Source organism: Paenarthrobacter sp. NPDC090517, from assembly GCF_044769165.1.
Lineage (GTDB): Bacteria > Actinomycetota > Actinomycetes > Actinomycetales > Micrococcaceae > Arthrobacter.
In genome coordinates this window covers 975,458-1,033,128 of sequence record NZ_JBIVXN010000001.1, presented here as the reverse complement: position 1 = coordinate 1,033,128, position 57,671 = coordinate 975,458, and the positions used below count along the sequence as shown (strand labels likewise).

Below are 57,671 nucleotides of genomic sequence, written 5' to 3'. Positions count from 1 at the left end.
GTTCTCGTTTGCTCGTGGAAGCGACGACGTTATTGTTGCCACCGTTCAGGCCGATGCGTTCTGCCACAACATGGTGCGGTCCTTGGTAGGTTCTGCCTTGCGCGTGGGGGAGGGCCTGGAAACTCCGGCCTGGCTGTACTCGCGGCTCCTGGAACGAAGGCGCGATGCCAAGTCTGTGCTCGCGGCGCCACATCCGTTGGTGCTCGAAGAAGTTGCCTACCCGTCCAACAGCGAGTTGCTGGCTCGTGCCGAGCTGACTCGGGCGCGGCGCGAGTAGCCAGCTCAGGTTCTGATGATGGACCTTGGCCGGACGTGGGAGGACCCCCCGACGTGGGAGGACCCCCTCCCGGTTCTGGGTACCGGAAGAGGGCCGCTGTGGCCGTCCGTGGTCTGGGATCCGCGAACGGCCGGTCTATTTCCCGAGGGCCAAGATCAGCCGAAGGCCTGCATGATCTTGATGACCGCCGGACCCAGAAGGACTATGAACAGCACCGGGAAGATGCAGAACAAGAGGGGAAAGAGTACTTTAACCGGCAACTTCATCGCCCGCTCTTCCGCGCTTTGCTTGCGCTTGACACGGGCTTGCTTGGCTTGGGCACGGAGCACATTGGCTATACCGATGCCGTATTTATCCGCTTGGATGACCGCAAGGACAAAGCTACGAATGTCAGGGACGGCGCACCGTTCAGCCAAGGCCTCATAGGACTCCTGTCTTGGACGTCCCACTTGGATGTCCTGCAGTGTCCGCATCAGTTCCTGGGGAAGCGGGCCTGACCCTTGCAACGCCGCCCGTTCCATGGCCGACTCGAAACCAAGGCCCGCCTCGACCGAAATCAGCATTTGATCAAGAGTGTTCGGAAATTCGAGCTTGATAGCTTCTTGCCGCTTGATCCCCGTGTTGTAGATCAGGAGGTCGGGGATGAAATACAGAAACACTGTCAGGAAAAGGCCCAGTCCTACCATTCCCGGTCCGGGCCTGAGAAGAAACAAGAACACTCCACCCAGCGCTCCTGCCAGCGCCAGGGCCGGCTTTAGGGCGACAAGCTTAGTCAACGGCATCGAGATAGGGCGCCCGGCCAGGGCGAGCCAATGATCCAATTTGGCTTCATAGCTACCTGGCGTCAGCTTCCGGGCAACGCCCAGTAGGAGCGGTGGGCGTTGTACGTTCACGCCGGTGCCTTGGGCAAAGCCTGAACCGAGGTTGCTTTGGATGGCAACGATGCCTTTTCGGTCGATGCTGATTAAGGACCAAGCGAAGTACGCGAGGGGCAGCACGATGAGGGCGATGATGAGCCACACCATGGGAGTCATTTCGGTCCTCCTAGAACTTGATCTTTACTGTGCGGCTCATCCAGAAGCCGCCGACGACGAACAGGAGCGCACTGATCACTACCAAGGCAATGCCTACTGGGTGTTCAGCAAAGAGTCTCATGTAGCCGGGGTTCAGCGCTGACATGAAGACCCCTACCGCAACGGGAAGAATCATCAGGACCACCGCTGACATCTTGCCTTCAGCGCTAAGGGCACGAACATGCCCTTTGATTTCGCTGCGCTCCCGGATAGTCCCGGCAACCTGCTCCAAGACCTCGGCCAGGTCGCCGCCCACCTCGCGGTTGATCTGGATGGCCTGCCCAATCCAACTGAAGTCTTCGCTATCCATGCGTGTTGCGCAGTCTTCGATGGCTTGCCGTGCGTCTTTGCCGATCCTTACCTCGTTGACGATGCGGCTCAGCTCTTCCGATGTCGGCGCCTGTGCCTCCTTGGCTGCCGCTTCCAAGGACCTCATGATGCTGTGTCCGACACGTAACCCGCCAATCAACATCTGGATGGTGTCCGTGAGCTGCAGCTCGAATTTGGCGCGTCGTTTCTGAGTCCTCATCACCAACACCACTTTCGCTATGAAAGGTGCCGCGACTGCCAAAAGTATCCCCATGAAGAGGCTGATGAGGAGCGTTCCGAGGACCGCCGCGACTACGGCGCTGGCGATGACCAGGACTGTGAAGTCTGCGGGGGCCTGTTTCATCCCGGCCAGGTAGAGGACCTCCCTGTTGAAGGGACCTCCCGAGCGACCGAGCGCAGTATCCATGAACTGCACGGCTGTTCCGGAGACCCGACCCACAGCTGAATTGTCGTGCGGCGTTTCCAGCCGGCGGCGCTCGATGGGGATGTTGCCGTTTCGTGGTTTCAGGACAAAGACAAACATTATGATGATGGCCGCCATGCAGAATCCGATGGCAATGACGAAGGGGGCTGGAGAGTCCATAGCTACCGCCTACCGATCGTTTGCGGAACCGCCCCAAAGGTCGCCGGCGATACCTGGATGCCAAGCTCTGCAAACCGGTCGAGGAAACGAGGCCGGATCCCGGTTGGTACTGCCTTGCCCATGAACCGGCCTTGAGCGTCCAAGCCCGCGGAGTAATCGAACAGGAAGGAATCCTGCAATGTCACGACATCGCCCTCCATGCCCTGCACTTCCGTCACATGCGTGACACGCCGGCTACCATCGCGCAAGCGGGTTACTTGGACAATGAGATCAACAGCTGAAGAAACCTGTTCCCGGATGGCGCGAAGCGGGAGATCCATTCCGGCCATCAATACCAAGGTTTCCAATCTGGCAATCGCGTCCCTGGGAGAGTTGGCGTGAACCGTAGACAGAGAGCCATCGTGGCCGGTATTCATGGCCTGGAGCATGTCCAAAGATTCACCACCGCGGACCTCGCCTACGATGATCCGATCAGGCCGCATGCGGAGCGAGTTTCGCACCAGGTCGCGGATAGAGATCGCACCCCTTCCCTCAATATTTGGAGGACGGCTTTCCAACCTAACGACGTGGCGCTGTTGGAGTTGCAACTCCACAGCGTCTTCAATCGTGATGATTCGGTCAGACTCCGGGATGAAGGAAGATAAGACGTTGAGCAGTGTCGTCTTTCCAGTGCCCGTACCGCCTGAGATGATCACATTCAGCCGGGCCCGGACGCACGCGCTCAACAATTCAGCCATCTCTTGGCTCATGGAGCCCCACTCAATGAGGTTCTTGACCGTCAGGGGAACGTGGCTGAATTTCCTGATGGTGAGTGATGGGCCGTTGACCGCCAGTGGAGGGATGATCGCGTTGACGCGGGATCCGTCTTCCAGACGGGCATCAACAAGTGGCGAAGACTCGTCAATGCGGCGTCCGACCTTGGAAACGATCCGTTCGATGACCTTTCTCAAATGGTCGTCAGAGCTGAACGTCAGCTCAGTCAAAGTCAAGTGTCCATGACGCTCCACGTAGATCTGGTCGTACCGGTTGACCATAACCTCGGTGATTGACGGGTCTTCCAACAAACGCTGCAGCGGTCCGAAGCCCATGACTTCATCCGCGATCTCCCGGATGAGCCGTCGGCGTTCCTCTGGGGTCAGCGGTACCTGCTCATCGTCAATAACGGCCGATAGTTCATCGACGGCAAAAGACCGCAGGTCCTCTTCAGATGACGACGGGTCGCCAATGCGGTTTCCGATGCGCTCAAACAGGGCTGAAGCAGCACGTTGTTTTAGGCCGGCCAGTGCGTCCACAGCGGGAGTGACGGGCACTCCGCCAAAAAGCGGAGTTGCACTTGAAGGTGCGTTATTCCAGTCGCCGTTAGTTGCCGTATTCTCAGAATGTGAATCCGCTGAACCAGCAACAGCCAGCGGGTTGTTCTTTGAGAGCCTCTCTGACAGCTTCATGACACCACCACCCTCCGGTGCAGCTTGTTCTGCGGGGTCGATTCCAACCGCGGATCGAAACGCTGAACAAGCTTTCGAAGGCCCTTAATGGCGGAATCCCGGGCGGTACCTTGCAAGACAGGAATCCCCCGATTCGTAGAGTAGGGGAGCGTCCGTGAACGGGGAATTACCGTGTCTATGGGTACCCCGATGGTGGCCTCCACGTCCTGGACGGAAAGTCCGCTCTTCCTGTCCGCAAAGTTCAAGACGGTATGCCGGCCTTGTGGCAAAAGCTGGAGTTCCTTCAGCACGCTGAAGCACTTCCGGAGTCCCCTGATGCTGGGCACATCCATACCGCAGACCCAGACGCCGTCTGTGGCCAGCTCCAAAGTCGCCAGGCAGTGTTCGCCAAGACCCGGTGCAGTGTCCACTACTACGTACTTGAATTCCGTCGCCAGCTGGTTAAGGAGCCGAGTTACGTGATCGGCAGTGATGTAGTCCGAATCGGAGGGCTTTTGTGGGGCGCAGAGGGCATAGATGCCAGCCGGGTGGACCGTCAGGAATGCCTTAAGAACCATTGAGTCCTGGGCCGCTGATCCGTGGACCGCCTCCGTGATGGAGTGTTCCGGCTCAAGCATCAGACCCGAAGCGACATCCCCGAACTGCAGATCGAGGTCGACAATGACCACACTCATGGGTGCAAGCGTCGCCAGGCCGATAGCAAGGTTGGTAGCTACGGTTGTCTTACCGACACCCCCTTTCGGAGACATGACGGCAATGACCCGCCCACGCTCTTGGCCGGACTCAGTGGCCTGCATTCCGCGCCGCCTGCTGGCGGAAGCCAAGCATGCACGCTCGAGCAGTACGCGGAGTTCGTTGATATCGGCTTCGGGAGCAACCACGTCCCTGATTCCTGCGTGCATGGCCTTCAAGACGATGTCCGTGCTGGGCTCCGCCACCATCAGCAGGCTTATTTCCGGGTACTGAAGATCAATGACCGTGGCCAACTTGAAGGCATCGTCAGGATGAACCCCCGGGCCGAGGATTATGACCTCGGGCGGAGCTCCGGTCAGCTGCTTGAAAATATCATCTGTGCCAGCTTGCAGCACAGCCGGTGGCAGTGTTTGAAGATCCCCATGCAGGGCCCCGGTGATGGCCTGGCGTATGCGCCCTTCAAAATCACGAACTGCGGTGATGGCTATGAAGCGACTCATTGGACCAGCCCTCCGAAAGTAGTTGTTGGAGGATCGGACTTGACGGTCTTATCGGTCTGCTTTGACAGCCACAGTGTGCCGAACTCAGCGCCGAAGACCATCTCGGTGGCGTTCGCGTCGCTCAGGGCTACCGTGACGTAGGCTGACCCGTTGGGGAGAGCGACGCCCTTTTCAGCTCCGGCCGACTTTTCTGCGTCAGGGGCGGCTTGCTGGACGGCGGTAACCAGGACGTCGTGATACAAGAGTTCCGTGAAGTCTTTCCAGCCGGTCAAAGTCGCTGGCAGATTGGCTCCTGCTGGGACAGCTTCGTCCAGCTTGAAGGAGGCAAAGACCGTTACGGTGTCTCCAGCCTCGATCCGGCCACCCAGCATGCGCTCAGGGGTAAGAACAAACGTCGCTTCTTGCAGGCCGTCCGGCACAGGAACAGTGCCCGGGGCCAGCTCTTTGGGGCTGACCAACTTAACTCCCAGCAACTGTTCGCCCGGCTGGAGGTCCGCAGAGGTGACTTTGCCCTTTTGGTCATTCAACGCGTTGATGGTGCCTGGCGCGACTGCCGACTGCGGCAGGGTTTCGACGCTGAGCTTCGATTGAATTTCTTCAGCCTTGGAGCCGGCGGGAATACGTTCCTTGACCACAAGGACATTTACGGGATCAAGCCCTTGCTGCGCCCGCTTGTCGGCTCCCTGTACATAGGTAACCAACAAAACGGTGCCGATGACTGCTAAAAGCAGTGCTGCAATGCCTCCCAGTAGGCGTGTTTTCACTTTCTACTCCTTTGAGTTTCGTGAGTTCGTGAGCAGACACTCTTTGAGTGACTACTCGGTGAGCAGGACCACCGAAGCCCCATAATTGGGAATACCTCCGGTAACTTGCATGCCCTCTTCGAGGGACACAAAGCGTGAGAAAAATCCTTGGATTCCACGGCAATTTCCCGTGCAGCCAGGAGCCAGAGGATCGAGCACGGCCCCAGAGCCGCTGAACTTGTATCCGGTGACCTGGAATGCTGCGAAACCGACAAGTGTGTACTCCGCATTGGAACCGTTGCCTGTCGCGGCGCTGAATAGCGGGATGAGCGCAGGTTCGTCCATGATTGTGGCCAATGCGGCATTGCATGCAGCCGCGTTCGGGAAGTGATTACCGGTTTGTCCATCGACAGTCGCGTCCAGATCGATGTTGGTGGAGCAACCGGAATTGGTGACGAGCCAACCAAAGCCGCCGGGTTGGTAGCCGTTCTGTGCGGCACACCCAGGGACTGTGGGCGCGTTCTCGTCGTAGCGCAGGAGGAGATGAGTCGGAATAGGGTCGCCAGTGAAGTTCCCTGTTGAATTCAGGGAGGCGAGTTGGGCGGGGGAGAGGGACTTCTTGAAAACGCACTCGCTCACGGTCCAAGGCAGAGTAGTGGCCGAGGAAGGAGCTCCCCAGGAAGCTTCAGCTGTGGCAGCAACACTCGCGGTGTCGAAGCCTATGGACTGTGCGAAGAAGAGTGAAAGGCTGTTTTGCCCCGAAGTGTCCCTGGCATTGGTTACCACCCGCACTGTGGTGGCGGCAGGAAATGTAACGACAGCGCCGCTGGTGTTGTCGTTGGCGTTGTCATTGGCGAATTGGTTTCCCGTAGAGGTGCTGCTTCCACAGCTGCCGCCGGCACAGTCGGTTGCGATTGCCAGGGCTGCTGCATCTGCGCCGTTCTGCAGTTGAGCCTTCTCTGCGTAGATAGCTCCCACATCCACCGCCAAAGCGGCAAATCCGAGGAGGACCACCATGAGACCTGCAACGATGACTGTCGATGCGCCGCGTTCGTGGTCTGATCTGGCGTCACCCTTGGCCCGGACAGAATGCCAGACGTTCATTAGCCGCCGCATCTCATCACCCCGACTCCTGTCAGGTTAAGGGGGAAGATGCCGGATCCGCCGAAGAAACCGGCATCCAGAAATCCAGTCATTGACGGCAAGGAAACACTGGTAGTCACTTCGACATTGGATCCGGGTGCACAGCTGGAAGCATTGTCTGCGACGGTGACGCCCAGGCCGTCCAGTGCCGGCGCGCCAGCCAAGGCTGCGCTTGAGACGTCGAGGCTTCCATCCTGGTAATGCACTGCTGCGTGGCGTGCTCCTTCGCGGGCAGCCTGGGTGAGGGAAACCTGGACATTGTAGGCACGCCCAAACTCCATAATTCCAAACAGGATTAGCAGCAAGAGCGGCAATATTATGGCCAACTCAACGGCTGCGGCTCCACGCTCATTCGTTTTGGATTTCACTTCCGTCTCCCGGTCCCAGATTCAAAAGAGTGTGATCTTAACGAGACGGGTTGGTCGTGGTTGCCGGACGACAACCGCGACCAACCGCATCAGAGGGCCAGCGCTAGGGGATGATGGTGCCGAAGAGTGCCGACACCCGCCCGCCGAGTGCGAGGGCTGCAGCGCCTACGATGAGTGCGATGGAGGCGACCATGATGCCGTATTCAACCATCGTGGCGCCCTTCTCCTCCTTGGTGAAGCGGTCCTTGACGCCGGCGATGTACGAAGTGATGGTGAACATAAAAGCAGACATTGGAAAATCCTTCCCAGAAAAATATTTGCGAATTGGGTTATAGGTCCAGCAAATTATCGGAATTTGCATTTGTACGTTTCCCGAACTACCCCCATGTTTCCTTTAGCGGCTCGGAATTCGATGAGATAAGAATTCACCCTGGGCGGTCAGATGAACAATGCGTAGTTGTACTCGAATTCCTGATGGGCAAGATCGCGGACACCCGAGCGGGGCGAGGGGAGTACTTGATTTTGGGCGCTCGGAAGGAAGGACGCTACTTGGTTTTGACAGCAGCCTTAGGAAAACCGCGTCAAACGGCGGTCTTGGAAGAGCCGAATGAAGAGGGCTACTGGAGTACCAGAATGACGCCCAGGGCGGCGGTGAACATTGCTGGGCCGTGTGCCGTTTCTCGTAGTTTTCCTGCGCGTCGCAAGCGCAACATCAGCACCGTGAGCACCCCGCCCACCACAAAGCCCAGTAGTCCCCCGAAGAGTACTTGCTCCCAACCCAAGTACCCCAAGTACAGTCCGAGGGGTGCGGCGAGCTTCACGTCACCCATTCCGAGGCTTCCCGGCGAAATAAGTCCCAGAATTAAGTAGCCTGCGAAGAGGGTTGCGCCTCCCGAGAGGGCTCGAAGCAGCTCAGGCCAGCCCGGCGTGAGGGCCGCGGAGCCCAGGAGAAGCACCAATCCGCCCCCGAGTAAAAGCAAAATCAGGGCGTTGGGCAGTAGGTGGAGGGTGAAATCAATCCTTGAAAGCTGAACACCAAGCAATGCCAATAAAAGAAATGCCGGCAACTCCGGAGAGAACCCAAAACGCCACGTTAGTACGCCAAACAGCAGCGCGGTGAGCGCCGCCGTCGTGATCCTGACCTTAGTGGCAGGGATGCCGCCGAGCCGCGGCAGCGTACGTGCGATCACGAGCTCAGTAGCCGGGCTGAGCAATAAGCCTAAGAGCGCAGCAAGGAGCGGGATGACGAGGCCATCGGTCATGTACTGCCCTCTCTGAAGTGCGCTACCCCTGGGGGTGGTTACCCCATTTTGACCCGGACGCCCTCAAGACGGTATTGTTTAGAGTCGTTGTGCGTGTCCTATCTCGATGACACATGCCTTCCGGGGGATCCAGTTGCAGGATCGCTAACTCCTGAGGCATTTCGAGATCCTGGGATAACTGGTACATAGAGCCCTCACCTCTGCTCCGGTAGCGCATACATAGTAGGTGCACGCCTTATTGCGTGCCGCCTAAAACATGAACGCCAGAACAAGAACGAGGCAAAACCGTGCGTACGTACACCCCGAAGCCCGGCGATATCAACCGCCAGTGGCACGTCATTGACGCCACCGACGTTGTCCTTGGTCGTCTTGCCAGCCAGACCGCAACACTGCTGCGCGGAAAGCACAAGCCGACCTTTGCGTCCCACATGGACATGGGCGACTTCGTCATCATCATCAACGCTGAAAAGGTTGCCCTCACCGGCGCCAAGCTGGAGCAGAAGCGCGCATACCGCCACTCCGGTTACCCGGGCGGCCTGACCTCCGTCAACTACGCCGAGCTGTTGGAATCCAACCCGGTTCGCGCTGTTGAGAAGGCCATCAAGGGCATGCTCCCCAAGAACTCCCTCGCCGCTCAGCAGCTGGGCAAGCTCAAGGTCTACGCAGGCCCCGAGCACCCCCACGCTGCCCAGCAGCCGAAGACTTTCGAAATCACCCAGGTCGCCCAGTAGTCCTGGCCACCAACCAACTTTTCATTACAAGGAGAACCGTGGCTCAGAACGAAGAACTGACCGCCGAAGCCGTCGAGGCTGAGGAAACCCTCACCAGCTACACCTCTGAAAGCACATCTGGTGAAGATGCGCCCAAGAAGGAGCGCCCGGCACTGACCGTTGCCGGTGCAGCTGTTGGCCGCCGCAAGGAAGCCGTTGCACGCGTTCGCGTTGTTCCGGGTTCCGGCAAGTGGACCATCAACGGCCGCACGCTGGACAACTACTTCCCGAACAAGCTGCACCAGCAGGATGTCAACGAGCCCTTCAAGATCCTCGATCTCGAAGGCGCCTACGACGTCATCGCCCGTATCCACGGCGGTGGCATCTCCGGCCAGGCCGGCGCGCTGCGCCTCGGTGTTGCTCGCTCGCTGAACGAGATCGACGTCGACAACAACCGCGCCACCCTGAAGAAGGCCGGTTACTTGAGCCGTGACGCCCGCGTCATCGAGCGCAAGAAGGCTGGTCTCAAGAAGGCACGTAAGGCTCAGCAGTACTCCAAGCGTTAATCCGCTTCCCCCGTCAGGGGGTCCGAAAGCCCGTTCCGCCGATTCGGCGGGGCGGGCTTTCGTAGTCTCAAGGCTCTCGTCGCTTCAGAACCCTGACCGCGGAGTCAAAAAAGACACCGTATATGACCCTCCGGCGGTCTCTTGAACCAGGGCTGTCCTGTCGTCGTCTAAACTTGACCCGATGTCTAGATTATTTGGAACAGATGGCGTGCGCGGTCTCGCGAACGGATTGCTCACAGCCGAGCTGGCTATGCAGCTCGCCCAGGCCGCCGCCGTCGTACTCGGCCATGACCGTACAACCAACGGCAAACGGCCACGAGCCGTCGTCGCCAGGGACCCCAGAGCGAGTGGCGAGTTCCTCGCCGCCGCCGTGGAAGCAGGGCTATCCAGCTCGGGTATCGACGTCTATGACGCCGGTGTTCTTCCCACCCCCGCGGCCGCCTACCTGGTGGCAGACCTCGACGCCGATTTCGGCGTCATGTTGTCGGCCTCGCACAACCCCGCGCCGGACAACGGCATCAAGTTCTTTGCTCGCGGCGGCCAGAAGCTCCCCGACCACGTCGAAGACGCCATAGAGGCGCAGCTCGGCAAGGAGCCGCAGCGCCCGATTGGAGCCGATGTCGGACGCATCCAGCGGTTCTCGGATGCTGAGGACAGGTACATCGTGCACCTGCTGGGCACACTCCCCAAGCGTTTGGAGGGCCTGAAGGTGGTCCTGGACTGCGCCCACGGCGCAGCGAGCGGCTGTTCACCCCAGGTATTCAAGGATGCCGGGGCTGAGGTCGTGGTGATCGGAGCAGAGCCTGACGGGCTGAACATCAACGACGGCGTGGGTTCCACGCACCTGGGCCCGCTGAAGGAAGCGGTGCTCAAGCATGGCGCTGACCTTGGCGTGGCGCACGACGGCGACGCCGACCGGTGCCTGGCCGTTGACCACGAAGGCAATGAAGTGGACGGCGATCAGATCATGGCGATCCTGGCGCTGGCGCTCAAGGAAGCCGGAAAGCTCAAGGACAACATCCTCGTGGCAACGGTCATGAGCAACCTCGGCCTAAAGATCGCCCTTCGCGATGCCGGTATCACCATCCGGGAGACCGGTGTTGGTGACCGTTATGTCCTGGAAGAAATGCGCGATGGCGGGTACAACCTCGGTGGCGAACAATCCGGCCATGTCATCTTTTCGGACTTCGCGACCACGGGTGATGGCGTTCTGACGGGTCTTCAGCTTGCCGCGCAGGTTGCCCTGACAGGCCGCACCCTCAAGGACCTATCCGGAGCCATGACCAAGCTTCCGCAGCTCATGATCAACGTCAAAGACGTTGACAAGGCCCGCGCCGCCACGGACGAGGGCGTGGCCGAAGCCGTTGCAGCAGCAGAGCTTGAACTGGGCGAAACCGGACGGGTGCTGCTACGCCCCTCAGGCACCGAGGCATTGGTTCGCGTCATGGTGGAAGCAGCGGACATGGAAACGGCCGAGCGTATCTGCAAGAATCTTGCTGCCGTGGTCAAGGACCGTTTGGGCGCTCCCAGCGAAATGGCAGTCTAGGAAAATTCACTCTTGGCCCGCACTCCTGCTTGAAGCAGGAGTGCGGGCCTTCGTGTTTAAGGAACTAGAGGTAGTCCGGCGCTGCTTCGAGCCCGAAATACTCTTCCAAGGTGGCAATGCCGCGCGTGGCCATATCCGTGGCTGCCTCTATGCCGATGTACCGCAGGTGCCAGGACTCGTAGAAGTAACCGGTGGTGTCGTGGAACATCCACGGATAGCGGACAACAAAGCCGAACTTGTGGGCATTGGCTTTTGCCCACACAGCGGCGGGTTGTTCGGCGAAGCATGGTTGAAAGCTGCAGGCTCCCGCACCGTCGCCAATGTCGAAGGACCAGCCGGTCTGATGCTCGGAGTGTCCTGGGCGGGCGGAGGCGCGGTCCGCTGCAACCTGACCGGTACTGGCTACGTACCCGTTGTAGGTAGTCACCTGAGTGGAATATGAACGGTAACCGGAGGCCAATGTCATGATCACACCCTCCGCAGCTGCGGCACCGAACATCTTCTCCGCGGCGGCCGCCGTCGTTCTGTTGACTAAAGCGGCTTCACCGCTGACTGCGAGCCGTACGCCCGGCTGAACCAAATCTGCGGGGACGTAGTCCTGAGGAGCCAAGGCGAGGTGCTTGTTGACCACAACCCAGGGGCTCGCCGGATCCGTCAGCGAATGCTGCGGGGCTACGGAATGCGAAGGAGCGGTGCTGGCAGGTGTATCGCTGGAGGGGGCGGGCTCAACGGGCGCCGCAACGGGCACGGGCTCGGTAGGCTCGACGCTGGGCGTAGCCACGGAGGGCGTCCCGGAGGCCGGAGGGACCTCGCTGGTAGCGTTCGCGCCCACAGGGGAGGGAACGGTGCCGTTCGGCGTGCAGGCGGCGAGGGCGGCCATTCCTGCGCCAGCGGTTAGCAGGCTCGCGAAAACCCGCCGGCTTGGCAGCTGAGCATCGTTCTGCAAGCTAAACCTTCCTCAGCAGCATGCGGCGGATGGAGTGGTCTGCGTCCTTGGTAAGGACCAATTGTGCGCGTCCGCGGGTCGGCAGGACGTTCTCTTCAAGGTTTGGCTCGTTGATGCGCTTCCAAATGCCGCGTGCTGTGGATTCGGCGTCGTCGTCAGACAACGTTGCGTAGCGGTGGAAATAGGATTCGGGTTGAGCGAAGGCCGTCGTCCGCAATTTCCGGAAACGGTCTACGTACCACTCCTCGATGTAGGAAGTTTTGGCATCCACGTAGATGGAGAAATCGAAGAAGTCGCTGACGGCCAGTCCTTGTTTTCCGTCCATGCGCGGGCGGGCGGGTGCCAGGACGTTGAGTCCTTCAACGATCAGGACATCCGGACGCCGCACCACCACTTCCTTGCCCGGCACGATGTCGTACGTGACGTGGGAGTACCACGGTGCCCGTACTTCTTCGGCGCCGCCTTTGACTTCTGACACAAAACGCAACAGCGCACGGCGATCGTAGGACTCCGGAAACCCCTTCCGTTCGAGCAAGTGCCGGCGCTTCAATTCGGCCAGTGGGTACAGAAACCCGTCCGTGGTGATGAGCTCAACGTTGGGAGTCCCTGGCCAGCGCCGAAGCATTTCCCGGAGGACACGGGCGATGGTGGACTTACCAACAGCTACTGAACCGGCCACGCCGATGACAAACGGGGTCCGTTGGGTCTGCTCGCCCAGGAAGGTAGTCGTGGCTGCGTGGAGTTGGTGGGATGCCTCGACATACAGGTGCAGGAGGCGGGAAAGAGGCAGATAAACCTCCCTCACTTCCTTCATGTCGAGGGGGTCGCCGAGGCCGCGGAGGCGGAAGATGTCCTCTTCGTTGAGGGGCTGCTCCATCTGCGCTGCAAGTCTGGACCACGTTTGACGGTCCAGCTCTACGAACGGGGAAGCGCCGTCGCCATTAGCTTCGGTGCGTTGCAAAGTCACGCTCATGATTCTGCCCTCCGCACGGCGGAACAGGAAATGCAGGACGACCGGGAGGTGAATTGGGAGTGAGGAGAATCTCAACAACTGGAGCAGGAGCTGGGATGTCCCACATCAGTTGTTTGCGCTAGCCGTTAGGCTTGTACCCATGTGTGGAATCGTAGGCTATGTTGGCAATTCGTCTCGCAAGGCAGCTGGTCACAGCGCCCTTGACGTCGTCGTGGAAGGGCTGCGTCGTCTTGAGTACCGCGGCTATGACTCCGCAGGCGTCGCAGTGGTGGCTGACGGGACAATCTCGTCCCGTAAAAAGTCCGGCAAACTGAGCAACCTGATCGGTGAACTGGAAGCAAACCCAGTACCTGAATCCCTGACCGGTATCGGCCATACCCGTTGGGCTACGCACGGCGGCCCCACGGACCGCAACGCGCACCCCCACCTTTCCGATGGCGGACGCCTGGCACTCATTCACAACGGCATCATCGAGAACTTCGCGGAACTCAAGCAGGAACTGCTGGCCAAGGGTGTCACCTTCGAGTCGGAGACCGACACCGAAGTTGCCGCGGCACTGGTTGGGGACATCTTCCGTACCGGGCTCAATGGCGACGGCGGTAACCTCACCGAGGCGATGCGCCTGGCATGCCAGCGACTCGAAGGTGCTTTCACGCTCCTCGCAGTGCACGCCGACCAGCCGGACGTCGTAGTGGCAGCCCGCCGCAACTCGCCGCTGGTTGTAGGTCTGGGCGAGGGTGAGAACTTCCTTGGCTCCGACGTTTCCGGCTTCATCGACTACACACGCCGTGCTGTTGAACTGGGCCAGGACCAGATCGTCACCATCACCGCCGACTCCGTGGAGATCACCGACTTCTTCGGCGCTCCCGCCGAAGGCAAGGAATACCACGTTGACTGGGACCCGGCCTCCGCTGAAAAGGGTGGGTTCAACTCCTTCATGGAGAAAGAAATCCATGACCAGCCGGACGCCGTGGCACAGACCCTCCTGGGCCGCTCGGACCTCGACGGAAAGCTCACGCTTGACGAAGTCCGCATCGATCCGGAGCTCCTCAAGCAGGTGGACAAGATCATCGTGCTGGCTTGCGGTACCGCAGCCTACGCCGGTCTCGTAGCCAAGTACGCAATCGAAAACTGGTGCCGGATTCCCACCGAGGTGGAGCTCGCACACGAGTTCCGATACCGCGACCCCATCGTTGACTCCAACACGCTGGTGGTCTCCATCAGCCAGTCGGGCGAGACCATGGACACGCTGATGGCCGTCCGCTACGCCCGCGAGCAGGGCGCCAAGACAATCTCCATCTGCAACACCAACGGTTCAACCATCCCGCGTGAATCCGACGCCGTGCTCTACACGCACGCAGGTCCGGAAATTGCCGTTGCATCCACCAAGGCATTCCTGGCGCAGATCACAGCGGCGTACTTGCTCGGTCTCTACTTGGCCCAGCTCCGGGGCAACATCTTCTCCGGCCAGATCAAGGATGTCCTCGCGGACCTCAACAAGATCCCGGCCAAGATCCAGAAAATCCTGGACAACGCAGGGCCCCTGCGCGAGCTCGCCCGCAGCATGAAGGACGAGAAGTCAGTCCTGTTCCTGGGCCGCCACGTTGGTTACCCGGTTGCCTTGGAAGGTGCCTTGAAGCTCAAGGAAATCGCCTACATCCATGCTGAAGGCTTCGCCGCCGGCGAGCTCAAGCACGGCCCGATCGCCCTGATCGACGACGGCCAGCCGGTCTTCGTTGTGGTCCCGTCCCCGCGTGGCCGCGACTCCCTGCACTCCAAGGTAGTCAGCAACATCCAGGAAGTCCGTGCACGTGGTGCCCGTACCCTGGTGATCGCTGAAGAGGGCGACGAATCGGTCAAGGACTACGCTGAGCACGTCTTCTACGTACCGGAGACTCCCACCCTGCTGATGCCGCTACTCACCACCGTTCCGCTGCAGATCTTTGCTGCTGAGCTCGCTGGTGCCAAGGGTTACGACGTCGATCAGCCGCGTAACCTGGCCAAGAGCGTGACCGTAGAATAACGCCATGATTGTTGGCATTGGCGTTGACGTCGTAGACATCGAGCGGTTCGGTCGGCAGTTGGAACGGACACCGGGACTCCGGGACCGCCTGTTCGTTCCTGCCGAGCGGGAACTCAACACCCGGTCGCTGGCCGCACGTTTTGCTGCCAAGGAAGCCGTGGCCAAAGTGCTGGGCGCTCCAGCGGGCATGAACTGGCAGGACTGCTGGATTGGCCTCGACGAGAACGGACCCACCGTTCAAGTCAAGGGGACAGTCCTTGCCGTGGCTGAGGCCAAGGGCGTCAAGCGCTGGCATTTGTCCATGAGCCACGACGGCGGCATCGCCACGGCGACTGTCCTCGCCGAGGGCTAAGCGAACTTCATAAAAGCAATGATCAGCGCCTTCACCGGACTACAGATCAGGGATGCGGAACAGCCGCTCCTTGATTCCGGTGAGGGCGCTGTTCTGATGCAACGGGCAGCTTATGGGTTGGCCCAGGCCGTGGCTCGCGAGGTCAAAAGCAGGCGAATGCTTGCAGGCGCTAGTGTCACAGTGCTGGCCGGTAAAGGCAACAATGGCGGTGACGGCCTTTTCGCTGCGGCTTTGCTGGCGCGTCGCGGCATGCGCACGACGGCGGTACTCGCCGCATCTGAAGTGCACCAGGAAGCCTTGGCTGCTTTCGTCGCAGCAGGCGGGCGTGTTGTCCGGCTGGAGGCCGCGAACGCGGAAGAGGTTGCAGTCCTGTGCGCGGGCGATGATGTGATCATCGACGCGCTGCTCGGGACCGGGGCCCGCGGGGGTTTGAGGGAAGCCGCGGCCGAATTGGTGGCGTCCCTCCAGGAGCTTCGGCCCCGTTTGGTGGTGGCATGCGACCTCCCCAGCGGACTGGACGCCAACAGCGGGGAAGTCCATTGGCCTGTCCTGGACGCGGATATCACCGTGACATTTGGCGGCATCAAAGCCGGGCTTATGGCGGATCCGGGTGAGGGCTGTGCCGGCCGCATAGAGCTGGTGCCGATCGGGATTGAGAAATCCTTGGAGCACGCCAACCCTGAGCTCCGCCGTCTCACCGACTTGGATCTTGGCGCTCTGCTGCCCAAGCCCGGCCGACGTGCGCACAAATACTCGCGGGGCGTCCTGGGAGCAGTGGCAGGTTCGGCGAGTTTCCCGGGAGCTGCTGCCCTGAGCGTTCACGCCGCGGCTCTCGCTGGAGTGGGCATGGTGCGTTACCTCGGGCCTCAATCTGCGGCCCAATTGGTGCTCGCCCGAACGCCGGAAGCCTTGTGGGAGACGGATCATCCCGGCCGTGTCCAAGCGTGGTTGCTGGGGTCCGGAGTTGATGGCGAGGAACAATTGCAGCGGGCGAAGGAAGCCGGCGCGTTGGCCCTCGCTGACGATTTGCCGGTGGTCGTCGACGCCGGTGCCTTGAGTCTTCTGCCGGAACGCTGCCCCGCACACTGGGTGCTGACACCCCATGCCGGTGAGCTGGCTACCTTGCTGAACTCGCTTCCTTCCACAGGGGAAATGAAGGTGACCCGCGACGACGTCGAATCCCGGCCCCTCCACTTTGTGCGGCAGGCCGCCGGGCAAACCGGTGCAACCGTGCTTCTGAAGGGTGCCACCACACTGGTGTCGTCGCCGTCGGGCGTTGTGTTCAGCCAATCCGAAGGCACCGCCTGGATGGCCACCGCAGGCAGCGGCGATGTTCTGGCCGGCGTTCTGGGCGCCCTGCTGGCGCAGGCTGCGGAGTCCATCCGGCACGACGCCGGCGCATATGCCGCCTTGGGTCTGGATTCTGCCGACCGCTGGGCCGCGCTGGCCGCAGTTGCTGCGAGCGTTCACGGCCGGGCCGGTGCTCTGGCATCGGCGGATTTCGACGGAGGACCCCTTACAGCCTCGGCGATCGCGGCGGCTGTACCGCGCGTTATTGGTTCGCTCAGCGCGGAATACGACCCAACAAGACCGTAAGGTTGCTGTCGGTGTCTGGGGGCTTGAGTAGGCTTGCAACAGTTGTTCGCATCATCAAGAGGAGAACGCATGGAAGTCTGGCCTGGATCGGCTTATCCGCTGGGTGCCACCTTTGACGGCACCGGCACCAACTTCGCGCTGTTTAGCGAGAAGGCCGAAAAAGTGGAATTGTGTCTCTTCGACGACGACGGCGGAGAAGTCCGCGTAGACGTTACCGAAGTGGATGGTTACGTATGGCACTGTTATCTGCCGCAGGTTCAACCCGGACAGAAGTACGGCTACAGGGTGCATGGCCCTTACGACCCCGACGCCGGCCAACGTTTCAACCCCAACAAACTGCTGCTGGATCCTTACGCCAAGGCCATCCACCGGCAGATCGACTGGGACCCGTCCCTGTTCTCGTACAACATGGGGGACCCTGATTCCCGTAACGACGAGGACTCCGCGCCGCACATGATGCTGGGCGTGGTGATCAACCCGTTCTTCGACTGGGACGGCGATAAGCTCCTGCGGATTCCGTACCACAAGTCCGTAATTTACGAGGCTCATGTCAAGGGCCTTACCCAGATGCATCCGGAGGTGCCCGAGGAGCAGCGCGGCACATATGCCGGCGTCGCCCACCCGGCGGTTATCTCCCACCTGCAGAAGCTGGGGATCACGGCGATCGAACTCATGCCGGTGCACCAGTTCGTCAATGACGGCATCCTGCAGGACAAGGGCCTGAACAACTACTGGGGCTACAACACCATTGGTTTTTTTGCGCCCCACAACAGCTACAGCTCCAAGGGTGATACCGGACAGCAGGTCCAGGACTTCAAGGCCATGGTACGGGCGCTGCACACAGCCGGTATCGAAGTCATCCTCGACGTCGTATACAACCACACAGCCGAGGGAAACCACCTTGGGCCCACACTGTCCTTCAAGGGCATTGATAATTCCGCGTACTACCGCCTGGTGGAAGATGACCAGAAGTACTACATGGACTACACCGGCACAGGCAACTCGCTCAATGTCCGCAGCCCGCACTCCCTCCAGCTGCTCATGGACTCCCTGCGCTACTGGGTGACCGAGATGCACGTTGACGGATTCCGCTTTGACCTCGCCTCCACGCTGGCCCGTGAGTTCTATGATGTGGACAAGCTGTCCACCTTCTTCGAACTCATCCAACAAGACCCGGTGGTCTCCCAGGTGAAGCTCATTGCCGAGCCTTGGGACGTTGGGCCCGGTGGGTACCAAGTGGGAAACTTCCCTCCCCAGTGGACAGAGTGGAACGGCCAATACCGCGACACGGTCCGCGACTTCTGGCGCGGCGAACCTTCCACCTTGGGCGAGTTCGCGTCCCGGTTGACAGGCTCGGCGGACCTCTATGAGCATTCCGGGCGTCGCCCCGTGGCGTCGATCAACTTCGTCACCGCCCACGATGGCTTCACGCTGGCTGACCTCGTGTCCTACAACGAGAAACACAACGAGGCCAACGGTGAGGGCAACAACGACGGCGAATCCCACAACCGTTCCTGGAATTGTGGTGCGGAAGGGCCTACTGATGATCCCACCGTCCTAGGCCTGAGGGCCCGCCAGCAGCGCAACTTCATTGCCTCGCTGTTCCTGTCCCAGGGTGTTCCCATGCTCCTACACGGCGACGAACTCGGCAGGACGCAGAACGGCAACAACAACGGCTACTGCCAGGATTCCGAGCTCACCTGGATCAACTGGGACAACGTGGACCAGCCCCTGATCGAGTTCACGGCGGCGGTCAGCGCACTCCGGGCCAAGCACCCCAGCCTGCGTCGAAGCCGCTTCTTCGATGGTCGTCCGGTGTTGCGTGGTGAAGGCGAGCGTCTCCCGGACATCGTATGGCTGGACGCTGACGCGAGTACCATGACGCCGTCCGACTGGGACGAACACCTGGGACGCTCAGTAGGAGTGTTCCTCAATGGCGACGGTATCCACGGCCGGGATACACAGGGTCGGCGCATCACTGACGTCAACTTCCTGCTGTACTTCAACGCCGACCAGGACGAAGTAGGCTTCCGGATCCCTTCCGACGAGTATGCGCCCGCTTGGGACGTCATGATCGATACCGCCGGGGAAGGCGCTGAAGCGGGTGTCATCAAGCCCGACCAGATCCTGATGGTCGGCGGTAAGTCTTTGGTGGTACTCCGCGCCCACAGCACCCCGGAAATTGAACCGGATCACTCTGTTGCAGCTTCCCTTGCCGCGCTGACCCATACGAGCACTCCGGAAACGGCATCCATCACTGCCCCGGCCGTGACGTCGTTGCCGTTCGATTACAAGGGCGCTGCGCCCGAAGGTGCCAACGATGAAGGTGAAACGAAGGAGTCGAACGCATGAGGACCCCTGTCTCCACATATCGGCTACAGATTCGCCCGAGCTTCACCCTGCAGGATGCGGCTGAGCTGACCGGATACTTGCGTTCCCTGGGAATCGATTGGGTCTACGTGTCACCGATCCTCACTGCAGAGAAGGGCTCCGATCACGGCTACGACGTAACCGATCCCTCCACCGTGGATCCCTCCAGGGGAGGTCCCGAAGGGCTCTCCGCATTGTCCGAGGCGGCGAAGGAAAAGGGCCTCGGGGTCTTGGCTGACATCGTGCCCAACCACATGGGCGTTGCCTCGCCAAAGCAGAACGCATGGTGGTGGCAGCTGCTGAAGGAAGGCCGTGGTTCAAAGTATGCCGAGGCTTTCGACGTCGACTGGGACTTTGGCGGGGGGAAGATCCGCATCCCTGTCCTGGGAAGTGACGACGACCTTGACGAGCTGAAGGTCGTGGACGACGAACTCCGCTACTACGATCACAGTTTCCCGTTGGCCGAGGGGACCTACACGTCCAGTGACAACCCACGCGAGGTCCATGCACGGCAGCACTACGAGTTGGTTGGCTGGCGCCGGGCCGACGCCGACCTGAACTACCGGCGGTTCTTCGCAGTGAATACCCTTGCCGGCGTACGCGTTGAGATTCCGTGGGTCTTTGACGAGTCCCATGAAGAGATCGTTCGCTGGTTCCGTGAAGGACTGGTGGACGGCCTCAGGATCGACCACCCCGACGGGCTCGCCGACCCTGAGGGTTACCTCGCGAGGCTGCGCGAGGCGACGGGGGGCGCTTACCTGTTGGTGGAGAAGATCCTGGAACCGGGGGAGCGGCTGCCCGAGACCTTCGACTGCGAGGGGACTACGGGATACGACGCCTTGGCTGATGTTGACCGCCTTTTTGTGGACCCGACAGCGGAGGAGTACCTGAATTCCCTCGATGCCCGTCTGCGGAATGCGGATGCGCCGGCGGATTACCACGCCATGATCCATGCGACCAAGCGCCGCATCGCTGATGGCATCCTGCGCTCGGAAATCCTGCGGCTTGCCCGCCTGGTGCCTGAATCCTTGGAGCTGCCGTTCGCCAAGGTGGCCGACGCACTGGCTGAAGTAATTTGCTGTTTCCCCATCTATAGGACATATCTGCCCTATGGCGGGAAGACGCTCGTAGAGTCAGTGGAAAACGCTGCCAAGGAGCGCCCTGACCTGGCAACCGTCCTCAGCCAGCTTCAGCCGCTATTGCTGGATGAGACCAGCTTGCTGGCCCGACGTTTCCAGCAGACGTCCGGCATGGTGATGGCCAAGGGCGTGGAGGACACAGCGTTCTTCCGCTATACCCGGCTTGGATCACTGACGGAAGTGGGAGCGGATCCCACGGAATTCTCGATCCCCGGTGGAGTCTTCCATGAGCGCATGGCCCGCAGGCAACAGCTTCTGCCTCTCTCCATGACAACGCTGAGCACCCACGACACCAAGCGGAGCGAGGACGCAAGGGCCAGGATCTCGGTCATTTCCGAAGCAGTGCCTGAATGGGAGCTTTTCCTCGGCACCGTTCAGGAACTCGCCCCCATCCCCGATGGACCCCTCTCCGCACTGGTCTGGCAATCGATCGTCGGCGCATGGCCAGCAGATCGCCAACGGCTGCAGTCCTATGCCTTGAAAGCCGCCCGGGAAGCCGGGAATTCCACCAACTGGACCGACCCCAACCAGGAGTTCGAGCGCAAGTTGGCAGCCACCGTCGACGCCGTATTCGACGTCCCGGAGGTAACCGCCGCCCTGACGAACTTCGTGGACGAACTCGAACCTTATGGAACGTCCAACTCGCTGTCCGCCAAACTGATCCAGCTGACCATGCCCGGCGTGCCGGACGTCTACCAAGGGACCGAATTCAGGGACGGCTCGCTGACGGACCCCGACAACCGGCGGCCAGTGGACTTCCAAGCCCGTATCGCTGCCTTGGAGGAGCTGGATGATGGCGCCAAGCCCGCGTACACGGAGGAAGCTGCCAAACTTCTGGTGGTCTCCCGTGCACTAAGGTTGCGCCGTGACAGGCCCGGGTTGTTCGCGGGCTACCTCCCGGTCGCGGCCCAAGGCGCTGCCGCCGCACATGTGGTGGCTTTTGATCGTGGTGCTGACCGTCGGGGAGCTCTCACCGTTGCCACGCGTTTGCCCAAGCGTCTGGCCAGGGAAGGCGGATGGCGGGACACATCCATTGAACTGACAGTGGACTGCCGGGATGAACTCACTGGCGCCACGTACGGGGCCGGTGCTGTGCCTGTGGCCACTTTGCTGGAGCAATACCCGGTGGCCCTACTGGTACCCACGGACTGATTGTTGGACGGCTCTGATGAGCTGACCGTCAACATCGTCACTGCAAGCACGCTTAATCACGTACAGGGGAACTTGATGCTGGAAAACGCTGCTGGAAAAAACCGTTACGACGTCTGGGCGCCGAACGCCGATTCTGTTCGACTGCTGGTCGGAGACCGGGAATACGGCATGGAACACCACCACGACGGCGGTGCCCGCGGGTGGTGGCGCGCGCCGGCTGATGTGGCAGCGCAGGAAGCCGACGGGGTGCGGTATGGCTACATCGTTGACGGGGAAGGACCGTTTCCCGATCCCCGCTCGCGGAGGCAGCCGGACGGCGTCCACGGATTGTCTGCGACCTTCGACCCCTCCAATTATGAGTGGAAGGACGGCGGATGGAAGGGGCGGAACCTCAAAGGATCCGTGATCTACGAGATGCATTTGGGTACCTTCACCCCCGAAGGAACGTTGGATGCCGCCGCCGGGAAGCTGGACTACCTGGTGGAGCTTGGTGTCGACTTCATCGAGCTGCTGCCGGTCAACGGCTTCAACGGTGTCCACAACTGGGGCTACGACGGTGTCCTTTGGTATGCCGTTCACGAACCGTATGGCGGACCTGAGGCTTACCAACGTTTTGTGGATGCTGCGCATGCTGCCGGCTTGGGTGTCATCCAGGACGTTGTCTATAACCACCTCGGGCCGAGCGGTAACTATCTGCCTAAGTACGGTCCCTACCTCAAATCCGGAGAGGGCAACACCTGGGGTGATTCGGTCAACCTGGACGGACCCGGCTCGGACGATGTCCGCCGTTACATCCTGGAAAATGCGGCGATGTGGCTCCGGGACTACCATGTGGACGGACTTCGTCTCGATGCCGTGCATGCCCTGCGTGACGAGCGCGCCGTGCACATCCTTGAGGAGTTCGGGTCGTTGGGAGATGAGATTGAGGCGGAGACGGGAATTCCCCGGACCATGATCGCTGAATCTGATCTGAACAACCCGCGGCTGATCTATCCGCGCAAGGACAACGGCTACGGGTTGGAAGGCCAGTGGAGCGACGACTTCCACCACGCAGTGCACGTCAACCTCAGCGGGGAGACTACCGGCTACTACGCGGACTTTGACTCCCTGGCAGTTTTGGCGAAAGTCTTGCAACATGGCTTCCTGCACGACGGCAGCTACTCCAGCTTCCGGGAACGGCATCACGGCCGGCCCATCAGGCACGATTTGGCGCATCCCTCTGCGCTGGTGGTCTGCTTGCAGAACCACGACCAAATCGGTAACCGGGCAATTGGCGACCGGCTCACAGCGTCGTTGTCGTACGGAAAGCTGGCCATAGGCGCTGTGCTGACCATGACTTCCCCGTTCACACCCATGTTGTTCATGGGCGAGGAATTTGGGGCCTCTACGCCGTGGCAGTTCTTCACCTCGCACCCGGAACCTGAGCTTGGGAAAGCTACAGCGGAAGGGCGGATCAAGGAGTTCGAACGCATGGGTTGGGATCCCGCCGTTGTCCCTGATCCGCAGGACCCGGAAACGTTCCAGCGTTCCAAGCTCAAGTGGGACGAAGCAGGAGAAGGCGACCACGCACGCTTGCTGCAGCTGTACAAGGATTTGGCACAGTTGCGCCGGAACACTCCGGAGCTGGCGGACGGTGGATACGGTGAGACCTCTGTTGAGTTCGACGACGACGAACGCTGGCTGCAGTTCTCACGCGGCTCAGTCCGGGTGGTTTGCAACTTCGGCGACGAAGCACTCGGGACGCCACTGACCGGCTCCGTGTTGCTGACCACCGACAGCGAAGCAGCCCTGGAAGACGGGACACTGACGCTTCCCGGCGGTAGCGCCGCCGTCGTGCGCGTCCAGTAAGCCCCGCGGACCGAGGGTGACGGCGCCCACATTGCGGACAGCGCCGTCACCCCGGTTTGTGCAGTGGCAGGATAGTACGTATGACTTATTCGGCTGCGGAAAACCGCTACGAAACCATGCCCTACCGCCGCGTCGGACGCAGTGGACTCAAGCTCCCCGCCATCTCGCTGGGCCTCTGGCACAACTTCGGCGACGACAAACGCTTCGACGAACAGCGCGCCATCCTGCGCCGTGCATTCGACCTCGGCGTAAACCATTTTGACCTCGCCAACAACTACGGACCGCCGGACGGATCCGCCGAGACCAACTTCGGGCGTCACTTGAAGGACGACTTCAAGCCGTACCGCGACGAACTGGTCATCTCCACCAAGGCCGGTTACTACATGTGGCCCGGCCCGTACGGGGAATGGGGATCCCGTAAATACCTGATCTCCAGCCTCGACCAGTCGCTGGAGCGCATGGGCTTGGACTATGTGGACATCTTCTATAGCCACCGTCCGGACCCCGAAACGCCGCTGGAAGAGACCATGGGCGCGCTGGACTACGCGGTCAGGTCGGGCAAGGCACTCTACGCGGGCATCTCCTCTTATACGCCGGAGCAGACCCTCGAGGCTGCCCGGATCCTGAAGGATCTCGGAACGCCGCTGCTCATCCACCAGCCCAGCTACTCCATGCTGAACAGGTGGACGGAAAACGGATCTCCCAACCTGTATGAAGCGCTGGACCAGGTGGGCGCCGGTTCAATCGCCTTCTCACCGCTCGCCCAGGGCATGCTCACCAACCGTTACCTCAACGGCGTGCCGGCCGACTCCCGGGCAGCCAAGGAACGTTTCCTGTCCGAGTCCGCGCTGACCGAAGACAAGCTGGACCGCGTGCGAGGCCTGAACGCCATTGCGGAAGGGCGAGGGCAGACCCTCGCGCAGATGGCCATTGCGTGGATCCTTCGCGATCAGCCCAAGGGGTCGCCGGTGACCTCTGCACTTATTGGTGCTTCCAGCGTGGCCCAGCTTGAGGACACTCTCAGCGCAATCAACAACCTGAAGTTCACTACAGACGAGCTGACTGCGATTGACGAATTCGCCGTCGAGTCGGATATCAATCTGTGGGCGCAGAAGTAGCCTTCAAGAACTGACATAAACAGCGGAAGCCGGTAGGGAACAAAACCGGCTTCCGCTGTGTTGGTTACAATGCAAGTGTGCGCCGAATGGCGCCGTGCCAATCAGCCGTGCCCTGGACTCAGTCAGGGATGCGCCTGGCACCTGAGGTTATTTCTCAAAAGGAGTTCCGTGTCTTCACATCCGATTCGTGTTGCCATTGTCGGCGTAGGTAACTGCGCCGCATCGCTGGTCCAAGGTGTTCAGTACTACCGCGACGCTGACCCCAAGGCCACGATCCCGGGTCTGATGCACGTCGAGTTCGGCCAGTACCACGTCAACGACGTCCAGTTCGTTGCTGCTTTCGACGTTGACAGCAAAAAAGTTGGACTGGACCTCGCAGACGCCATCGGTGCCAGTGAAAACAACACCATCAAGATCGCCGACGTTCCCGCCACCGGTGTGACCGTGCAGCGCGGCCACACCCTGGACGGCCTGGGCAAGTACTACCGCGAGACCATCGTCGAGGCTTCGGAAGAAGCCGTTGACATTGTTGCCGCGCTCCGTGAGGCCAAGACCGACGTCATGGTCTGCTACTTGCCCGTCGGTTCGGACCAGGCCGCTAAGTTCTATGCCCAGTGCGCCATCGACGCCGGCGTTGCTTTCGTCAACGCCCTGCCCGTCTTCATCGCAGGCACCAAGGAGTGGGCTGACAAGTTCACTGAAGCTGGTGTCCCGATCGTTGGCGACGACATCAAGAGCCAGATCGGTGCCACTATCACGCACCGCGTCATGGCCAAGCTGTTCGAGGACCGCGGTGTCACTTTGGACCGGACGTATCAGCTGAACGTCGGCGGCAACATGGACTTTAAGAACATGCTTGAACGCGACCGCCTCGAGTCCAAGAAGATCTCCAAGACCCAGGCCGTTACCTCCAACGTTGAGGCTGAGCTGCACGCCGACGATGTTCACATCGGACCGTCCGACTACGTTGCATGGCTCGACGACCGCAAGTGGGCCTTCGTCCGCCTTGAGGGCCGCAACTTCGGTGACGCTCCCGTTTCCCTCGAATACAAGCTCGAAGTGTGGGACTCACCGAACTCTGCCGGCGTGATCATCGACGCCATCCGCGCTGCGAAGATCGGCCTGGATCGCGGCATCGGCGGCCCGCTGCTTTCCGCTTCCAGCTACTTCATGAAGTCGCCTCCGGAGCAGTTCAACGACGACCTCGCCCGCGACAAGGTGGAAGCCTTCATCCGCGGCGACATCGAACGCTAAACACCCCCGTTACACCAAACGCCCCCGTATTCCGATACGGGGGCGTTTGTCGTTTCCGGACGCTCTATCCGATCCCTCAGGTTTGGGCTGGACGCTCTATCACTTTCCTCGGGTTTGGGCCGGATGCTCTATCACTTCCCTCGGGTTTGGATTCGACGCTCTATCCGATCCCTCAAAAGAATGCGAGATGGTCGGGTTGAAGAGGGTGGGATGTGAGAGAGCGCTAGAAAAGGCCAGTGGGGTTGCCGTCGGCGTCCACGTCCATGCGCATCGCAGCGGGTTCCTTGGGGAGGCCAGGCATGGTCATCACCGCGCCGGTCAACGCAACAATGAACCCCGCACCCGTCTTGGGAATCAACTCGCGGACGTGCACCCGGAATCCCTTGGGCGCACCAAGCCTGGAGGCATCATCAGTGAAGGAATACTGGGTCTTGGCCATGCACACAGGGAGCCCTGACCAGCCATTCTTCTCTATCTCGGCGAGGCGCTTGAGTGCCGGAACTGAGAACTCCACGCCATCGGCCCCATAGATTTCCTGCACAATCGTTTGGATCTTGTCCTCAACGCTGAGCTCCAGTGGGTACAGGTGACGGAAGTCTGAGGGCGCATCAAGGGCCGCCGCAACTTTGGCAGCGAGTTCGTCACCGCCGTCGCCTCCGCCCCCGCGGCCCCAAACATCAGCGACGGCGGCTTCCACGCCTTCTGCTGCACACCAGGCGAGGAGCCACTCAAGTTCCTCAGGAGTGTCGGTTCCAAACTTGTTGATGGACACAACGGGCGAAATGCCGAACTTCGCAACGTTGCCCACGTGCCTTTTCAAGTTCTCCACACCGGCTGCCATGGCCTCGATGTTTGGCTCGCTGAGTTTCTCCTTGGGAACCCCGCCCTGCATCTTGAGGGCGCGGATTGTTGCAACCACCACGACGGCGGTCGGCGCCACTTCGGCAATGCGCGCCTTGATGTCCATGTACTTCTCAGCGCCGAGGTCGGCGCCGAAGCCCGCTTCAGTGACCACGATGTCCGCAAGCTGCATGGCGGTGCAGGTAGCGATCAGGGAGTTGCAGCCGTGGGCAATATTCGCGAAGGGTCCGCCATGAACCAAGGCCGGGGTGCCCGCGATGGTTTGGACCAGGTTCGGCTTGATGGCGTCTTTCAGGAGCATTGTTAGTGCCCCCTCCACGCCGAGGTCTGACACGGTGACCGGGGTGCGATCGTAGGTGTACCCGAACGTGATGCGTCCCAGCCGTGCCCGAAGGTCGTCGAGGTCTGTGGCGAGACAGAAGACCGCCATAATCTCCGATGCGACCGTTATGTCGAAGCCGTCCTGTCGGGGCACTCCCTGTATTGGGCCGCCGAGTCCGATGACAACTTCCCGTAGGGAGCGATCGTTCATGTCCAGGACGCGTTTGAACGTCATGCGCCGGGGATCGATTCCGAGTTGGTTTCCTTGAAAAATGTGGTTGTCCACTAGGGCCATGAGGGCGTTGTTCGCAGAGGTGATGGCGTGGAAGTCGCCGGTGAAGTGCAGGTTGATGTCATCCATTGGCAGAACTTGTGAGTACCCGCCACCGGTTGCCCCTCCCTTCATGCCCAGGATGGGGCCCAGGGAGGGTTCACGCAGGGCGATCATCACTTTGTGCCCGGCGCGGGCCAGGGAGTCAGCGAGTCCCACGGTGGTAGTGGACTTCCCTTCGCCTGCCGGGGTGGGAGACATGGCAGAGACCAGCACCACCTTGCCGGGCGTCTTTCCTTGGGGGAGTACCAGCTTGGCCCGGTTGATCTTGGCCTTGTAGGGCCCGTACAGCTCGAGGGCGTCAACATTGATGCCCGCGCGTTCGGCGATCTCTTCAATGGGAAGCATGGTGGCGTGGTGGGCAATTTCAAGATCACTCAGGACCTTGTTTTCAGACATCGTTGTCCTTCGGCTCTGCCCGCAGCGGGGATGATGCTGCTGGGGTTCCTACACTGCAGTTCTTTCGCTGTGCGCGACAATCTATCAGCCCGGGAGCGCATACGAGCGGTGACTCATCGCCGCGGAACCAGTAAGCCGCCAACGGCTTCCCGGTAGCTTTCCAAGGTAATGGCTGCAGTGCGCTGCCATCCAAAGGACTCGGCGTGGGTGGCAGCGAGCCGGCCCATGTCCTCCCGGGTTTGGACGTCGTCGTAAAGATCCTCAAGGGCGTCGGCCCAGTCTGAGGGGTCGTGCCCGTCCACCAGCAGGCCTGTTCGTCCGTCCGATATGGCCCGGGAGAGGCCGCCAACGTTGGTGGCGACCACTGGTGTACCGCACGCCTGTGCTTCCAACGCCACCAAACCGAAGGACTCGCTGAAGGACGGCATCACCACCACGTCAGCGGACCGGAACCAACTGGCCAACTCCGGTGCCACTACAGGCGGCCGGTGAGTGACGACGTCGGCCAGTCCGGCGTCTTCGATGAAGTGCTGGAGGTTGAAGTCCTTGGCGCCGCTAAGGGAACCCAGAATAGTCATTTCCAGGTCGATGTCAGGCCTGCGCTGGCGGAGGATCCCGGCCGCCTTGACGAAAACCTGTGGGCCTTTGAGTCGCTGGATCCTGCCGGCGAAGAGGATATGGAAGCTGTCGGACCTGACTCCCCGCAAGGAACGTGACTTCCGGCGAAAGGACGGCGTGAACACTTTGAGGTCCACTCCGGGCGGCGCGACGTCGATGCGGTCAAGGTCTGCCCCGTAATGGGAAACCAATTCCTCCGCCTCGGCAGGAGTATTGGCAACCAGTCGGGAGGCGCCGTCAACAATCCGTTGTTCGCCTTCTTCGCGGCGTCGTGGCTCAGGCCGCTCACCGGACTCCAGGACGAGGTTTTTGACCTTTGCCATGGTGTGCATGGTGTGGACCAGAGGGACACCCCAAAGTTCTGACAACTCAAGCCCTGCCACCCCGGAAACCCAGTAGTGGGAATGGATCGCGTCGTAACGCCCATGGAGCTGTTGGTGGCGGATCTTGTCGATTTCTTCCACCATGTGGTGCAAGAGCGCCGGTAGTTCTTCCTTGGGCAATTTGCGTCGCGGACCTGCCATGACGTTATGGACGCAGACCCCCGGCCCGGGATGCTCGACGGCAGGTTGACCGGATTTGGTGGAACGGGTGAAGATTTCCACCTCCACACCGGACTCGGCAAGTGCCATGGCCAGTGCGCGGACGTACACGTTCATTCCGCCGGCATCTCCCGCGCCGGGTTGCTCCATGGGGGAGGTATGCAACGACAGGAACGCCACACGACGGATCAACGGCACCCAGTCCTCCTCACGATCACGGCAATAATCAGCTTTGCCCTGCAGAAAACACTACTCCTGCGCTCGAGTCCCATGCCGGGCAAACTCCGCTATGTGGACAAGGCTGCTACCGTGGCCGCTGTGAGCCAAGAACAAAACTTTCACATCCGCGAAGCAACGCCTGAAGACTGGCCCGGCATGTGGTCCATCCTGGAACCCGTGATCCGCGACGGCGAGACCTTCACCTGGGACCGTGACACCTCAGAGGACGCAGCCCGGTCCAAGTGGATCAAGGAAGCTCCCGGACAAACTTTCGTGGCGGTGCGCCAGGACACTGGCGAGATACTGGGAACGGGTGAGTTCCACGCCAACCAAGCAGGCGGCGGCAGCCATGTGGCCAATGCCGGGTACATGGTGGGGGCCAACAACTCGGGCCAAGGGATCGCCCGGGCGCTCTGTGCCTACTCGCTGAGCGAAGCCAAGGCAGCCGGGTTCCTGTCCATGCAGTACAACGCCGTGGTTGAGAGCAACGTCAGGGCTGTGTGGTTGTGGCAATCCATGGGGTTCAAGATTCTGGCCACAGTTCCGGAGGCCTTCAACCACCCGGAGATCGGGTACGTAGGCCTCCACGTCATGTACAGAAAGCTCTAGGCCCACAACTGGCTTAGCCCGGGAAAAGCTGCCTCATACCCTTCCAGTAGTTTCCGGCCCAAAGGGGCCGAACCTACCAATGGGTGGGCGGCAAATGCTTGGACAGCGGCCTCGCGCTCGCCGGCGACAACGGCCCTGATGGTCAGTCGTTCAACCTCCTTCACATGCTGCATCAGGGTGAGGAACTGCCCGACCGGCCGGTCCTGCGGAAGTGGCAACGCGCCGTCGGGCGTTACCTCGCAAGGAACCTCGACGACGGCGTCTGCCGGTAACCCGGGAACGGCCACCTCTGCGGTAGATGCGGCAGGGAACACGGGCGAGTTGGGTACGTTGAGGATCAGCTGGGCGGTCCCGCCCCCGGACAGCGCACGCATAACGGACAGGGCAACCCGTTCGTAGCCGCCCCCTGCGAGGTCAGACTCGTCGCGCTGCTCCCCATGCGTCCGTGCTTCGGCCAGATAGCCTTCCTCGCGGGAGCGCCGGGCAGCGTTCCAGAGCTTATAGGGATGTGATGCCTGCAGAAGCGACGGGTAGAGCGACTGTTGCTGGTCATGGATTGACGCTCCACGCGTTTCGCGTTGCTGTCCAATGGCTTCAGTGGCCTGCGACGTTTGGTAGTAGTAGTACAGATATTCGTTGGGCAGGCAGCCAAGTTGCAGCAGGGTATGCTGCCCGAACAACCGCCCCTCCTCCATGGTTTCGAGGGCAGCGTGATCGGACAGCAGGGCAGGTAGCAGATCCGTTCCACGAGGAGCCAGCCGGTAAAGCCAGCCGAGGTGGTTCAGCCCGTAGTAGCCCACGCCGTCGAGCGTTCCTTCTTTGAGGGGCGCCCCGGCAGCCCGGGCGGCACGCTGGACCAAACCACCGGCGGAGTCGCAGATGCCGATCACCTTGCGTCCCAGGACGGGAACCAGCGCTTCAGTGACCATGCCTGCAGGGTTCGTGAAATTGATCAGCCACGAGTCGGGGCAATGGAGCCGCATGGCTTCGGCGAGTTCCAGCATGTGGGGGATGGAACGGAGCGCATATGAGATGCCTCCGGCGCCAGTAGTTTCCTGGCCCAGCAACCCCAGGCTCAAGGGAACCTGTTCATCCGCAATCCTTCCTGCGGTGCCGCCTGGGCGGATGGCCGCAAAAACCATGTCCGTCCCCCTGAGAGCCTGCCCCAGGTCTGTGGAGACCAAGACGTCGGGCGCGGAACCTTGGTCCGCGGGCATGTCGCGGAGTACCGCCTCAATGGCGGCGAGACGTGAACCGTCCACGTCAAAAAGAACGAGTTCATCCACCAGTCCGGCGAAGGGACCCGCACACAAGGCCCGGTAGACAAGGGGAACCCGGAATCCGCCGCCACCGGCGATCATGAGCCGCATGGTCCGAGTCTATGCAGGCCCGCAAGTCTATGCAGTCCAGAACGTGCAGCGTAGTCTGCCGTGCATGGACGCTATACCCCAGCGACGATTCGACCCCCTGGCTGCGCTGCGGTCGGATGGGGACCATCAGTGCGACCTCCTCCTCACTGGAACGGTTTTCCAGGACATCATCTTCACCGGGCTCCCGCACGCGCCCGAGCCCGGCACAGAGGTTTGGAGCGAGGGCATGGGCAGTTGCCCCGGTGGTGTCGCCAACCAGGCCATTGCCGCCGCGCGACTCGGCTTGCGGACCAACCTCGCGGCAACCTTCGGGGACGACGGCTACGGGGACTACAACTGGCAGATCCTGGAAAGCCAGGAACACGTTGACCTCTCGCTCTCGCAGAGGGTTCCGGGGTGGCACTCACCGGTCACGGTATCCATGTGCGTGAACCAGGACCGGTCCATGGTGACTCACGGCCACCCCGCCCCGATCAGTTCCTCCGAACTGATCGGGAAGCCACCCAAGGCGCTCGCCGCCGTCGCTGACCTGGGCGAAGAACTGGAACCGTGGATGCTTGCAGCGAAGGAGGCAGGCACCAAGCTGTTCGGAGTGGTGGGCTGGGACCCGACAGGTGAGTGGTCAGAGCGACGGCTGGACCAGCTGGGAAACTTCCATGCTTTCCTGCCCAATGCCCCTGAAGCGATGGCCTTTACCGGCAAAGCCGACCCTTGGGCGGCACTGTATTCCTTGGCTGACCGGGTTCCCGTGGCAGTGGTAACCCTGGGCCCCCAGGGCGCGGTGGCAGTAGATTCGGAAACGGGGGAAGAGGAGTGGGTTCCGTCCCTGCCCGTATCAGCCTCCGATCCCACGGGCGCCGGGGACTGTTTCGGTGCCGCCTTCATTGTGGGATGCCTGGCAGGGTGGAGGCTGGGGGACAGGCTCCGGTTCGCAAACCTTTGCGCCTCCTTGGCGGTACAGGAAGTGGGCGGTTCACTGGCGGCACCGGGTTGGGGCGACATCGCCGACTGGTGGCAACGGGCGAACGCGAGGAAGGAGCGTCAGTCAAGTCAGTGGTTGAGGCGCTTCGCCTTCCTGGAACCGATCGTCAAGGACATCCCGGCGGAAGCTCAGCGGCGGGCCCGGGCGACCATCGCGCATTTGTCGGACGCGCAGTAGCTGTGAGAGCCCCACAGCTAACCGCGCAGTTAACCCGAGTTCACTGACAGCACTAGAATCTCTAGGGTGACTTACGAAGCAGCTGCAGATATCGGTATCGGGTCGAAGGCCTCCATAGCAAAGTCAGCGGTGCTGGAACGCTCCGCCGTGATTGACCTCGACGCCGTGCGGCACAACGTTCGTCAGTTCGTCGGCATCGCCTCCCCGGCAGCTGTTATGGCCGTGGTGAAGGCGGACGCTTACGGCCATGGTGCCGTTCAGGTTGCCAGGGCAGCCCTCGACGCCGGGGCGGCCTGGCTGGGTGTCGCCCACATTTCCGAGGCGCTCGCCCTGCGTGCCGCCGGAGTCGATGCCCCGCTACTCGCCTGGCTGCACACCCGCGAAAGCAACTTCCAAGCAGCAGTGGCCGCTGGCATCGACGTCGGAATTTCCGGTTGGGAACTTGAAGCCGTGGTAGCTGCGGCCCGGGAGCAGGAGCGACCGGCGCGTGTGCACCTCAAAGTGGACACGGGACTGGGCCGGAACGGCTGCACAATCGCAGACTGGGACCAGTTGTTGGGGCAGGCCATGGATTACCAGGACCAAGGCCTCTTGCGGGTTGTGGGCATCTTCTCCCATCTCGCAGTTGCTGACGAACCCCAGCGCCCCGAAACCGATGATCAGCTGGCTGTGTTCCGCGAAGCCATCGCCATGGCCGAAGACGCCGGCGTGGACACGGAGGTCCGCCATATTGCCAACACACCGGCAGCGTTGTCCCGCCCGGACTCACACTTCGACCTCGTCCGCGTGGGCCTGGGCATCTACGGATTGTCGCCCTTCGAAGGGGCCACGTCCGCGGAACTTGGCCTGCATCCCGCAATGACGGTCCGGACTCTTCTGTCCAACTGCAAGAAGGTGCCCGAAGGCCAGGGCGTTTCCTATGGACTCCATTACCGGACCAGCCAGGAAAGCACGCTGGGCTTGGTGCCGCTGGGTTATGCAGACGGTGTGCCCCGAATCGCCACGGGAGGTCCTGTGCGGGTGAACGGCGTCAACTACCCGGTGGTTGGCAGGATTGCCATGGACCAAATGGTCATTGATCTGGGGCCGTTATCTCCTGAAGCGGCGGCAGATCTCAAGGGCGCCGAGGCTGTCATGTTCGGCAACGGTGCCCACGGCGGGCCCACCGCTGATGATTGGGCGGCGGCTGCGGGAACCAACAACTATGAAATCGTGACGCGCATCAGCCCCCGGGTTCCACGCAGTTATGTCAATGAAATGCCTGCCCGGGCCGAAGCCAACAACGCAGCAGATACGGCCGCGCTGTGAGCGAGGCCCAGTGGGAGCGCACGCTCACGGTTTCGACGGCGGAGCAGACCCATGCGCTGGCAGCAGCTTTGGGTGGGGTCCTTGAGGTCGGGGATCTCTTGGTCCTGACCGGCGAACTGGGTGCGGGCAAGACGACGTTCACCCAAGGACTTGGCGAAGGGCTTGGAGTCCGTGCCGGCATCATTTCGCCGACGTTTGTCTTGGTACGGATCCACCCCAATCTCGCCGATGGACCCAGGCCCGGGGGCCCGGACCTGGTCCATGTTGACGCTTACCGGCTGGACTCGGCAGCGGAGATTGACGACATCGATCTCGAGAACACCATGGATACAGCCGTCACCGTGGTGGAATGGGGCCGCGACCGGGTGGAGCATCTTTCGGACAGCCGCCTGGAGGTTGACCTTCTCAGGTCTGTTGGCGGGGATAACACGGAAGCCACAACGGATGGCGATGTCATGGACTTCGATACCGATGACGACGACGAACCCCGCACCATCGTTTTCCGTGGGTTTGGTCCCCGCTGGGCCGAGGCACCGAAGCTCTTGGAGACCAGCGAAAACGGAGGCAACTGATGCTGATACTGGCCATTGATACCTCAGCGGTTGCCAGTGCGGCCCTGATCTCGGATGATGCCATGGAAAGTGTGGTGGACTCTTTCGCTACGGAGGACACCCGAAGTCACGCGGAAGTGCTGGCTCCCGGGATTGAAAAGCTCCTGGCTGGTGCCGGGGTCACCGGCGCGGACATCGATGCGATTGTCACCGGTGTGGGACCCGGCCCGTTCACCGGGCTCCGCTCCGGTATCGCCACCGCCCGCACTCTCGCCTTCGTGTGGGACAAGCCGCTGTATGGGCTCATGAGCCTGGATGCCATCGCCTTGGAAGTGGCGGAGTCCACCGCAGCGACCCCCGAGTTCCTGGTAGCTACGGATGCCCGACGCAAGGAGGTCTACTGGGCCCGATACAGCCTGGCCGACGGCCAGCTTCCGGAACTCGTGGACGGCCCCCACGTTGGTTTCGCCTCGGATCTTCCGGACCTGCCGGTGTTCGGCGCGGGCGCAGGCCTATACGCCGATGTCCTCAAGGCGGATGAAGATTTCGCCACCACCCAGCCGGATGCGGCTTCGTTGGGCCAATTCGCCTTGGCAAAGCTCACTGCCGGGCAGGCCTTGCTTGACTCAACACCTTTGTATTTGCGGGAATCGGACGCCCAGGTGCCAGGGCCCAGGAAGCGTGCACTGTGATGGGAGGAACTCTATGAAACTGTCACCCAAGTTGGAACTCGAAGGAGTTTCCCTGCGCGACATGACTGAGGCCGATGTGCCGGCCGTGGAGGTCCTGGAGCGCCGGTTGTTCCCCGTGGACGCGTGGCCCCTGCAGATGTTCTTCGACGAGCTGGCCCAGCCGGAGACACGGCGTTACGTGGTGGCAGAGGTTGCAGGGGAGATCGTGGCTTACGCCGGTTTGATGTGCGTCGAGCCGATTGCGGACGTCCAGACGATCGCCGTCGTGCCTGAATTCGAGGGTAAGGGCATTGGCTCTGCTGTCCTGACAGAACTGATTGACGAGGCGCGGCGCCGCCGTGCGGAGGACGTCCTGCTGGAAGTCCGGGCGGACAACCCACGCGCCCAGCAACTGTACTTGCGGTTCGGCTTCGAGCAGATCCACGTTAGGCCCCGCTATTACAGGGACGGCACGGACGCCCTGATTATGCGTCTTGAACTGAACAGACCCCAAGAAGGAGCAACAGCGTGAGCGGGCCGTATCCGGAACAGCCAAAGCAGCCGCTGGTGCTTGGCATTGAGTCATCCTGCGACGAGACCGGTGTGGGCATCGTGCGGGGGACCACCCTGCTGACCAACACGGTGTCATCGTCAATGGATGAACATGTTCGCTTTGGCGGCGTTATCCCGGAGATCGCGTCACGCGCACACTTGGACGCCTTCGTGCCCACCTTGCAGGAGTCGCTCCACGAGGCCGGCGTAACTTTGGATGACATCGATGCTATTGCCGTCACATCCGGTCCGGGCCTTGCAGGGGCGCTGATGGTGGGTGTTTGCGCTGCCAAAGCCCTTGCCGTTGCTACCGGCAAGCCGCTCTACGCCATCAATCACCTGGTGGCACATGTCGGCGTTGGGCTGCTGGATGGTAGGGCAGCTTCGGGTGGAGCGCCCGACGCCGTTGCTGCCGCCGGCTTGGGTGCCGGGAAGCTGCCGGAGAACCTCGGAGCACTGCTGGTATCGGGTGGGCACACGGAAATCCTGCGCATCCGAAGCATCACGGACGACGTCCAGCTGCTGGGTTCAACCATCGACGACGCCGCCGGGGAAGCCTATGACAAAGTGGCCCGCATTCTTGGTCTCGGCTACCCGGGTGGGCCTGCCATCGACAAACTGGCACGCCAGGGCAACCCTAAGTCCATCCGATTCCCGCGCGGGCTCACCCAGCCCAAGTACATGGGCACCGCGGAGGAGAAAGGCCCGCACCGCTACGACTGGTCCTTTAGCGGCCTGAAAACGGCGGTGGCCCGGTGCGTTGAGCAGTTCGAAGCCCGCGGCGAGGAGGTTCCTGTGGCAGACATCGCCGCAGCATTCCAGGAGGCCGTTGTGGACGTCATCAGTTCCAAGGCTGTCCTGGCCTGCAAAGAGCATGGCATTACTGACGTCCTGCTGGGTGGGGGCGTTGCAGCGAACTCGAGGCTGCGGGAACTGACCGGGCAGCGCTGTACCTCCGCGGGAATCAAGCTGCATGTTCCGCCGCTGGACCTGTGCACGGATAACGGAGCCATGGTTGCCGCGCTCGGAGCGCAGCTGATCATGGCAGGCATTGCTCCCAGCGGAGTTTCCTTCGCGCCGGATTCCTCCATGCCGGTAACCACGGTGTCAGTGGCTGCCTGAGCTTTACCAGTTACGCGTCAGGTCCTTTGCGCATCTGTTTCACGAGGTCCATGACCACTGCCTGCAGGTCGCCGTTGTGTTCTGCGGCCACTCGGCGCTGCCGCTGGTAGCTTGCTCCGCGCTCGATGATCTTCAAGACGTCTGCCAGTTCTTCTGAGCAACCCAGCTTGGCTGCCACAGGTTCCAGCCGGGCGACGGTTTCAGCGAGGTGCTCCGTGACCAGCTGCTCGTTGCCTTGGGCGTCGAGGATGATGATGGCCTCCATGCCGTAGCGTGCGGCACGCCATTTGTTCTCCTGCACGTGCCACGGCGGCATGGTGGGGATGCTGCCACCGGCATCAAGGATGGCGGAGAACTCGTCCACCAGGCATTGGGTCAGCGCAGCAATGGCGCCTACTTCTTCAAGTGTGGCCAAGCCGTCGCAGATGCGCATCTCGATGGTGCCCAGGTTCGACACGGGGCGGATGTCCCAGCGGATTTCGGAGGTCGCGTCAATGACACCTGTGGTGAACATGTCCTGGACGTAGGACTCGTAGGCCTCCCATGTTTCGAACTGGAAGGGCAGCCCGGCGGTGGGAAGCTGCTGGAACATGAGCGCACGTTGGGAAGCGTAGCCGGTTTCTTCGCCAGCCCAGTACGGGCTGGAGGCGGACAACGCCTGGAAGTGCGGGAAGTAGTTGACCAGACCGTCCAGAATGGGGAGGACCTTGTCCCGGCGGTCGATGCCCACATGGACGTGAACGCCGTAGATCACCATTTGGCGTCCCCACCATTGGGTCCGTTCGATCAGCTTGGCGTAGCGCTCTTTATCCGTGACGGGCTGGAGCAGGGGAGGGCTGAACGGGTGGCTGCCTGCGCAGAACACTTCCACGCCCATGGGATCGGTGACTTCGCGGACGGCGGCGAGGGAACGGCTGAGGTCTTCTTTGGCGTCCTTGACCGTCTCGCAGATACCTGTGACAAGTTCAACAGTGTTGAGGAGCAGTTCGCGCTTGATATGGGGGTGTTCGTCGTCCTCGTTGAGGTCGGGGTGGTTCGCGGCGACGCCCTTCAGGACGTCGTTGGCCACTGATACCAATTCCCCGGTGCGTGCATTGACGAGCGCCAACTCCCATTCCACACCCAGTGTCGATTGCCTGGATGGCGCAAAATCAATCTGCACGTAGTCCCCTCGTAGTCTGTCTCAGCCGGACACGGTTCCCCGCTGTGGGGCCGCCAGCGGTCGGATCAAGTCTAATGCAGCCGGAACACAGGTGACTGCTGGGCGCTAACTAACGACGAGGACCGTCATTTGCTAATGAGAATGCTTCGCAATAGAATCAACGCATGCATCTCACAGTCCTCAGTTCCCTGGACAGCCAATGCCGGGAGTCAGCCGCAGCCAGGCTCGGCCACACCCACGCCGATTCCGTGGTGGTCCTCCACGATCTTCTGGATGGTTCGCTGGTCCTGCGGCGCGTCTATCGGAACGGCCAGCTGTTCGAACGCGAAACAACGGTATTGGAGCATGGTTGCCTTAGCTGCACCGTCAGGTTGGACGTAGTCCCGACGGCGGAACGCCTCGCCTCGTGCGGCTTCGACCATGTTGTCCTTGGCCTCCCGCCCGGCGTTGCAGCAGAGATGGCCGTCACCGAGCTTCGGCGTGGATTGAGCCGCCCGGCGGTGATCGACAATGCCGTGCTGGCCTTGGACCCCGTAGACCTGGACGACCATATCTGGGACCGGCATACCCTGTTCGAATCAGGATTCACGTCCATGCCCACTGATGAGCGCACCAGCGGGGAATTTCTGATTGGCGAGTTCGGGCAAGTGGACACCGTCATGGTGCACCCCGGACTGGGCGCCGTGCTGACCGGAGACCCGCGGGAAGGTTCCGCACGGTGGCTGCTGGGCGTCGAATTGCTTGGCCAGTTGGCGCCCCATGCCAGCGTTGTTGGCGGGGCTGACGACTACCGGCCAGGATGCTTCGACGACGCCGAAGCAGCGGCCCGTAACCGGCCCGGCGTCGTGCATGTGCCCGTCAGTGCAGCGGAAGGTTCCTTCCGGACGGTGCTCCACAAAGCGGGTCGCCCCCTGCATCCTGGACGTTTCCGTGATGCCCTTCCACAGTTGGCGGCCGGCACGCACTGGCTGCGCGGCCGCCTCTGGATTGCTTCAGCCCCTAAAACGCGGATCGCAGTCCAAGGAATCGGGCCACGTGTGTGGTTGGAAAGCACCGGAAAGTGGCTGGCCGACTCCGCTGCATCGGCGCCAGGCCTGATGCGCCCGGGAAAGGCGGGAGCCGACGTCGACTCTCTCCTTAACTGGCATCCCAGCCATGGCGACCGCGGAACTGTACTGGCCATCACTGGAAGGTCGGAGGACATTGATCCGCAGGAAATCAGCCGGCTTTTGGACGGTTGCCAATTGACGGAGTCGGAGTTGGAACAGGATTTCGGCGTCTGGGATGACCCCCTTGAACTCAGCGACGCCCTCTAGGCCAAAACACCCAACACCAACACCAAGGAGAAACACCATGAAGGTCAGGAATTCGCTGCGTGCCCTCAAAAAGATCCCCGGTGCCCAGATCGTGCGCAGGCGGGGGCGCACCTTCGTCATCAACAAGAACAACCCGCGGATGAAGGCGCGGCAGGGCTAACAGCGCGGCGTTGTTTAATGGGGGAATGCCAATCCTGAACAAAGACATGTCCCTGTGCATTTCGCTTGCGGCCCGGCCCAGCAACATCGGGACCAGGTTCCACAACTATCTGTACGATCTGCTCGGCCTGAACTTTGTGTACAAGGCATTCGCCCCCGCGGACATCACCCTCGCGGTGGCGGGCATCCGCGGCCTCCCGATTCGGGGCGCCGCGGTGTCCATGCCCTACAAGGAAGCCGTCATTCCGCTGGTTGACGTCATGGACCCATCGGCCAAAGCCATTGATTCGGTGAATACCATCGTCAATAACCACGGTGTCCTCACTGCCTACAACACGGACTACATCGCGATCGCCCGGCTCCTGAAGGACCACCAGGTTCCCAGCAGCCACACGGTGCTGCTCCGCGGTGCCGGCGGCATGGCCAAGGCCGTAGCCGCAGCCCTTCGGGACGCCGGGTTCACCGCTGTAACCATCGTGGCACGCAATGAGGGCACCGGCCGTGCGCTCGCAGACCTCTACGGCTTCGGATGGCAGGACGACGTCAACGGCTCAACCGCGGACCTCATCATCAACGTCACCCCGCTGGGAATGGCAGGGGCGGATGAAACGGCGCAGTCTTTCGACGACAACACTATTTCCGCTGCCCAGGTGGTGTTCGACGTCGTGGCATTGCCGTCGGAGACGCCGCTCATCACCGCTGCCCGGAGAGCGGACAAGAAGGTGATCACGGGTGCCGAAGTTATCGCCATCCAGGCAGAGGAACAGTTCGTGCTGTACACGGGCGTGCGTCCGAGCGCCGAGCAGGTGCGTGAAGCCTCGGAGTTCTCCCGCCGCTAGCCCTCGTGACGCATCAGGCCGTCACTGGCTCCACGACAACAGCCACTCTTTCCTCGCCGATCCTGGTGAGGACCAAGGTGGCTGTTTTCGCATCCTTGCCTTTAACGGGTTTGGCGGGAAGCAGTTGCTTCCGCAGTTCCTCCGGGGTCACTGCCGTGCCGCGCTTCTTGATATCCAGCACCGTGACGCCGTTGTTCTTCACCCATGCCTTGAGCGCCTTGACGTTGTAGGGCATCACCTCAAGCACTTTGTACGCGCGGGCGAACGGGGTGTCGTGCAGCTCGGGGGCGCAGATGTAGGCGATGTGCTCGTCCACCAGATGCCCACCCAGCCGTTCGGCGACGTCGGCCACCAGTCCTGCTCGAATCACGGCACCATCGGGTTCGTAGAGGAAGCCCTCAACAGGCCCGACGGCGGCTACCGGGCCGCCGTCGAAATCCGCGCCGCTGGTAATTTCAGCGGCCCCTTGGCTGCCGATAACAAGCGCGGCGCGACGCACGCCGGGACGGGCCACTGCGTTGAACCACAAGGTCACTTCGGTAACATCGCCGCCCACGGAGACCCACTGGGCTTCGCAGCCTGAGGGCACGGAATCGTGGGGTATGCCGGGTCCCATCTTGACGCCGATAGCGCGCCCCGTGGCTGCCAGGCGCTCCACGAACGACAGTGGGGGAGAGAAAGCTTCAGGGTCCCAGATCCGCTTGGTGCCGGAGGTGGACGTTGTTCGACGTGCAGGATCCAGCCACACGCCGTCCATACCGTCCAGCTCCACGGAGGTTGCATCCGCGTGAACAACGGTGGCATGGGGGAAGGGCATGAGATTGATGGTGGCGCAGGCGGCAGTGGTTTCATCCATCTCAACGGCTGTGACCGAAATGTCCATGGAAGCCATTGCCATGGAATCGGCGCCGAGGCCGCAGCCGAGGTCTGCAATGTGCGAGATGCCGGCCTTCGCGAAACGCTCGGCGTGCCGTGCAGCGACGTTCAAGCGCGTGGCCTGTTCCAAGCCGGCCTGGGTGAAGAGCATCTGCCTGGCGAACTCACCGAACTTCGCCTCAGCACGTGTCCGCAGCCGGGATTGCGTGAGGACAGCAGCCACGAGTTCAGGGGAGTGGCCGGCCTTACGGAGGTCGGCATTGACGCTGAATGAGTCGGCCTCCCGGTAGGGCCCCAAAGAGGCAAGAAGTTCCCATCCTTCAGTTGTCAGCAAGGGCGCGATCTGTTCCTGCGGTGCGTGAGGCATGGGATCAAGCCTAGCGGCGCGGTGCTTGACAACGTTACCGGCGGATCAGCCGGATAGGGTTGTTTTCATGGAAGACAACGCAGCCACGCATCACTCCACCATGACAAAGTTCGCCCGCCCTGCCCTGATTGCGGGGGCAGTGATCGCGGTGGTCTGCATCGGCCTGCTGATCATCATCTTCGCGCTGGATTCCTTCAATGCCGCCACCTACTCCGTCGCCGGAAAGAGCGTCAACGATCCCACTGAAGAAGCGCGGGGCATCCGTGAACTCTACAGCGGCGCCAGGACGGGTGGAATCGTCACGCTGGTTATCTCCGGCGTCGTAGCCATGGCCGCTGCCGTGGTGCTGTATTTGAACCGCGGCAACGCTCCGCTGGACGAGGACGACGACGGCGAAAACTACGATCTGGACGACCTCACCGGCCGGTGACGGAAGGTTCACTCATGACGAAATGCTGGCACTCGCCTTGACCGAGTGCTAACGCTTACATAGAGTCTTGTTAGCACTCTCCCCCGGAGGGTGCTAATCACGCCAAGCGTCTTCCGGCACCGCGACGACGGTTGTACGCTCCGGCACCCTAGTTCTTAGTCCATGAATCAGCTCATGAAAAGGAGAGTCCGAGTGTCGGTCTCGATTAAGCCTCTTGAGGATCGTATTGTTGTTCGCCCGCTCGAAGCAGAGCAGACCACGGCTTCCGGCCTGGTAATTCCGGACTCCGCACAGGAGAAGCCGCAGGAAGGCGAAGTTGTTGCAATCGGCCCCGGCCGCTTCGATGACAACGGCAACCGCGTACCGGTTGACGTAGCTGTTGGCGACGTCGTCATCTACTCCAAGTACGGTGGAACCGAAGTCAAGACCGGCGGCAACGAGTACCTCGTTCTGTCCGCCCGCGACGTCCTTGCGATCGTCGTAAAGTAACTTCCCGGAGCCCCGCACCGCCGCCGCGTTGGAATCATTCCAACCGTCAGCGGTGCGGGTTTTCTGTCTTGAAAGGACACAACCATGGCAAAGCAGCTAGCTTTTAACGATGCTGCCCGCCGGTCTCTTGAGGCCGGTATCGACAAGCTCGCCAACACTGTCAAGGTGACGCTTGGCCCGCGCGGCCGCAACGTCGTGCTGGACAAGAAGTGGGGCGCTCCCACGATCACCAACGACGGCGTGACCATCGCCCGCGAAGTTGAGCTTGACGACCCCTACGAGAACCTTGGCGCACAGCTGGCCAAGGAAGTAGCCACCAAGACCAACGATGTAGCCGGCGACGGCACCACCACGGCCACCGTGCTGGCACAGGCCCTGGTCAAGGAGGGCCTCCGCAACGTTGCTGCCGGCGCCGCTCCTGGCGAGATCAAGCGCGGCATCGAGGTTTCCGTCGAAGCCATCGCAGCCCGCCTCCTGGAGAACGCCCGCGAAGTTGAGGGCACCCAGGTTGCCAGCGTCGCAGCCATCTCCGCGCAGAGCGACGAGGTTGGCGAACTGCTGGCTGAAGCGTTCGGCAAGGTTGGCAAGGATGGTGTCATCACCATTGAAGAATCCTCCACCACCCAGACCGAACTGGTCCTCACCGAAGGCATGCAGTTCGACAAGGGCTACCTTTCCCCGTACTTCGTCACCGACGCAGAGCGCCAGGAAGCAGTCCTCGAAGACGCCCTCATCCTGATCAACCAGGGCAAGATCTCCTCTCTGCAGGACTTCCTGCCGTTGCTGGAGAAGGCCCTGCAGGCCAACAAGCCGCTCTTCATCATTGCTGAAGACATCGAAGGCGAAGCCCTCTCCACGCTGATCGTCAACCGTATCCGCGGCACGCTCAACGTTGTTGCCGTCAAGGCTCCGGGCTTCGGCGACCGCCGCAAGGCCATGCTCCAGGACATCGCGACGCTTACAGGCGCCCAGGTTGTTTCCCCGGACCTCGGCCTGACCCTGGACAGCGTTGGCCTTGAGGTACTGGGTACCGCCCGCCGCATTACGGTGACCAAGGACAACACCACCATCGTTGACGGTGCAGGCACGGCCCAGGACGTAGCCGACCGCGTGGCGCAGCTGCGTGCCGAGCTCACCCGGACGGACTCCGACTGGGACAAGGAAAAGCTGCAGGAACGCCTGGCCAAGCTGGCCGGCGGCATCGGCGTGATCAAGGTTGGCGCAGCCACCGAGGTTGAGCTGAAGGAAAAGAAGCACCGCATTGAGGACGCCGTTTCCTCCACGCGTGCTGCCCTCGAAGAAGGCATCGTTTCCGGTGGCGGCTCCGCCCTCATCCACGCCCTGAAGGCACTGGACGAGTCCCCGGCCGTCAAGGCGCTGGAAGGTGACGCAGCAGCTGCTGTTGGCATCGTCCGCCGCGCCCTGGTTCAGCCCTTGCGCTGGATCGCCCAGAACGCCGGCTTCGATGGCTTCGTGGTTGTTGCCAAAGTTTCCGAGCTGGAAGCCAACCACGGCTTCAACGCCAAGTCCGGCGAGTACGAGGACCTGATCGCCGCCGGCGTGATCGACCCCGTCAAGGTCACCCGCTCCGCTCTCCGCAACGCCGCCTCCATCGCCGCCCTGGTTCTCACCACCGAGACCCTGGTCGCCGAGAAGCCGGCTGAGGAAGAAGACGCACACGCAGGCCACCAGCACTAACGGCCTGTTACACAAAAGCCCCGGTCATATAGACCGGGGCTTTTGTGTTTCCGGGTGGTGTCGTGGCCTGTGTCGGGAGCTATTGTGGGCGTTCGACGGCGGCGGTAACCTGACGCTAATACGGCGGCTTGCGTGCGTCATCGGGGCGCATCGACGCCGTCGGGTGAGCCATGACGATGCCTGCCACAGCCTTGGACCTGGGACGCTCGGCGTTCTCCGAGCACCGCTGGAGCGATGCTTTGGACTGCCTGGCACGCGCAGACACAGAAGGGGGCTTGCCTCCGCAGGACATCGAGTTGGTGGCCTCCGTGGCGATGCTGCTGGGCAAGGATACCGAGGGCGTGGCCTACTTGACCCGGGCCCACGACGAATTCATCACGCTGGGCGATACCGATAGCGCTGCGCGCTGTGCAGCATGGCTGGTGCTGTACTTGATGGATCTTGGTGAGCCCGCCCGCAGCAGCGGTTGGATGTCCCGGGCCAAGCATTTGGTGGAAGGGCTGGATAGTCCAACGGCAGCGGAGGGCTACCTGATGGTTCCGGAGGCACTTGGTGCCCTGTACGGGGGATCACCGGAGGCGGGCTTTGCGATTTTCAGCCGGGCGTTGGAGATCGGCCGGCACTTCCAGGACAAGGACCTGATGGCGCTGGGCCTGCTCGGCGTCGGAACGGCAAGGCTCACCCTCGGATTTCCCGATGAAGGCCTTCAACTTCTTGATGAAGTGATGGTTTCGGTCAGCGCGGGCGAAGTTTCGCCAATCCCGTCCGGGATCATCTACTGCGCGGTGATCGGAAACTGTCGTTTGGTGCTGGACGTCCGGCGGGCCCAGGAGTGGACAGCGGCGCTGGAGAAATGGTGCGGGGACAGGCCGGACATGGTCATGTTCAGCGGGCAGTGCCAGTCCCACAGGGCGGAATTGTTTCTCCTCCATGGGGCGTGGGATGACGCCCTTGCCGCAGCCCACATTGCCCAAGACCGTGCGCGCCGGGGCGATCCGGAGGCCACCTACGGCGCGTGGTACCAGCAAGGGGAAATCCTCCGTCTCAGGGGAAGCCTGGCCGAAGCCGAAGCTGCTTATGCAAGGGCTGGCGAGACGGGATTCGAGCCTCTTCCCGGTATGGCGCTGGTGCGATTGGCCCAACAGAACTGCCTCCAGGCCCAGTCCATGTTGCGTCGGGCAGCGGCAACGTCGGATCCTGCCAACCGGCGAAGGCTTCTTCCGGCTTTGGTTGAGGTGGAACTCGCCGCCGGTGACATGGCAGCGGCAAGATCCGCTGCGGACGAATTTGCGTCCCTTGTTGACACGGCAAAGCGCCCTTTGGAAGCGGCCCTTGCCGCGCACGCGGAGGCAAGCGTGCTGTTGGTTGAAGGCAGCGCGGAAGCTGCCTTGATGGCGGCACGGACGGCATGGAGGCTGTGGTTCTCCCTTGAAGCGCCGTATGAAGCTGCCCGTTGCCGTGTGCTGGCAGGCAGGGCCTGCGCGGCACTCGGCGACCCCGATTCGGCGACCATGGAATTCGAAGCGGCCCGGGCGGAATTCGCGGAGCTGGGCGCTGCTCCCGCGGCCTCTGAAGTAGCAGGCATCAGTGGAGAACGCGATCAAGGCACTGGCTCGCCGCTAACTGTCCGCGAACTTGAGGTCCTGCGTCTGGTGGCGGAGGGCAACGCGAACAAAACCATTGCCCGTTCCCTCTTCCTCAGCGAAAAGACAGTTGCGCGGCACGTGAGCAATATCCTGACCAAACTCGCTGTGCCGTCGCGTGTGGCTGCGACCCGGTATGCGTTCGATCACCATCTGTTGAGCTAACGCTATCTGCTGAGGTAACGATCGTTCGCCTGTGCGCATAAGTACCCATGCAGCGTGGACGGGAATGGGTCATTCTGCCGACGCGGTGGATGGGGCTGGGCTCATAGCGTGGCTGTATGAACATTCCACTGCTTGCCGGCACCGTATCCACCGTGCTCTTCGCAGCCAGCATGCTCCCCATGCTTCTGAAGGCCGTGCGCACCAAGGACCTTGAGTCCTACAGCGTAGGCAACATCGCCACCACCAATGTGGCCAACGCAGTGCATTCGTTCTATGTCTTTGATCTTCCCGCCGGCCCCGTATGGCTGCTGCACTCCTTCTACATTGTGGTGTCTGCCCTCATGCTCTTGTGGTGCCTGCGCTACCGGAAGGTTCCTGAAGACGCACACAAAGAACCCATCGGAGATCCAGTAATTGAAGGGAAGAAACCATGAACGGGAGCCAAAACCCAGCAGTAGACACGCTCATCGTGGGAGGTGGACAGGCAGGCTTGGCGATTGGATATTGGCTTGCACAAGAAGGCTGCAGTTTCCTGATAGTGGACGAAAATGCCAGGACGGGAGACTCTTGGCGGCAGCGGTGGGATTCCCTGCGGCTGTTCACTCCCGGCAAGTACGACGGCCTTCCCGGGGCGCCGTTCCCCGGCGACAGGTTGAGTTTTCCCACAAAGGACGAGCTGGCTGACTACCTTGAGGACTACGGGCGCCGCTTTGACCTGCCGATCGTGCACAATGTGCGCGTCGACGGCCTTATTAGCGACGGGGATGGATACCAAGTCACGTCGGGGCAGCGATCATGGCATGCCAGGAACGTTGTTATTGCCACGGGGGGATACCGCGTTCCCAAGACCCCGGCCTTTGCCGTGGAACTGTCGGCGGACATACTGCAATTCCATTCCCAGGACTACAAGAATCCTTCCCAGCTACAGCCGGGGCCTGTCCTCGTGGTGGGACTCGGGAACTCAGGGGCGGAGATTGCCCTGGAGGTTAGCGGGAGCCATCCGACAGCTGTGGCGGGAACCCCTGGTGGCGAGCTCCCCGTGCGCCACGGACGTGCAGCAGCGCGCTTCGTGCTTCCGGTCATTCGTTTCGCGGGCCTGCACGTGCTCACACTCGACACACCTGTTGGCCGCAAGGTTGCTCCAAAGTTCATGCAGGAGGCTGCGCCGCTGATCCGGACCAGGACCAAGGAACTGCACGCCGCAGGTGTTGAATTGCTGCCCAGGGTTACCGGCGTCCGGGACGGCTATCCGGAAGTTGGGGGAGTCATCCAAACGGTCAAACCTGCCAACGTTATCTGGTGCACGGGTTATCAGGACGACTACTCGTGGGTCCGGGTGCCCGTGGTGGACGGGGCAGGCAGGCTGCTACAAAAACGGGGAGTGGCGGCCGACGTTCCAGGTGTGTTCTTCATCGGCCAGGAGTTCCTGTTTGCTGCCGCCTCGGCAACTTTGCCGGGCGTGGGCCGGGACGCCCGCTACCTTGCCCGCCGGGTCACCGAACGGCGTTCCAGGGGTTTTGCAAACGTGTAACTGCTCACGTTAGGGCGGGGGAGTGCCGGCAGCAATGCCGGCGAACCCACGGAGTATCAGCACAGGTCACGCACAGGTTTTGGTGGCACAATGTATGGCTGGACCTGTGCTGATGGGGCTTCGGATGGCGGCCAGGGACACCCTTCCACATCGGTTACGCGACTGAAACCGCGTAATATTGATGCTTTGTGCCAGAGCTTTGAGGAACTGCCTAACGTGACGACGCCAACGATTCCAGCCCCTGCCCACCACGGTAAGCGGGCTGCCGGACCCGTTGCAAAGTCTAAGTTCCGCCCCGAAATTCAGGGCCTTCGATCCCTCGCAGTCCTGATGGTGGTCAGCTACCACATCTGGATCGGCAGGGTCTCCGGCGGCGTTGATGTCTTCCTCCTGATTTCGGCGTTCCTCATGACCCTCCAGTTCACGGGACGTTACAAACAGGGCCGCCCCATGGACCTTGTGCGGCACTGGCTGCACCTGTTCAGGCGCTTGCTGCCCGCCGTCGTCGTGGTTCTCGTGGGCACCCTCGCGGCAACATTCGTTTTCCTGCCAGCCACGCGTTGGGTTGAAATTGTCCAGCAAACCTGGGCTTCGCTGTTTTACTTTGAAAACCGGCTGTTGCAGGAACTGGCCGTTGACTACTACGCCACCGACCACAGCATGGCGAGCCCCGTCCAGCACTTCTGGTCCTTGTCCATCCAAGGCCAGGTCTTCATTTTGTGGCCCATCATCTTTGCAACTGTTGCGCTGGTGTGCCGCCGCTTTGCCCTCCGCTACCGCGCGCTGCTGGTGTATGTTTTCGCGATCATTTTCCTGGTCTCGTTCATCTACTCCATCATCTTCACTGCCAGCAACCAGGCCGTGGCATACTTCGATACCTTCGCCCGTTTGTGGGAGTTCGCCTTGGGCACGCTGGTGGCATTGGTGCTGCCGGGCCTGAACTTCTCCAAACCTGTCCGTGTGGTCCTGGGATGGGTGGGGGTGGCCGCGATGCTCACTTGCGGAATCCTATTGCAGGTACAGACCGCGTTCCCGGGATTCGTTGCTTTGTGGCCTACATTGGCGGCCGTCGCGGTGATCGCGGCCGGTCAGACCGGGAGCCGTTTCGGAGTGGACCGGATCCTGAGTTCCAAATTCCTGGTCCGGCTCGGTGACAACTCCTACGCCCTCTACCTCTGGCACTGGCCCATCCTGGTGATTGCCCTGGCCTGGAGCGGCAAGGGTCAGGCCGGTTGGCTTTCCGGCACGGCCATCATCGCGCTGTCACTCGTCTTGGCTTTCCTGACCACCAAGTTCGTGGAAAAGCCGTTCCGGGAATGGAAATGGCCCGAGATGAAGCGCCGCCGTTCGGTCATCGCGATCGTCACGTGCCTCGCAGTCGTGTCCGCACCCCTGCTCGCTTTCCAATACAAGCTGGACTTGGACCAGCAAGCTGCGGAGGCGCGAATGGTCTTCGATAATCCCGGGGCAAAGGCACTGCTGCCCACTTACGTGAATGAAGCGGCTCCAAATGCCCTAACCCAGCCCACCGCGGAAAGGATCGGGCGTGACTGGGCCAAACTGCCCGAGGGGTGCTCCGGAGACACGAAACCCGAATCGCAGTTGCTGCAGGACAACTGCCAGCAGAACGGGGTGGGTTCCGACGCCACCAAGACAGTTTTGGTGGTAGGCAACTCCCACTCCCAGCAGTGGCTTGCCGCCTTGGAAGTGTTGGCGGAGCAGCATCATTGGCGCCTGTACTCGTTGCTGTACGGGGCTTGTCCCTTCATGACTGAAGATCCCGAGTCGGAGCCTGGCTGTAACGAGTTCAACAGTGAAGTGCGCAGCCACATCCGGGACCACGCGCCGGATGCCATCTTCATGGTGGGCACAGCGGCTGTGTCGTCCTTGCCCGACGAACGACTGACCCACGGCTTTGAGGACCTCGTCCCCGAGGTCACAGCACTGGGCATCCAGATGGTGGCAGTTCGGGACAACCCAAGGTTTACATACAGCCTGACGGACTGCGCGCTCGCCAAAGGGGTGGATAGCCCTGATTGCCGCCCGCTGAAGTCGGACGTCCTGGCTGAGCCCAGCCCCTTTGAGGCCGTGACGGGTAAATACCAGGACCTGGCCCTGCTGGATATGACCGACCTCGTGTGCCTGGGGATCTACTGCCCGCCCATCATCGGTAACACCTTCGTTTACCTGGATGACAACCACTTGACCAAAACGTACGTCAAGAGCATGTCGGGCATGCTCGAGGAAAGGTGGTTTGCCGCGACAGGGTGGCAACAATGATGGACACGCGCGCAAGAACGGCTGCCCCGCCAAGCAAGGAATCCACGACGTCGAAACCCGGCTTCCGCCCGGAAGTCCAAGGCCTGCGTGCACTGGCAGTGCTCATGGTTGCCGCCTACCATATCTGGCTGGGCAAGGTCTCGGGCGGCGTGGACGTTTTCCTGCTGATCTCGGCTTTCCTGCTGACATTGTCCTTCACTCGGAAGCTTGAAAGTCATAAGCCACTACGACTCCTGCGGCATTGGCTCCACGTGTTCAAGCGCTTGCTGCCTGCCGTCGTCGTTGTCCTGCTGGCTGCCCTGGCAGGCACCTGGGCACTCATACCGCAGAGTCGGTGGCCCGATATCCTCACCGAGGCCTGGGCATCCCTCATGTACCGGCAAAACTGGCAGTTGGCCGCTTTCGCGGTGGACTACTACGCCCAACAGCACGTCCACGCCAGCCCCCTGCAACACTTTTGGTCGCTATCCGTGCAAGGCCAGGTGTTTATTCTGTGGCCGTTAATCTTCGCCGGAGTCGCACTTCTGCAGCCGCGGCTGGCTAAGCTGTTTCCGCAGCGGAGGGCCGTAACCCACAGGCAGCTGCTCTTCATCGTCTTCGGTGCGGTCTTCCTGGCATCGCTCGTGTTCTCCATCGAGCAGACGGCCAACAACCAGGCCCATGCGTACTTTGATACCCGTGCCCGCCTATGGGAATTCGCTTTGGGTTCCCTTCTGGCCTTGGCGATCCCAAACCTGAAACCAGGACGCCTGTTCCGTGTATTTCTGGGATGGGCCGGCATTGCAGCGATGCTCGCCTGCGGGCTGATGCTCACGGTGGACCGCTCCTTCCCGGGTTTCGTAGCCCTCTGGCCCACCCTCGCGGCCGGAGCCGTCATCATCGCGGGACACAGCGGTAGCCCCTTCGGCGCCGACCGTCTCCTGGGCTCGCGAGCACTGGTCATGGTGGGTGATAACTCGTACGCCCTGTACCTGTGGCACTGGCCGGTTCTGGTGTTCTTCCTCCTGGCTACCGGGACTACTGCGCCCAGCCTCCTCCAAGGCCTGGGAATCATGACGGTTTCCATGTTGTTGGCCGTCGCCACCACACGATACGTGGAAGTGCCCCTACGCCGCTGGAAGTGGCCGGACGTGCGGTCCTGGCGGGCCGCCGTCGTGATTGCCACGTGCGGTGCGCTGTTGGCGTTACCGGTCACGGTGTGGCAAAGCGCCATCACCGCTGAAGCTGCAGCGATTGCGGATCAGCCCCACGAACTGACGCCGGGGGCTGCCGCGTTGTCCCCGGAGTACGCCGGTGAGCCGAGCGAAGAAGCCCTCATCATCCCGGCGCCCGCAGCCATGAAGGACGAGTGGGCGAACGTCGATGGTCAGTGCAACGGCGACAACGTACCCAGCGACCCGCTGCTGCAGGACTGCCTGCAGAATGAGGAACCGGACGTGGTCACCAAGAGAATTGTGGTGCTCGGTGATTCCCATTCCCAGCAGTACACAGCTGCTCTTGGCCCCATCGCCAAAAAGCACGGCTGGGAAGTGGTGACGCTGCTTAAAGGCGGCTGCCGGTTCGGGGCCCAATCACCGGAGCGCCCCGATTTCTGCAACGAGTACAACAAGGCAAGTGCCGCCTACGTGATGGATCATAAGCCCGACGCAGTTTTCACTGTGGCATCCCTGACGCACGTCGATGCTCCCTTTGAAACCGAAGTGCCCGGATACCTCGAAGGCATCAAGCCGTTCACGGACCTGGGAATCGAGGTTGTGGGTGTCCGGGACAACCCGCGGTTCAGCTTCAATATGCCCGAGTGCGTTCAGAAGAAGGGCAAGGATTCGCCCGACTGCAATGTCCCTCTTGAAGAATCCTTGGCGGCGTCTTCACCCTTGGACGACTACGTCGGCAAGGTGGAGCGGCTCCACCTGATGGACATGAGCGACTTCATCTGCGAGCAAGGGACCTGTCCCGCAGTGGTTGGTAACGTCTACGTCTATAAGGACGACAACCACCTCACCAAGACCTATGTTCAAACCATGATCCCGATGTTTGAACAGCGGCTGCTGGCAGCAACCGGCTGGTCCGCAAGCTAGGTTCTGCGCTGGCCGGCGGTTTCAACGTACGACGACGGCCTGCCGCCAGTGCTGTTGCTCACAGTCAGGCGTCGCGGAATATGGCGATCGGCGCGGAGGTTCTAGTATTTATCCAATACCTTCTGCACAGGTAACTTTTTGCACAGGTACTCTCTGCACAGGCCAGTCCCGTAATGACGGGCTGGTCATCAGTTGCAACCCCTACCAGTTAAGCCCCCGGAACCCAGGTAAGAGGCGCACACTCATGACCCAGCCCGAACACGATCCCTTTGGCTTTGTTGGCCTGACCTACGACGACGTCCTGTTGCTCCCCGGCCACACGGACGTCATCCCGTCCGATGCTGACACGTCTTCCCGTATCTCCAAGCGCATCTCCGTGCAGACTCCTTTGCTTTCGGCAGCAATGGATACCGTGACCGAGTCCCGCATGGCCATCGCCATGGCCCGCCAGGGTGGTTTGGGCGTGGTTCACCGCAACCTGTCCATTGATGACCAGGCAGAGCACGTTGACCGCGTCAAGCGCAGCGAATCCGGCATGATCACCAACCCGCTGACCATTGGCCCGCAGGCAACGCTGCAGGAGCTGGACGAGCTGTGTTCCCGCTACCGCGTTTCCGGGCTTCCCGTGGTGGACACGGACGGACGCCTGCTGGGTATCGTCACCAACCGCGATACCCGCTTCATTCCCGAATCGGAATTTCCGCTGCGCAGCGTCAGCGACGCCATGACCAAGATGCCACTCATCACCGGTCATGTGGGTATCAGTCGTGAGGAAGCCTCCCACAAGCTGGCAACCAACAAGATCGAGAAGCTTCCGCTCGTTGATGAACAAGGCCGCCTGATGGGCCTCATCACCACCAAGGACTTCACCAAGGCTGAGCAGTACCCGTTGGCCACCAAGGACGACGAAGGCCGCCTCCGTGTGGGTGCCGCCATCGGTTTCTTCGGTGACGGCTGGGAACGCGCCATGAAGCTCATCGACGCCGGTGTGGACGCATTGTTCGTTGATACGGCCAACGGCCACTCCCAAGGTGTGCTGGACATGATCCGCCGCCTGAAGTCGGATCCTATCGCGGCTCACGTGGACATCATCGGCGGCCAGGCAGCCACTCGTGAAGGTGCCCAGGCACTGATCGACGCCGGTGCTGACGGCATCAAGGTAGGCGTGGGGCCCGGATCCATCTGCACCACCCGCGTCGTAGCCGGCGTGGGCGTTCCCCAGATCACCGCCATCTACGAATCCGCCAAGGCAGCAATTCCCGCCGGTGTTCCGCTGATTGCCGACGGCGGCCTCCAGTACTCGGGCGATATTGGCAAGGCACTGGTTGCCGGAGCCGACACCGTGATGCTTGGCTCCCTCCTGGCCGGCTGTGAAGAGTCCCCGGGCGAGCTCATTTTCGTCAACGGCAAACAGTTCAAGAGCTACCGCGGCATGGGCTCCCTTGGCGCAATGCAGTCCCGTGGCAAGAACACGTCCTACTCCAAGGACCGTTACTTCCAGGCCGACGTCTCCGGCGACGACAAGCTCATCCCCGAAGGCATTGAAGGCCGCGTTGCCTTCCGCGGCCCACTGGCCTCCGTGGCCTACCAGCTGGTGGGTGGCCTCCGCCAGACTATGTTCTACACAGGCGCCCCCACCATCCCGGAACTGAAGGCACGCGGCAAGTTCGTCCGCATCACGCCCGCAGGCCTGAAGGAATCGCACCCGCATGACATTCAGATGACTGTCGAAGCCCCGAACTACGGTTCCCGCTGATCATCCAAATGTTAAACAGCTGTTCCCCGTGGAAGTTCCATGGGGAACAGCTGTTTAACAGGACGCGACATAATTGTCGGTCCTGAAGAATAGGCTGGGCACATGCCAGAAAAGCCCGCACAACCGCGGCACCCGGAGTCGGTCCGGCTGAACTCAGTCCCACAGGGCAAGGCGCCGCCCCGCAAGCTCGCCTTGCGCCCGTACGCCCGCGCCGTCGGGCAGGTCCTGAAGGTGAGCTTCAAAGCTTCACCCGGCGCGGTCATCATGAAGGTGGCAGGGTCCCTGATTTCTGCCACGCTGCCGCTGGTCACCACCTATTTTGCCGCGCTGACCACTACAGCGCTGGCGGCTGGTTACGCGGGAGACCCCGACGCCGGTCCCCGGGCCATTCTGTACGTCATCATCACAGCGGCGCTGGGATTGTTCTGGGGCGCCTTCAGCAGCGTTGACCGCTACATCCAGCAGCTGATGAGCTTCAAAGTGGGCGCCATCGTGGGCGACATGATGTACCAGCGCTTCCTCGCGCTGGAATTCTGGCGCTATGACGACAAGGAAACAGTGGATCTATACGACCGCGCCAAACGGTTCTCCGATTCGTATGCCCGCGTCCTGGACCGGATAGCCGCCATCTTCACACAGTTCGTTTCAGTGGTCCTGGCTATTGGTGCTTTGCTCCTGGTCAGCTGGTGGATTGCAGTCATCGTACTGGTGGCTATCGTGCCCAGCGTCTACCTGCAGTTCAAACTGTCCCGCGAACAGATTGCGCACTGGAATACGCAGGTGGATTCGAGGCGGCAACGCCGGATGATCGAACAAAACCTGCTGAGGCCCCAGCACATTGCAGAGATGCGGTTGTACGGGATCGTTGGATACCTCATGGATCTGCGATCGAGGCTCAGGGATGCAGACGAACGCAGGCGCCTGGATTTCCAAAAGCGATACATCCCCAAGCAGCTTGCCGCCGATTCCCTGCAATACGGAGCCGAGGTTGTGTCCCTGATCTGGGTTGTTGGCCAGATCATCGCCCGGGCACAGCCGGTGGGTCAGTTCCTGTACGTGCAGCAGATTGTGAGCCGCGCGCTATCTACTGCCAACAGCCTTGTCTCTTCGCTGAGCTCCATAGACGAGGACCTCGCCAACCTCAAAGACTATGAGCTTTTCATGGCCCTCCCTATCCCAAGCGGGAAAGAAAAGCCGCTGTCCTCGTCGCCCGCAACCGTTGAGCTAAGGGACATCCGGTTCAGCTACACGGGGAGCGACATCGAGGTCATCAAGGGCACCTCCATGACCATCAGGGCAGGCCAGCACATCGCCATTGTGGGGGAGAACGGTGCCGGTAAATCAACGCTGATCCGAATCCTGGCAGGACTGTACCGGCCCGATTCCGGCCAGGTTCTGCTCGACGGCATGGACCTCGCCGGGATTGACGTCACCAGTTGGCACCGACACCTTGCAGTACTGAGCCAGGAGTTCCTGAAATACGAGTTCGCCACCGCGGCGGAGAACATCTACCTCGGCGATGTGGACCAGCCCCGGGACGACGACCGGATCCGGCGGGCGGCCTCGGACGCCGAAGCCATGGAGTTCATCAACAAGTTGCCCAATGGCTTGGAGAACCATGTCAGCAACTGGATGGAGGACCCCAGGGGACGCAAGGGAAGCGGGCTGTCAGGTGGCCAGTGGCAGCGCCTGGCCATGGCACGCAACTTCTACCGTGATGCCTCGTTCATGGTCATGGACGAGCCCACGTCAGCCATCGACGCTTTGGCGGAACATCGTATTTTCACCCGGCTTTTCGCAGACCGGAGCAGCACCATCATTGCCATCAGCCATCGCCTGGCCACCATCGAGAAGGCAGACATCGTGTACATGCTGGAGGACGGCCGCATTGCCGAGCAGGGAACCCATAAGGAACTGGTGGCATTAAGGGGCCGCTACTTCCGGATGTTCGAATCCCAGCTCTCGGTGGATGAAACCAGCAGGAACACCTAGGGGGAAACCGGGGCCTCCGTTTTGGTGGGATAAACTCGAGCAGTGACTTATGAGATTGAGATTGGCCGTGGCAAGCGTGGGCGTCGTGCCTACTCCCTGGATGACATCGCGATCGTCCCGAACCGCCGGACGCGTGACCCGAAGGACGTCTCTGTCTCCTGGCAGATCGACGCCTACAAGTTCGACACCCCCGTTATTGCGGCTCCCATGGACTCCGTGATGTCCCCGGATACTGCCATCGCTTTTGGTCGCCTCGGCGGCTTGGGCGTCCTTGACCTCGAAGGTCTCTGGACGCGCTATGAGGATCCACAGAAGGTGCTTGACGAGATCGCGGACTTGGCTGACGAGACCAACAGCCCCGCCGTCACGCGTCGCATGCAGGACCTTTACCAGGCGCCCATCCAGCCTGAACTCATCAGTTCACGCTTGGCGGAGATCCGCGCCGCCGGGGTGACTGTTGCAGGGTCCTTGACCCCCCAGCGCACCCAGGAGCATTACAAGACTGTGGTGGCTGCCGGCGTCGACATCTTTGTCATCCGCGGAACCACGGTTTCAGCTGAGCATGTCTCCAAGAATCACGAGCCCCTGAACCTCAAGCAGTTCATCTATGAACTTGATGTTCCTGTGATTGTTGGCGGAGCAGCCGGCTACACACCTGCCCTGCACCTCATGCGCACCGGCGCTGCCGGCGTCCTGGTCGGTTTCGGCGGCGGTGCCACCACCACCACGCGTCGTGCCCTCGGTATCCACTCACCCATGGCTTCAGCCATTTCCGATGTCGCTGCCGCCCGCCGCGATTACATGGATGAGTCCGGTGGACGTTATGTCCACGTCATTGCCGACGGCGGCATGGGCAGCTCCGGAGACATCGTCAAGGCCATTGCGATGGGTGCCGACGCCGTCATGCTTGGCAGTGCACTTGCACGTGCCGAAGAGGCGCCGGGCCGCGGCTGGCACTGGGGTCCCGAAGCACACCACCTTGAATCTCCCCGCGGCGATCGCGTCAACGTCGGAACGGTTGGTCCGTTGGAAGAGGTCCTCTTCGGACCCGGCCACCACACCAACGGAACGTCCAACCTTATTGGCGCCTTGCGCCGCTCCATGGCGACCACCGGCTACTCGGACCTCAAAGAGTTCCAGCGCGTCGACGTCGTGGTTTCGCCTTACGCAGGCAACTGAAACTACCCGCTGAAGGCCCTGGTGGGCTCCGATTCCCATTGGAGCCCACCAGGGCCTTCTTCGTGGGGCGGTCGGCGGTCCTCCTCTCGCGGCTGCACCCATGCCCTGCCCAAGGCGGCGAGCAACAAGTAGGGTAGGGGACTACCAGCTGTTGCGTTTGAGGAGGGGTCCGATGAGCAATGTCGCAGGCGGTCCGCAGGTGAATTCCCCGGGAGCACTAAGCCCGGAATCCCGTGCCGCGTCGATCGAAGTCCTGAAAGCCACCGCCCAGCCGGGCAAAGAGCTCGACATCCTGATTGTTGGCGGTGGTGTAGTAGGAGCCGGGGCAGCCCTGGACGCAGTGACTCGTGGCCTCACGGTGGGCATCGTCGAGGCGCGGGATTGGGCGTCCGGAACCTCTTCCCGATCGTCCAAGCTCATCCATGGCGGACTGCGGTACCTGGAGATGCTGGATTTTGGCCTCGTCCAGGAAGCCCTTCAGGAAAGGGGGCTGCTGATCCAGCAGATCGCGCCGCACCTGGTACGCCCCGTCCCCTTCCTCTACCCGCTGACGCGCCGTATCTGGGAGCGCCCGTACGTCGGCGCAGGCATCATGCTCTACGACACCTTGGGTCTGACGTCCGGCCACAGTCGAGGCGTCCCGATGCATAAGCACCTCTTCCGGCGTGGAACCCTGCGCGCCGCTCCGAGCCTCAAAGAGGATGCCTTCGTTGGATCAATCCGCTATTACGACGCTCAGGTGGATGATGCCCGTTTGGTGGTCAACCTTGTAAGGACTGCGGCGCACTATGGCGCCCACGCAGCGAACCGCGTCCGTGTGGTTGATTTCCTGCGCGAGGGGGAACGCGTGGTCGGTGCCAAGGTTGAAAATCAAGAGGATGGCACAGTCTTCGAGGTCAGGGCGAAGCAGGTGGTCAACGCTACCGGCGTTTGGACCGATGAAACCCAGGCGATGGTGACGGACCGCGGCCAACTCAAGGTGCGCGCCTCCAAGGGTATCCACCTTGTGGTGCCGCGCGACCGCTTCCAGTCCACGGTCGGGCTGATCCTGCGCACCGAAAAATCTGT

General features: G+C 61.5%; 50 protein-coding genes (2 of these 50 running past the window's edge). 34 read left to right on the top strand and 16 right to left on the bottom strand.

All coding sequences use genetic code 11. The features are described 5' to 3' along the window. Positions 1-277, top strand: partial view of a tRNA pseudouridine(38-40) synthase TruA gene (truA, locus tag ACIQTW_RS04760; RefSeq protein WP_402934269.1) — the 3' portion only. Its footprint begins 614 nt before the window's first position; the window shows 277 of its 891 coding nt (coding positions 615-891); the start codon falls outside the window, past its left edge; it ends in the stop codon at positions 275-277. A gap of 155 nt (positions 278-432) precedes the next feature. Here truA and ACIQTW_RS04755 read toward each other — a convergent pair whose 3' ends face one another. The 9 genes from ACIQTW_RS04755 to ACIQTW_RS04715 all read right to left on the bottom strand — a co-directional run bounded on the left by ACIQTW_RS04755 (position 433) and on the right by ACIQTW_RS04715 (position 8,417). After that, positions 433-1,311: a type II secretion system F family protein gene (locus ACIQTW_RS04755; RefSeq protein WP_402934267.1), complete on the bottom strand. Its 879-nt coding sequence runs from the start codon at positions 1,309-1,311 to the stop codon at positions 433-435. A gap of 10 nt (positions 1,312-1,321) precedes the next feature. After that, entirely contained in the window at positions 1,322-2,263 is a 942-nt protein-coding gene (locus ACIQTW_RS04750) for a type II secretion system F family protein (protein ID WP_402934265.1), read from the bottom strand. Between the two features lie 2 nt (positions 2,264-2,265). Continuing rightward, positions 2,266-3,708 carry a CpaF family protein gene (locus tag ACIQTW_RS04745; RefSeq protein ID WP_402934262.1) on the bottom strand — a complete coding sequence of 481 codons (1,443 nt, stop codon included), beginning with the start codon at positions 3,706-3,708 and terminating at the stop codon, positions 2,266-2,268. After that, on the bottom strand, positions 3,705-4,901 hold the full coding sequence (locus ACIQTW_RS04740; protein ID WP_402934260.1) for a CpaE family protein: 1,197 nt from the start codon (positions 4,899-4,901) through the stop codon (positions 3,705-3,707). The genes ACIQTW_RS04745 and ACIQTW_RS04740 overlap by 4 nt, the downstream gene beginning before the upstream one ends. Continuing rightward, entirely contained in the window at positions 4,898-5,665 is a 768-nt protein-coding gene (locus ACIQTW_RS04735; RefSeq protein WP_402934258.1) for a Flp pilus assembly protein CpaB, read from the bottom strand. The genes ACIQTW_RS04740 and ACIQTW_RS04735 overlap by 4 nt, the downstream gene beginning before the upstream one ends. Positions 5,666-5,716: 51 nt before the next feature. After that, positions 5,717-6,748: a pilus assembly protein TadG-related protein gene (locus ACIQTW_RS04730; protein ID WP_402934256.1), complete on the bottom strand. Its 1,032-nt coding sequence runs from the start codon at positions 6,746-6,748 to the stop codon at positions 5,717-5,719. Next, positions 6,748-7,155 (bottom strand): TadE/TadG family type IV pilus assembly protein, encoded by a 408-nt coding sequence (locus ACIQTW_RS04725; RefSeq protein ID WP_402934253.1) that lies wholly within the window; start codon positions 7,153-7,155, stop codon positions 6,748-6,750. Before ACIQTW_RS04725 ends, ACIQTW_RS04730 begins: the two co-directional genes overlap by 1 nt. A gap of 103 nt (positions 7,156-7,258) precedes the next feature. Continuing rightward, positions 7,259-7,447: a Flp family type IVb pilin gene (locus tag ACIQTW_RS04720; protein ID WP_402934250.1), complete on the bottom strand. Its 189-nt coding sequence runs from the start codon at positions 7,445-7,447 to the stop codon at positions 7,259-7,261. A 325-nt stretch (positions 7,448-7,772) separates the two neighbouring features. Further along, positions 7,773-8,417, bottom strand: coding sequence for a prepilin peptidase (locus ACIQTW_RS04715; RefSeq protein ID WP_402934249.1), 645 nt, complete (start codon positions 8,415-8,417; stop codon positions 7,773-7,775). Positions 8,418-8,704: 287 nt separating this feature from the next. On the opposite strand from ACIQTW_RS04715, the gene rplM reads away from it, so the two are divergent. The 3 genes from rplM to glmM all read left to right on the top strand — a co-directional run bounded on the left by rplM (position 8,705) and on the right by glmM (position 11,239). Beyond that, complete coding sequence (gene rplM, locus ACIQTW_RS04710) at positions 8,705-9,148, top strand: 50S ribosomal protein L13 (RefSeq protein WP_011775554.1); 444 nt, start codon at positions 8,705-8,707, stop codon at positions 9,146-9,148. A 38-nt stretch (positions 9,149-9,186) separates the two neighbouring features. Beyond that, entirely contained in the window at positions 9,187-9,693 is a 507-nt protein-coding gene (gene rpsI, locus ACIQTW_RS04705; RefSeq protein WP_017200290.1) for a 30S ribosomal protein S9, read from the top strand. A gap of 181 nt (positions 9,694-9,874) precedes the next feature. Continuing rightward, positions 9,875-11,239: a phosphoglucosamine mutase gene (glmM, locus tag ACIQTW_RS04700; protein WP_402934247.1), complete on the top strand. Its 1,365-nt coding sequence runs from the start codon at positions 9,875-9,877 to the stop codon at positions 11,237-11,239. A 64-nt stretch (positions 11,240-11,303) separates the two neighbouring features. Here glmM and ACIQTW_RS04695 read toward each other — a convergent pair whose 3' ends face one another. Both ACIQTW_RS04695 and coaA read right to left on the bottom strand, forming a co-directional pair. Next, entirely contained in the window at positions 11,304-12,119 is an 816-nt protein-coding gene (locus ACIQTW_RS04695; RefSeq protein ID WP_402936234.1) for a D-alanyl-D-alanine carboxypeptidase family protein, read from the bottom strand. Between the two features lie 67 nt (positions 12,120-12,186). Continuing rightward, entirely contained in the window at positions 12,187-13,158 is a 972-nt protein-coding gene (gene coaA / locus ACIQTW_RS04690) for a type I pantothenate kinase (RefSeq protein WP_402934245.1), read from the bottom strand. A gap of 139 nt (positions 13,159-13,297) precedes the next feature. Between coaA and glmS the strand changes: the two genes are divergently transcribed. The 8 genes from glmS to ACIQTW_RS04650 all read left to right on the top strand — a co-directional run bounded on the left by glmS (position 13,298) and on the right by ACIQTW_RS04650 (position 26,010). Next, entirely contained in the window at positions 13,298-15,181 is a 1,884-nt protein-coding gene (glmS, locus tag ACIQTW_RS04685; protein WP_402934242.1) for a glutamine--fructose-6-phosphate transaminase (isomerizing), read from the top strand. Positions 15,182-15,185: 4 nt separating this feature from the next. Further along, positions 15,186-15,533 (top strand): holo-ACP synthase, encoded by a 348-nt coding sequence (locus tag ACIQTW_RS04680; RefSeq protein ID WP_011775548.1) that lies wholly within the window; start codon positions 15,186-15,188, stop codon positions 15,531-15,533. 18 nt (positions 15,534-15,551) lie between these two features. Beyond that, the gene (locus ACIQTW_RS04675) at positions 15,552-17,129 is read left to right on the top strand and encodes an NAD(P)H-hydrate epimerase (protein ID WP_402934239.1); all 1,578 of its coding nucleotides are present in this window, start codon (positions 15,552-15,554) and stop codon (positions 17,127-17,129) included. Between the two features lie 69 nt (positions 17,130-17,198). After that, positions 17,199-19,481: a glycogen debranching protein GlgX gene (gene glgX, locus ACIQTW_RS04670; protein WP_402934237.1), complete on the top strand. Its 2,283-nt coding sequence runs from the start codon at positions 17,199-17,201 to the stop codon at positions 19,479-19,481. Further along, positions 19,478-21,790, top strand: coding sequence for a malto-oligosyltrehalose synthase (gene treY / locus ACIQTW_RS04665; RefSeq protein ID WP_402934235.1), 2,313 nt, complete (start codon positions 19,478-19,480; stop codon positions 21,788-21,790). Before glgX ends, treY begins: the two co-directional genes overlap by 4 nt. A gap of 75 nt (positions 21,791-21,865) precedes the next feature. Continuing rightward, the gene (gene treZ, locus ACIQTW_RS04660; protein WP_402934232.1) at positions 21,866-23,638 is read left to right on the top strand and encodes a malto-oligosyltrehalose trehalohydrolase; all 1,773 of its coding nucleotides are present in this window, start codon (positions 21,866-21,868) and stop codon (positions 23,636-23,638) included. 80 nt (positions 23,639-23,718) lie between these two features. Continuing rightward, entirely contained in the window at positions 23,719-24,756 is a 1,038-nt protein-coding gene (gene mgrA / locus ACIQTW_RS04655; protein WP_402934231.1) for an L-glyceraldehyde 3-phosphate reductase, read from the top strand. Positions 24,757-24,924: 168 nt separating this feature from the next. Further along, a complete protein-coding gene (locus ACIQTW_RS04650; protein WP_402934228.1) occupies positions 24,925-26,010 on the top strand; it encodes an inositol-3-phosphate synthase in 1,086 nt (361 codons plus the stop codon). Positions 26,011-26,233: 223 nt separating this feature from the next. Here ACIQTW_RS04650 and ACIQTW_RS04645 read toward each other — a convergent pair whose 3' ends face one another. After that, positions 26,234-27,922: a formate--tetrahydrofolate ligase gene (locus ACIQTW_RS04645; protein WP_402934226.1), complete on the bottom strand. Its 1,689-nt coding sequence runs from the start codon at positions 27,920-27,922 to the stop codon at positions 26,234-26,236. Between the two features lie 113 nt (positions 27,923-28,035). Beyond that, the gene (gene mshA / locus ACIQTW_RS04640; RefSeq protein WP_402934224.1) at positions 28,036-29,280 is read right to left on the bottom strand and encodes a D-inositol-3-phosphate glycosyltransferase; all 1,245 of its coding nucleotides are present in this window, start codon (positions 29,278-29,280) and stop codon (positions 28,036-28,038) included. Between mshA and ACIQTW_RS04635 the strand changes: the two genes are divergently transcribed. Next, positions 29,242-29,910 (top strand): GNAT family N-acetyltransferase, encoded by a 669-nt coding sequence (locus ACIQTW_RS04635; protein WP_402934222.1) that lies wholly within the window; start codon positions 29,242-29,244, stop codon positions 29,908-29,910. The two genes, mshA and ACIQTW_RS04635, sit on opposite strands and share 39 nt — an antisense overlap. Here the strand turns inward: ACIQTW_RS04635 and ACIQTW_RS04630 are convergent. After that, on the bottom strand, positions 29,907-31,280 hold the full coding sequence (locus tag ACIQTW_RS04630; protein WP_402934220.1) for a 6-phospho-beta-glucosidase: 1,374 nt from the start codon (positions 31,278-31,280) through the stop codon (positions 29,907-29,909). The two genes, ACIQTW_RS04635 and ACIQTW_RS04630, sit on opposite strands and share 4 nt — an antisense overlap. A gap of 64 nt (positions 31,281-31,344) precedes the next feature. Here ACIQTW_RS04630 and ACIQTW_RS04625 point away from each other — a divergent pair, with 64 nt between their 5' ends. The 6 genes from ACIQTW_RS04625 to tsaD all read left to right on the top strand — a co-directional run bounded on the left by ACIQTW_RS04625 (position 31,345) and on the right by tsaD (position 36,643). Further along, complete coding sequence (locus ACIQTW_RS04625; RefSeq protein ID WP_402934218.1) at positions 31,345-32,439, top strand: carbohydrate kinase family protein; 1,095 nt, start codon at positions 31,345-31,347, stop codon at positions 32,437-32,439. A gap of 66 nt (positions 32,440-32,505) precedes the next feature. Next, positions 32,506-33,747, top strand: a complete 1,242-nt coding sequence (alr, locus tag ACIQTW_RS04620) for an alanine racemase (RefSeq protein ID WP_402934216.1) — start codon at positions 32,506-32,508, stop codon at positions 33,745-33,747. After that, the gene (tsaE, locus tag ACIQTW_RS04615; RefSeq protein WP_402934213.1) at positions 33,744-34,319 is read left to right on the top strand and encodes a tRNA (adenosine(37)-N6)-threonylcarbamoyltransferase complex ATPase subunit type 1 TsaE; all 576 of its coding nucleotides are present in this window, start codon (positions 33,744-33,746) and stop codon (positions 34,317-34,319) included. Before alr ends, tsaE begins: the two co-directional genes overlap by 4 nt. Beyond that, the gene (gene tsaB / locus ACIQTW_RS04610; protein WP_364306988.1) at positions 34,319-34,990 is read left to right on the top strand and encodes a tRNA (adenosine(37)-N6)-threonylcarbamoyltransferase complex dimerization subunit type 1 TsaB; all 672 of its coding nucleotides are present in this window, start codon (positions 34,319-34,321) and stop codon (positions 34,988-34,990) included. Before tsaE ends, tsaB begins: the two co-directional genes overlap by 1 nt. Before the next feature lie 13 nt (positions 34,991-35,003). Continuing rightward, positions 35,004-35,501, top strand: a complete 498-nt coding sequence (gene rimI, locus ACIQTW_RS04605) for a ribosomal protein S18-alanine N-acetyltransferase (RefSeq protein WP_402934211.1) — start codon at positions 35,004-35,006, stop codon at positions 35,499-35,501. After that, on the top strand, positions 35,498-36,643 hold the full coding sequence (gene tsaD, locus ACIQTW_RS04600) for a tRNA (adenosine(37)-N6)-threonylcarbamoyltransferase complex transferase subunit TsaD (RefSeq protein WP_402934209.1): 1,146 nt from the start codon (positions 35,498-35,500) through the stop codon (positions 36,641-36,643). Before rimI ends, tsaD begins: the two co-directional genes overlap by 4 nt. A gap of 10 nt (positions 36,644-36,653) precedes the next feature. On the opposite strand, the gene ACIQTW_RS04595 is transcribed toward tsaD, so the two are convergent. Next, entirely contained in the window at positions 36,654-37,805 is a 1,152-nt protein-coding gene (locus ACIQTW_RS04595; RefSeq protein ID WP_402934207.1) for a glutamate--cysteine ligase, read from the bottom strand. Between the two features lie 164 nt (positions 37,806-37,969). On the opposite strand from ACIQTW_RS04595, the gene ACIQTW_RS04590 reads away from it, so the two are divergent. The 3 genes from ACIQTW_RS04590 to ACIQTW_RS04580 are packed head-to-tail and all read left to right on the top strand — an operon-like array spanning position 37,970 to position 40,119. Beyond that, a complete protein-coding gene (locus ACIQTW_RS04590; protein WP_402934204.1) occupies positions 37,970-39,121 on the top strand; it encodes a GTP-binding protein in 1,152 nt (383 codons plus the stop codon). 37 nt (positions 39,122-39,158) lie between these two features. Then, positions 39,159-39,281, top strand: coding sequence for a type B 50S ribosomal protein L36 (gene ykgO, locus ACIQTW_RS04585; protein WP_011775528.1), 123 nt, complete (start codon positions 39,159-39,161; stop codon positions 39,279-39,281). Between the two features lie 25 nt (positions 39,282-39,306). Beyond that, positions 39,307-40,119 carry a shikimate 5-dehydrogenase gene (locus ACIQTW_RS04580; protein WP_402934201.1) on the top strand — a complete coding sequence of 271 codons (813 nt, stop codon included), beginning with the start codon at positions 39,307-39,309 and terminating at the stop codon, positions 40,117-40,119. A 13-nt stretch (positions 40,120-40,132) separates the two neighbouring features. Here the strand turns inward: ACIQTW_RS04580 and ACIQTW_RS04575 are convergent, their stop codons facing one another. After that, the gene (locus tag ACIQTW_RS04575; RefSeq protein WP_402934198.1) at positions 40,133-41,362 is read right to left on the bottom strand and encodes an SAM-dependent methyltransferase; all 1,230 of its coding nucleotides are present in this window, start codon (positions 41,360-41,362) and stop codon (positions 40,133-40,135) included. Between the two features lie 67 nt (positions 41,363-41,429). On the opposite strand from ACIQTW_RS04575, the gene ACIQTW_RS04570 reads away from it, so the two are divergent. The 12 genes from ACIQTW_RS04570 to ACIQTW_RS04515 form a co-directional block, all read left to right on the top strand. After that, the gene (locus ACIQTW_RS04570; protein WP_402934196.1) at positions 41,430-41,792 is read left to right on the top strand and encodes a hypothetical protein; all 363 of its coding nucleotides are present in this window, start codon (positions 41,430-41,432) and stop codon (positions 41,790-41,792) included. Positions 41,793-41,984: 192 nt separating this feature from the next. After that, positions 41,985-42,281 (top strand): co-chaperone GroES, encoded by a 297-nt coding sequence (gene groES, locus ACIQTW_RS04565; protein ID WP_011775524.1) that lies wholly within the window; start codon positions 41,985-41,987, stop codon positions 42,279-42,281. A gap of 84 nt (positions 42,282-42,365) precedes the next feature. Continuing rightward, positions 42,366-43,979 (top strand): chaperonin GroEL, encoded by a 1,614-nt coding sequence (groL, locus tag ACIQTW_RS04560; protein WP_017200315.1) that lies wholly within the window; start codon positions 42,366-42,368, stop codon positions 43,977-43,979. Positions 43,980-44,149: 170 nt separating this feature from the next. Then, positions 44,150-45,787 carry a LuxR C-terminal-related transcriptional regulator gene (locus ACIQTW_RS04555; RefSeq protein WP_402934192.1) on the top strand — a complete coding sequence of 546 codons (1,638 nt, stop codon included), beginning with the start codon at positions 44,150-44,152 and terminating at the stop codon, positions 45,785-45,787. A gap of 116 nt (positions 45,788-45,903) precedes the next feature. After that, the gene (locus ACIQTW_RS04550) at positions 45,904-46,221 is read left to right on the top strand and encodes a hypothetical protein (protein WP_402934189.1); all 318 of its coding nucleotides are present in this window, start codon (positions 45,904-45,906) and stop codon (positions 46,219-46,221) included. After that, positions 46,218-47,318, top strand: coding sequence for a flavin-containing monooxygenase (locus ACIQTW_RS04545; RefSeq protein WP_402934186.1), 1,101 nt, complete (start codon positions 46,218-46,220; stop codon positions 47,316-47,318). Before ACIQTW_RS04550 ends, ACIQTW_RS04545 begins: the two co-directional genes overlap by 4 nt. Positions 47,319-47,534: 216 nt before the next feature. Beyond that, positions 47,535-49,598, top strand: a complete 2,064-nt coding sequence (locus ACIQTW_RS04540) for an acyltransferase family protein (protein WP_402934183.1) — start codon at positions 47,535-47,537, stop codon at positions 49,596-49,598. Next, positions 49,595-51,676, top strand: a complete 2,082-nt coding sequence (locus ACIQTW_RS04535) for an acyltransferase family protein (RefSeq protein WP_402934180.1) — start codon at positions 49,595-49,597, stop codon at positions 51,674-51,676. Before ACIQTW_RS04540 ends, ACIQTW_RS04535 begins: the two co-directional genes overlap by 4 nt. A gap of 244 nt (positions 51,677-51,920) precedes the next feature. Further along, positions 51,921-53,432 (top strand): IMP dehydrogenase, encoded by a 1,512-nt coding sequence (guaB, locus tag ACIQTW_RS04530; protein WP_011775516.1) that lies wholly within the window; start codon positions 51,921-51,923, stop codon positions 53,430-53,432. A 102-nt stretch (positions 53,433-53,534) separates the two neighbouring features. Further along, entirely contained in the window at positions 53,535-55,424 is a 1,890-nt protein-coding gene (locus tag ACIQTW_RS04525; RefSeq protein ID WP_402934177.1) for an ABC transporter ATP-binding protein, read from the top strand. A 42-nt stretch (positions 55,425-55,466) separates the two neighbouring features. Next, positions 55,467-56,603, top strand: coding sequence for a GuaB3 family IMP dehydrogenase-related protein (locus ACIQTW_RS04520; RefSeq protein WP_091468893.1), 1,137 nt, complete (start codon positions 55,467-55,469; stop codon positions 56,601-56,603). 172 nt (positions 56,604-56,775) lie between these two features. Next, positions 56,776-57,671, top strand: partial view of a glycerol-3-phosphate dehydrogenase/oxidase gene (locus tag ACIQTW_RS04515; protein ID WP_402934174.1) — the 5' portion only. The gene runs 859 nt beyond the window's last position; the window shows 896 of its 1,755 coding nt (coding positions 1-896); it begins with the start codon at positions 56,776-56,778; the stop codon falls past the right edge of the window.

Coding starts and splice junctions, on each gene's coding strand:
- ACIQTW_RS04645 (WP_402934226.1), bottom strand. CDS start 27,922: ATGTCTGAAAACAAGGTCCTGAGTGATCTTGAAATTGCCCACCACGCC.
- glgX (WP_402934237.1), top strand. CDS start 17,199: ATGGAAGTCTGGCCTGGATCGGCTTATCCGCTGGGTGCCACCTTTGAC.
- ACIQTW_RS04545 (WP_402934186.1), top strand. CDS start 46,218: ATGAACGGGAGCCAAAACCCAGCAGTAGACACGCTCATCGTGGGAGGT.
- ACIQTW_RS04535 (WP_402934180.1), top strand. CDS start 49,595: ATGATGGACACGCGCGCAAGAACGGCTGCCCCGCCAAGCAAGGAATCC.
- ACIQTW_RS04675 (WP_402934239.1), top strand. CDS start 15,552: ATGATCAGCGCCTTCACCGGACTACAGATCAGGGATGCGGAACAGCCG.
- mgrA (WP_402934231.1), top strand. CDS start 23,719: ATGACTTATTCGGCTGCGGAAAACCGCTACGAAACCATGCCCTACCGC.
- ACIQTW_RS04625 (WP_402934218.1), top strand. CDS start 31,345: ATGGACGCTATACCCCAGCGACGATTCGACCCCCTGGCTGCGCTGCGG.
- ACIQTW_RS04555 (WP_402934192.1), top strand. CDS start 44,150: ATGACGATGCCTGCCACAGCCTTGGACCTGGGACGCTCGGCGTTCTCC.
- groL (WP_017200315.1), top strand. CDS start 42,366: ATGGCAAAGCAGCTAGCTTTTAACGATGCTGCCCGCCGGTCTCTTGAG.
- ACIQTW_RS04580 (WP_402934201.1), top strand. CDS start 39,307: ATGCCAATCCTGAACAAAGACATGTCCCTGTGCATTTCGCTTGCGGCC.
- ACIQTW_RS04750 (WP_402934265.1), bottom strand. CDS start 2,263: ATGGACTCTCCAGCCCCCTTCGTCATTGCCATCGGATTCTGCATGGCG.
- ACIQTW_RS04570 (WP_402934196.1), top strand. CDS start 41,430: ATGGAAGACAACGCAGCCACGCATCACTCCACCATGACAAAGTTCGCC.
- ACIQTW_RS04630 (WP_402934220.1), bottom strand. CDS start 31,280: ATGCGGCTCATGATCGCCGGTGGCGGCGGATTCCGGGTTCCCCTTGTC.
- treZ (WP_402934232.1), top strand. CDS start 21,866: ATGCTGGAAAACGCTGCTGGAAAAAACCGTTACGACGTCTGGGCGCCG.
- ACIQTW_RS04695 (WP_402936234.1), bottom strand. CDS start 12,119: ATGGCCGCCCTCGCCGCCTGCACGCCGAACGGCACCGTTCCCTCCCCT.
- guaB (WP_011775516.1), top strand. CDS start 51,921: ATGACCCAGCCCGAACACGATCCCTTTGGCTTTGTTGGCCTGACCTAC.
- ACIQTW_RS04745 (WP_402934262.1), bottom strand. CDS start 3,708: ATGAAGCTGTCAGAGAGGCTCTCAAAGAACAACCCGCTGGCTGTTGCT.
- glmM (WP_402934247.1), top strand. CDS start 9,875: ATGTCTAGATTATTTGGAACAGATGGCGTGCGCGGTCTCGCGAACGGA.
- ACIQTW_RS04715 (WP_402934249.1), bottom strand. CDS start 8,417: ATGACCGATGGCCTCGTCATCCCGCTCCTTGCTGCGCTCTTAGGCTTA.
- ACIQTW_RS04635 (WP_402934222.1), top strand. CDS start 29,242: ATGCAACGACAGGAACGCCACACGACGGATCAACGGCACCCAGTCCTC.
- ACIQTW_RS04730 (WP_402934256.1), bottom strand. CDS start 6,748: ATGAACGTCTGGCATTCTGTCCGGGCCAAGGGTGACGCCAGATCAGAC.
- rimI (WP_402934211.1), top strand. CDS start 35,004: ATGAAACTGTCACCCAAGTTGGAACTCGAAGGAGTTTCCCTGCGCGAC.
- tsaB (WP_364306988.1), top strand. CDS start 34,319: ATGCTGATACTGGCCATTGATACCTCAGCGGTTGCCAGTGCGGCCCTG.
- ACIQTW_RS04550 (WP_402934189.1), top strand. CDS start 45,904: ATGAACATTCCACTGCTTGCCGGCACCGTATCCACCGTGCTCTTCGCA.
- glmS (WP_402934242.1), top strand. CDS start 13,298: ATGTGTGGAATCGTAGGCTATGTTGGCAATTCGTCTCGCAAGGCAGCT.
- ACIQTW_RS04720 (WP_402934250.1), bottom strand. CDS start 7,447: ATGTCTGCTTTTATGTTCACCATCACTTCGTACATCGCCGGCGTCAAG.
- ACIQTW_RS04525 (WP_402934177.1), top strand. CDS start 53,535: ATGCCAGAAAAGCCCGCACAACCGCGGCACCCGGAGTCGGTCCGGCTG.
- ACIQTW_RS04740 (WP_402934260.1), bottom strand. CDS start 4,901: ATGAGTCGCTTCATAGCCATCACCGCAGTTCGTGATTTTGAAGGGCGC.
- coaA (WP_402934245.1), bottom strand. CDS start 13,158: ATGAGCGTGACTTTGCAACGCACCGAAGCTAATGGCGACGGCGCTTCC.
- ykgO (WP_011775528.1), top strand. CDS start 39,159: ATGAAGGTCAGGAATTCGCTGCGTGCCCTCAAAAAGATCCCCGGTGCC.
- treY (WP_402934235.1), top strand. CDS start 19,478: ATGAGGACCCCTGTCTCCACATATCGGCTACAGATTCGCCCGAGCTTC.
- ACIQTW_RS04590 (WP_402934204.1), top strand. CDS start 37,970: ATGCATCTCACAGTCCTCAGTTCCCTGGACAGCCAATGCCGGGAGTCA.
- ACIQTW_RS04680 (WP_011775548.1), top strand. CDS start 15,186: ATGATTGTTGGCATTGGCGTTGACGTCGTAGACATCGAGCGGTTCGGT.
- ACIQTW_RS04755 (WP_402934267.1), bottom strand. CDS start 1,311: ATGACTCCCATGGTGTGGCTCATCATCGCCCTCATCGTGCTGCCCCTC.
- ACIQTW_RS04575 (WP_402934198.1), bottom strand. CDS start 41,362: ATGCCTCACGCACCGCAGGAACAGATCGCGCCCTTGCTGACAACTGAA.